Consider the following 57,671-nt stretch of genomic DNA (forward strand, 5'->3'; position numbering starts at 1 on the left):
TGCCTTCATACTCGACCGCGCAGTTCTTCGAAAGGATCGTAATGCCACGTTCCTTTTCGATGTCGTTCGAGTCCATCACGCGCTCGACGACAGCCTGGTTCTCTCGGAACGTGGCCGTCTGGCGGAGCAATTGGTCGACGAGCGTAGTCTTGCCGTGGTCGACGTGGGCGATGATGGCGATATTGCGGAGGGCGCGAGTCATAGGAGGCTGAGGAGCTTGTACATACAGTTGAGCGCCGTGGGTGGGTGCAAGCAGCAGGCCGCGGGGTCAGCTCAAAGGCCAACTTAAAAAGTCGACTCAGTAAGAAACCTCCACGCCCCCCGCACTCGGCGCGATGGGAACCCGAGAGTGTAACACGCCGGCGTGTCCTCTTCCTCCCCATCGTGCAATAGGACATAACCCGGAACCGCCTGCCTATTTCAAGACAGCCGAAAACCGGCGTCAACGCCTGCTGTCAGGCCTTAGCGGGCTTCCTGCGAATCTCAAAATAACAACAACCGCATCAACGACATCAAATTAAGAAGATTCTTAACATGCACGTCGAAGTACTTGTCGCGTCAACTATGTGATTCTATAATCTTGCTTAGTCAATTATTGCAAGCGCACGAGAATCCATGAGCGACGCCCCCCAGCCGGTTCCCGAAATTGCGAATTACGAACTCAGCGAAAGCGTTGGTTACCTGCTTAGCCGCGTCCGCTCGACTTTGTGGAACAGCGTCACGCAACACACAATGGCCGATCTCGGCATTACCAGCACGCAAGCCAGCATCATGTTCATGCTGGCAAGCGGAAGGAGCCTCGCCGCCGCCGATCTGGCGCGCGAATACGGGATTGACGCGAGCGCCGTGACCCGCCTGATCGACCGCCTGGAAAAGCGTGGACTCATTACGCGCTTGCGCAGCGAGGAAGACCGGCGGGTCGTCCGACTGGCGCTAACTGAAGAAGGCCGTGCACTGGCCGGACAGATTCCGGCAATCTTTACGAAGGTGCTCGACAAGCTGTTAAGCGGCTTTACGCCAGAGGAAGTAGGCTTCCTCAAAAGCATGCTGCGCCGGATCCTGTTGAACTCGGGCGACCCCATGTCTGCAGCGCTGCTCGGCATGCAGGAAAAATGCGCTACTAAACCCTCCTATTGATGACACGTCGCGCACCGCTAAATGATGCCCATGGAATGACAGCGCTTTCCCGTTGTGCGGCTGGCATCGTAATAAAAATGAAAGAAATTAGTTGCAGCGTCCATCTTTACACTCCCTATCAAAGAGCCGAGCGATGAAACTCTTTTGTTCGTCCGCGCCCGTCGCTGCGCGCAGCGCCCTGGCTGCCGCCGTGGCAGCGTTTGTCCTTGGCGGTTGCGCGAACTACGCCGGCATTAAAAGCGACAAGCAAATCGCCCAGCCGCAAAGCGATGCGCTGCAAGCCGCGCAAAGCCTGCCTTCGCAAGGCGGCCAGTGGCCGTCGCTCGACTGGGCGAAGCAGTTCGGCGATCCGCAATTGCCGCAATTGATCGACGAAGCGCTGGCCGGCAGTCCTTCGATTGCGCAGGCACAAGCGCGCATTGCGAAGGCATCGTCCTATATTGAGTCTTCACGCTCTAGCCTTTATCCGAAGGTGAACGGCTCGTATTCGTGGTCGCGCGAGCTGTACTCCGGCAACGCGCTCTACCCGCCTCCGTACGGCGGCTCGTGGTATAGCGAAAACAATGCGCTCGTAAGCGCGTCGTGGGATCTCGACCTGTGGGGCAAGAATCGCGCGCGGCTGGATCAGGCGGTCTCGCAGCAGAAGGCCGCAGAGGCCGACATGCAGCAGGCCCGCGTGACGCTGGCCGCGTCCGTTGCGCAGACCTATAACCAGCTCGCCCTGCTCTACGAACTGCGCGACGTGGCCCAGCGCGAGATCGCGAACCGGACGGACATCGGACGGATCACGAACGGCCGCGTGCTGGCAGGGCTCGACACAAACGTGGAAAGCCGCACCGCCGAAGGCAATATCGCGACGAGCCAGACGAACCTGTCCGAACTCGACGGCCAGATCACGACCACGCGTTATCAGTTGGGCGCATTGCTCGGCCAGGGTCCGGATCGGGGCTTGAAGATCGCCACGCCGGTGCTCAATACGAAGATCGCGGTCACGCTGCCTGACAACGTGCCCGCGGATCTGATTTCGCGCCGTCCGGATATCGTCGCGGCCCGCTGGCAAGTCGAAGCAGCGACATCGAACGTCAAGGAAGCGAAGGCCGAGTTTTTCCCCGACATCAATTTGTCGGCGGCGGCAGGTTTCGATGCGTTCGGGTGGAGCCGCTTTATCAACTTTGGCAGCCGTCAGTTCAACGCGGGGCCAGCCATACACTTGCCGATCTTCGACGCCGGCGCATTGCGCTCGCAGTTGAAGGGCCGTTACGCAGACTTTGACCTGGACGTAGCCAACTACAACCAGACGCTGATCAACGCGCTCAACGACGTCGCCACGCAGATCGCGTCGATTCGTTCGGTGGATCAGCAAACGAGCGATGCCGCGCGCGCCCTCGACGCCTCGACGCACGCGTATCAGCTCGCCGTGATTCGCTACAAAGCCGGTTTATCGCAGCAACTGCAAGTGCTTACCGCCGATCAGAACCGGTTGGCGAACGAGCAGACCGTAACGAATCTGCGCATGAAGCGCCGTGACCTGCAATTCGGTCTTATCAAGGCGCTGGGCGGTGGTTTTGACGCGGCGGATACGAACCTGGCCATCGACGGGCAAACGTCGAAGAGCGCACCGTCGCAGACCGCGTCGGCCGCGTCCAAGACAGCAAACTGAATCGACTAGCAGCAACCCAAGACAGAGAAATCGGAGCCATTCATGAGCGACCCTCAACAAAACGCCGCAGCAGCGCCGGCGCCTAAAACCAATAACACCAAGCGCCGGGTGCTGATGAGCCTGATCGTGCTGGTCGTGATCATCGCGGCTATCGCTTACGGGCTGTACTACTTCCTGATCGCGCGTTTTCACGAAAGCACCGATGACGCCTACGTGAACGGCAACATCGTGCAGATCACGCCGCAGGTGGTCGGCACGGTGATCTCGGTGAACGCCGACGACACGCAAACCGTGAAGATGGGCGATCCGCTCGTCGTGCTCGATCCCGCCGACTCCAAGGTCGCGCTTGATTCGGCCGAAGCGAATCTCGCGCAGACGGTGCGCCAGGTCCGCACGCTGTTCGTCAACGACAACCAGTACGCGGCGCAAGTCGCGCTGCGTCAGTCGGATCTCTCGCGTGCGCAGGACGACTTGCGTCGCCGCATGACGATTGCCCAGACGGGCGCGGTCTCGGGCGAAGAAATTTCGCACGCCAAGGACGCTGTGCGCGGCGCGCAAGCATCGCTTAATGCGGCCCAGCAGGAATTGCAGTCGAACCGTTCGCTGACCTCGAACACGACCATCGCCAGCCATCCGAACGTACTCGCCGCTGCCGCGAAGGTCCGCGATTCGTACATCAACTACGCACGCAACACCATGCCGGCGCCGGTGACGGGTTATGTCGCGAAGCGTTCGGTGCAGGTCGGCCAACGCGTATCGCCGGGTAATCCGCTGATGGCAATCGTGCCGCTGAACGGCGTATGGGTCGACGCCAACTTCAAGGAAGTGCAGCTCACGCATATGCGCATTGGTCAACCGGTTGAACTCACCGCTGACGTGTATGGCTCCGGCGTTGTGTTCCACGGCAAGGTGATCGGCTTCTCGGCGGGCACGGGCTCGGCGTTCTCGTTGCTGCCGGCGCAAAACGCCACCGGTAACTGGATCAAGGTCGTGCAGCGTCTGCCGGTGCGGATCGGACTCGACCCGCAGGAACTTGAGAAGCATCCGCTGCGCATCGGTTTGTCGATGAACGTGGACATCACGATCAAGAACGAGAACGGCGGCCAGCTCGGCACCGCGCCGAACACCGTGTACCAGACCGATGTGTTCGCCAAGTACGGCGATCAGGCCGACGCCGAGATCGCCCGGATTATTGAAGCGAACGAAGGCAGTTCGGGCCCGGGTACAGGTACGGGCGGCGCGCAGAAGACGTCGAAGGACAACGTGCAGCCGGCGACGAAGCAAGATCTCGCCAAGCTGATGTAAGTCCTCGCACAAGTTTTCCCGGAACCGTCATATGTCTCAACCAAACGCCGTTCATCCGCCGCTAGAGGGCGCGAAACTCGTGATCGGTACGATCGCGGTTTCGCTCGCGGTATTCATGAACGTGCTCGATACGTCGATTGCCAACGTGTCCATTCCGTCGATCTCCGGTGACCTCGGGGTATCGTCGGATCAGGGCACGTGGGTGATCACGTCATTCGCGGTCGCCAACGCAATCTCGGTGCCGCTGACCGGTTGGCTCACGCAGCGCTTCGGACAGGTCCGCCTGTTCATGACGTCGATCATCTTGTTCGTGCTCGCTTCGTGGCTGTGCGGCCTCGCGCCGACCCTGCCCTTCCTGCTCGCCGCGCGTGTGTTGCAAGGCGCGGTCGCCGGCCCAATGATCCCGCTCTCGCAGACCTTGCTACTCGCGAGTTATCCAAGAGCGAAAGCGCCCATGGCGCTCTCCATGTGGTCGATGACCACGCTGATCGCGCCGGTCGCCGGGCCAATCCTGGGCGGCTGGATCTCGGACAACATCTCCTGGCCGTGGATTTTCTACGTCAACATTCCGGTGGGTATTGTCGCGGCCGTTGCTACGTTCGTGATTTTCCGCGACCGGGATTCGGTCATCCGCAGGGCGCCTATTGATACGGTAGGTCTCGGGCTGCTCGTGATATGGGTCGGCTCGCTGCAGATCATGCTCGACAAGGGCAAGGATCTCGACTGGTTCAACTCGACCACCATTGTGGTGTTGACGCTGATCGCCGTGATCGCGCTGGCGTTTTTTATCGTGTGGGAGCTGACGGCGGAACATCCGGTCGTCGACCTGTCACTCTTCAAGCTAAGAAATTTCACGGGTGGGACGATCGCGCTAGCGATTGGTTATGGACTGTACTTCGGCAATCTCGTGCTGTTGCCGCTGTGGTTGCAGACCGACATTGGCTATACCGCGACCGATGCCGGGCTTGTGCTCGCGCCAGTCGGCCTGTTCGCGGTCGTGCTCTCGCCGGTGGTGGGCAAATTCCTGCCACGCATCGATCCACGCAAGATTGCGACCGCGGCGTTCCTCGTGTTCGCGCTCGTGTTCTGGATGCGCTCGCGCTACACCACAGGCGTTGACACCTTCTCGCTGATGATGCCCACCTTGATCCAGGGTATTGGCATGGCTGGATTTTTTATCCCGCTCGTGTCCATCACGCTGTCGGGGCTGCCGGGAAGCCGGATTCCAGCGGCATCGGGGTTGTCGAACTTCGTGCGGATCATGTGCGGCGGGATTGGCACATCGATTTTTTCGACTGCGTGGGATCATCGGTCGAATATTCATCACGCGCAACTCGTGGAGCAGGCTAATTTGTACAACCCGAACTTCACTGCTTCCATGCAGCAGTTTGGCGCGGCCGGCTTCAGCCAGTCGCAGGGTTATGGACTCTTCAACAGCATGGCCACGCAGCAGGCTGCGCAGTTGGGCGTGAATGATTTGTTCTATATCTCGGCGGGGATATTCGTCGCGCTGATCGCGTTGATCTGGATCACGAAACCGGAGAGATCCGGCGGTGGAGATTCAGCGGCCGCGGCTTCGGCGGCGCATTGAAGCTCTGTTGCTACCAATAAAAAACGCCACGAAATTTCGTGGCGTTTTTTTGCTTCGGCCGATCTTCAAGCCGCCGATACCACCAGCCGCTCCGGCGCCAACACACCCTCACCCGCTCGCGCGACGCCTAGCAAGCGCTGGTCATCGAGTGCATAGACGCGAACGCGGTCCGCAGTCGCGGGCACATCCGCAATATCCGATAACTTCAGCCGCTGCCCTTGGCAGAAACGACGCGTGGCATCGGCGTCGAGATGAACGGCCGGGAAGGTGGACAACAACGCATCCACCGGCTGCAGCCAACTGTCTCGCTCGTCTGGCGCGGCTTCTGCAAGCGTGTCGAGCGTGACCGCGTGTTCGAGCGTCAACGCGCCGACGCCGGTGCGGCGCAATGCAACCAGATGCGCGCCACATCCCAGCATCTCACCCATATCCTCAGCAAGCGTCCGCACGTAAGTGCCTTTGCTACACGTCACGCGAAACGTCACATCGGGCAACGCACACGCGATCAGATCAAGCGCGTGGATGGTCACGTTGCGCGCTTCGCGCTCAACTGTCTGCCCGGCACGCGCGTACTCGTATAACGGCTTGCCGTCGCGTTTGAGCGCGGAATACATCGGCGGAACTTGCGCGATGTCTCCACGGAAGTGAACCATGGCAGCGTGAATCGCGGCTTCGTCACAGGTCACATCACGCGTTTGCAACGCTTCGCCTTCGGCATCCCCGGTGGTCGTGCGCACACCGAGACGCATGGTCGCTTCGTAGGTTTTATCGGCTTCGAGCAAATCCTGCGAAAACTTGGTCGCTTCACCGAAACACAGCGGCAGCAGACCCGTCGCTAGCGGATCAAGCGTGCCGGTATGCCCGGCCTTCTTCGCCAGATAGATTTTCTTGGCACGAATCAGCGCGTCGTTGCTCGACAGTCCGAGCGGCTTGTCGAGCAGCAACACACCATCGAGCACGCGACGCGGAATCTTCGGACGGGTAGAACCGTTCATCGATCAGGCGCCCTTCTCGTCGTCGGTCTTGTCTTCTTGTTCGTCGGCGGCCTTATTCTCTTCTTCGTCGTCCTTCGCGCGCGTGGAATTCGCTTCATCGATCAGCTTCGACATTTCCACCGCCCGCACCACGGTCTGGTCGTAGTGGAAATGCAGGGTAGGCACGGTATGAATATGCAGGCGCTTGAATAGCAAGTTATGCAAATGCCCGGCTGCGTGGTTCAACCCGGCTTCCGTTTCCTTCGGATCGCCGGTCAGCGTCGTGAAATACACCTTTGCGTGCGCGTAATCGGGCGTCAGTTCGACGCTCTGAAACGTCACCATGCCAATGCGCGGATCTTTGACATCGCGCACCAGTTCGGAAAGATCGCGTTGGATCTGATCCGCGATCTGCACATTGCGGTTGGGTGAAGTACGTTTCTTGGCCATGATGTTTCCATAAATATGTATGCGCCGGACTCAATGGAGGGCGCTCAGGGACTTTCGCCCAGGCAAATAAAAAGGGCGGAGCGGGCGTGAAGCCCCCTCCGCCCTCGAGTCCAGCGGTGAATCTTTTATAGCGTACGCGCGACTTCGGTCACTTCGAAGATCTCGAACTGGTCACCTTCGACCATGTCGTTGTAGTTCTTCAGCGAGATACCGCACTCGAAGCCTTGACGCACTTCCTTCGCGTCGTCCTTGAAGCGCTTGAGCGAATCGATTTCGCCAGTGTGAACGACCACGTTGTTGCGCAGCACGCGAACCATGGAGTTCCGCTTGACGACGCCGTCGGTGACCATACAACCTGCGATCGCGCCGATCTTCGGTACACGAATGATTTGACGAACTTCCATCATACCGGTGACCACTTCGCGCTTCTCCGGCGCCAGCATGCCCGACATGGCCGCCTTAACTTCATCTACAGCGTCATAGATGATGTTGTAGTAGCGAATGTCGATACCGTTCGACTCCGCCACCTTACGCGCCTGAGCATCGGCCCGCGTGTTGAAGCCGATGATGACCGCCTTCGATGCCGTCGCCAAATTGACGTCCGACTCGCTGATCGCGCCGACCGCGCTGTGCACGATCTGCACGCGCACTTCGTTGGTCGACAGCTTGACCAGCGACTGCACCAGCGCTTCCTGCGAACCTTGCACGTCGGCCTTGACGATCAACGGCAGGTTCTGCACGTTGCCTTCCGTCATGGACTCGAGCATGTTTTCGAGCTTCGCTGCCTGCTGCTTCGCGAGCTTGACGTCGCGGAACTTGCCTTGACGGAACAGGGCGATTTCACGCGCCTTGCGTTCGTCCGGCAGGACCATGACTTCTTCGCCTGCGCCCGGCACTTCCGACAAACCTTGAATCTCGACCGGAATCGACGGACCTGCCGACTTGATCGGCTTGCCGGTTTCGTCGAGCATGGCCCGGACGCGGCCAAAAGCCGAACCCGCCAGCACGATGTCACCGCGATTCAATGTACCCGACGTCACCAGGATGGTCGCAACCGGACCCTTACCCTTGTCGAGCTTCGCTTCAATCACGAGACCCTTGGCAGGTGCATCGACCGGCGCCTTCAGTTCCATGACTTCGGCTTGCAGCAAAAGATTTTCCAGCAAGCTTTCGATGCCAACACCGGTTTTCGCCGACACTTCGATGAACGGCGAATCACCACCGTATTCTTCCGGCACGACGCCTTCAGCAACCAGTTCCTGCTTCACGCGCTCAGGAGCCGCACCCGGCTTGTCGATCTTGTTGATCGCCACGACGATAGGCACGCCACCCGCCTTCGCGTGAGCGATGGCTTCCTTCGTTTGCGGCATCACGCCGTCGTCCGCTGCAACCACCAAAATCACGATGTCCGTTGCCTTTGCACCGCGAGCACGCATGGCCGTGAAGGCCTCGTGACCCGGCGTGTCCAGGAACGTAATCACGCCGCGAGGCGTTTCCACGTGATAAGCGCCAATGTGTTGCGTAATCCCGCCCGCTTCACCAGAAGCCACCTTCGCGCGGCGAATGTAATCAAGCAGCGAAGTCTTGCCGTGGTCGACGTGACCCATGACCGTGACCACCGGCGGACGCGGCAGGCGTTCGCCCACTTCTTCCGTCGTTTCGCCTTCGACCAGCATGGCTTCCGGATCGTCCAGCTTGGCCGCAACCGCGCTGTGACCCAGTTCTTCGACGACAATCATCGCCGTTTCCTGGTCCAGCACCTGGTTGATCGTGACCATCTGGCCCAGCTTCATCATCACCTTGATGACTTCCGAAGCCTTCACCGACATCTTGTGCGCCAGGTCCGCCACCGACACGGTTTCCGGCACATGCACTTCCCGCACCACCGGTTCCGTCGGCGCCTGGAAGTTCGTCTGATCCTGATGCTTGCCACGACCCTTCGGGCCGCCGCGCCAGCCGCGATCCACACCACCGCTGGTGTCGCCACGCGTCTTGATACCGCGGCGCTTGGCTGCATCGTCCTGCCAGCTGCTCTTGCCACCGGCCTTCTTCTTGTCCGGTCCCAACGACGGCGTGGTCGCCGCCGGTGCGCCTGCAGCCGGCTTCTTCGCGACTGCCGGACGTGCCGGAGCCGAACCTTCCGGCCGTGCTGGCTTGTGCAGCGTGCCCTTGGCTTCCGCAGCCTTCGCGCCTTCCGCCACCTTGGCGGCGGCAGCCGCAGCCGCGGCAGCAGCCACGACGGCAGGCGCCGGCTCAGGCGGTTTCGCCTGTTGAGCCTTACGCGGTGTGTTCATCATTTCGCGAATAGCACGCGCTTCGGCTTCAGCCGCTGCCCGGCGTTTCGCGATCTGGTCGTGCTCGGCACGCGCCTTTTCGGTCGCGGCACGCGCGGCGTCTTCCGCCTTCTTCGCAGCTTCGCGTTGAGCGGCACGCTCTGCAGCCGCCTTCTCGTCGACTTGCGGTGCGGCAACTTCGGCCTTCACCGGTTCGCTAGCGACTTGTTCCGCCTTCGATTCCGTACGGGATTCCTGACGCGCTGTAGACGCAGCACGCGAGATTTCCGCGGCTTCCGCCTGAGCGGCAGCACGTCTCGCCTCTTCTTCCTCGGCACGGCGACGTTCGGCTTCAGCAGCCGCTTCACGCGCGACCCGCTCAGCCTCTTCGCGCTCGAAGCGTTCCTGGCGTTCCTTCAACTCCAGCGCTTCTTTCTCGAGCAATTCGGCAGCGTGACGCGCCTCTTCGTCGCGACGCTGCAATTCGGCTTCGTCGACTTCGTCTTCTTCGACGTGGTTCGCACCTTCAACGACCTGTTCAACACCGCTCTGATCGCGCTGCACGAACACGCGCTTCTTGCGGACCTCGACCTGAATGGTGCGAGCTTTACCCGTAGAGTCGGACTGTTTGATTTCCGACGTATGCCGGCGGGTCAAAGTGATCTTGCGTTTGTCAGCATCGGCGGAACCGTGCGACTTGCGCAAGTGTTCGAGCAGGCGCGACTTGTCCGTCTCGGACAAATCGTCATCCTCGCTCGCTTTCGTGACGCCAGCCGCCTGCAACTGCTCGAGCAGGACGCCCGCAGGCATTTTGAGTTCCGCGGCAAATTGGGCTACGTTGTTACTCGCCATTCATTCCTCTTGATGCAAGGACAAATTCCCTGCTGTTTGATCGGGGTCATGCGGCCTAACGGCCGCGATATGTCAGTGCGCCATGGTCATTTCTCACTGGAACCAGTGTTCACGTGCTTTCATGATCAACGCCTTAGCGGCATCCTCTTCAATACTGGTCATCTCGACCAGTTCATCCACAGCCAGCTCGGCGAGCTCGTCGCGCGTCCGGATCTGGTGTTCTTCAAGCTTCGCGTACAACTCATCGGTCATACCTTCGAGACTCTTCAAGTCGAGCGCCACGCCCTCGACCTTTTCTTCATTCGCGATCGCCTGCGTCAGAAGCGCGTCACGGGAGCGGTTACGCAACTCGTGAACGGTGTCTTCGTCGAAGGCTTCGATTTCGAGCATTTCGTTGAGCGGCACATACGCGATCTCTTCGAGGCTGGTAAAGCCTTCGTCGATAAGAATGTCGGCCACTTCTTCGTCAACGTCGAGTCGCGCCATGAACAGGCTGCGTAACGTGCCACGCTCTTCGTTCTGCTTCAGCGCGGACTCGTCCGGCGTCATGATGTTGATTTGCCAGCCGGTCAATTCGCTGGCAAGACGCACGTTCTGGCCGCTGCGGCCAATGGCAACCGCGAGTTCGTTCTCGTCAACAACGACGTCCATCGAATGTTTCTCTTCATCGACGACGATCGACTGTACGGCAGCCGGCGCGAGCGCGCCGATCACGAACTGTGCGGGGTCCTCTGACCATAGCACGATGTCGACGTTCTCGCCACCGAGCTCATTTCTCACCGCCTGGACCCGCGAGCCGCGAATCCCGACGCAGGTACCAATAGGGTCGATGCGCTTGTCGTAAGCAATCACCCCGATTTTCGCACGCACGCCAGGATCGCGCGCGGCCGCCTTGATTTCGAGCAAGCCCTGCTCGATTTCCGGCACTTCCATTTCAAACAGCTTCATCAGGAACTCGGGCGCCGTGCGCGAGAGTTCGATCTGCGGACCACGTGCCGTACGGTCAACCTTCGCAATGTAGGCGCGAACACGGTCGCCGACCCGCAGGTTTTCCTTCGGAATCAGCTGGTCGCGGCGCAGCAGCGCTTCCACACGACCCGATTCGACGATGAAATTACCCTTGTCCAGACGCTTCACCGCGCCGGTCATGATCTTTTCGCCGCGCTCCAGGAAATCGTTCAGGATCTGCTCGCGCTCAGCGTCGCGAACCTTCTGAAGAATCACCTGTTTGGCGGCTTGCGCACCAATCCGGCCGAACTCGATGGACGGAATGGGTTGCTCGATGTATTCATCGATTTGCGCGTCGGGCTTTTCTTCCTTCGCTTCGAACAGCAGGATTTCCTGGTCGGGTTCCTGCAGGCCGGCTTCGTCCGGCACCACTTTCCAGCGACGGAAGGTTTCGTGCTCGCCGCTTTCGCGGTCGATTGCCACGCGGATATCCACGTCTTCCTCGAACAGCTTCTTCGTTGCCGAAGCAAGCGCTGCTTCGAGCGCTGCGTACACCACGTCCTTGTTGACGTTCTTCTCGCGCGCCAGCGCATCCGCCAGCATCAAAACTTCGCGACTCATTGTTTGCGGCTCCTAAAGTCAACTTTGGGGACGAGACGTGCTTTATCGAGGTCTGCGAGCGTGAAATCGAGCATCGCAGCGCCGCCGTCCTTCCCTTCGAATTCCAAACCGATCGACTCGCCGTCCGGGGCATGCAGAATGCCACGGTACGACTTGCGCCCGTCCAGCGGCTTCTTCAATGTGATAGTGACTTCGCTGCCTGCGAAGCGTTCGAAATCCGCCAATTTCTTGAGCGGACGATCGAGACCCGGCGACCCGACTTCGAGCCGTGAGTAATCGATATTCTCCACTTCGAACAGATACTGAAGCTGACGTGTGACTTTCTCACAGTCTTCAATCGCGATGCCGGCGGGCTGGTCGATGGAAATACGCAGCAAACCGCCCCCCGCGCGCTCGATATCGACAAGTTCGTAGCCCAGGCCCGAGACCGTGGTTTCGATGATTTCCGTCAGTTGCACAGTGAAAGACTCCAAGATGTTCGCGCGCTCCACGCCGAACACCTGCGGACCGCGCCTTGAGCTGGCGCACTTTCGTAGCCCCAAGATGCTGAACCGAACGGCCAAAAAAAAATGGGCGCAACGCCCATCCTTCTGTACCGAGATCACATCCGGGCGGCGAAACAAAACACCATGCCCAGCGACTTCGTGATTTTAGCCATTTTTCGGGATAAACGCAACCAATGCGCCCTGTATATAGCCATTTGGCGGCCATTTACAAGGCAAATCGAAGGCATTCATCACGCTTTTGTCGGACTTTCCCGAGGCTAAAGTCATCGTGCTGAATTTGATGGACGACTGAGCGAGCGCGCGATCCGATTGTCCGCATGCCTACCCGCCTGTCCGAACCGTGTGCCGCCCCCCCCGAACACACGAGTGTCCGGTCGGGCGCGACACCCGGCTCTTAGCGTCCGCGCGTCCGGTTGCGCGGTGCCGGGCGAGCGCCGCCGCGGCCTGCGCCGCCCGCGTTACCGCCATTACCTTGCGCGCCAGCGCCAGCCGGACCTTGACGACCACCTTGGCCGGGGCGCTTGCCCCCGCTTGCCGAGCGTCCGCCTGCGCCATTGCCACTACCCATGGCAGGCGAACCGGGCGGACGACTGCCACGCGGACCGCCAGCGGAGCCGCCTGGACGCGGGATCGCGCGGTTGCCATTCGCTTCGCCGCCCGCACGATTGCCGTTTGCTTCCCGGCCGCCGCCATTGCCGCCACGCGCGCCGTAACCGCTGCTGCCGCCGTTGCCTGCATAACCGCCACCGGAACTGGAACCCCCACCGAAACCGCCGGGGGCGCCGCGCCGGCCACCCTGCCCGCCGGGGCCGCCGCGTGCAGGCGTCGTCTGGGCGAATCGGCCATGCGAACTGAGCACTGGCTCACGCGTGATGATGCCCATCGACGTTTGCAGCGGATCGGGCTGAATGCGCGGTGCAGCACTGCGCGCGCCCCGCTCTTCGGCCGGCGCCTTCAGTCCAACCGATGCCAGGAGACCACGCACTTCGTTGTCTTCGAGTTCTTCCCAACGGCCACGCTTGAGGCCCTTGGGCAACGCGATCGGGCCGTGCCGGGTACGGATCAGCCGGCTCACCATCAGGCCGGCCGCTTCGAACATGCGGCGCACTTCGCGGTTCCGGCCTTCAGCCAGGGCCACGTGATACCAATGATTCGTGCCTTCACCGCCGCCATCGCGGATACGAAGGAAATTCGCCGGGCCGTCTTCCAGCTCCACGCCGTGCAACAACTTCTGACGCATGCCTTCCGACAATTCACCCACCACCCGCACCGCGTATTCACGCTCGACGCTGTAACGCGGATGCATGAACCGGTTGGCCAAGTCGCCCGATGTAGTCAGCAGCAGCAACCCTTCAGTGTTGAAGTCGAGCCGTCCGACCGCAAGCCATTTGGCCGTTTTCATTGGCGGGAGGTTGTCGAAGACCGAAGGACGGCCTTCCGGATCGGCGTGACTGACGATCTCGCCCGTCGGCTTGTGATACAGCAGGATGCGCGGCGGTTTGCTCGCGAGCTTGCGCTTCACCGGCTTGCCGTTGATACGGACCTGGTCGGTCGGCATGATGCGCTGGCCGATATGCGCCGGCTCACCATTCACCGATACACGGCCGGCCACGATCAACTCTTCCATGTCGCGACGCGAACCCATGCCTGCCTCGGCGAGCACCTTGTGCAGCTTCGGCGTGTCGTCGTCCGCTTCGAGCACCCGTTTTTGCGGGGCGCTGCGGCCACGACGCAACATGGGAGCGCGCACGCCGCCCGAGGTGTTGTCGGCGTCAAATGCCGGCGATGTCACATACGCAAAAACGTCGTCCTCGGACCCTGCTGCTGCAGTTGCTGTCGCCGGCATTGCCGGTGTTGCCGCGTCATCGCGGCGGCCGCGCTTTTGAGCTTGTCCGGGTTGCTGAGCCTGCCGCGCCGGGCGACGGCCGCCTTCACGCGGCGCCTGGCCTTCGCGAGCACCTTCAGCCGAACCTTCACGCGGAACGCGGGGCTTGCGTGCGCCGTCTGCGCTGTTGCGCGGCCCACGTGAGCCCGCATCCTTGCGCGGCATGCGCACCTGCGCCGCGGCCACGCCATCCGGGGGTGTCTCAGCAATCTCGCCAGCCGGCGCCGCTGACGGCGCACCGTCGCCCTTCGTCTTGGCGACGGCGCGACGGCGGGCGATCAGGCTGCGAGGCCCGCGCCGCAAGCCGCGACGCGGACGGTCTTCGCCCTCGGCGGGTTCGTCGTTGCGTGTGCGTTCGCCTGCATCGGCCTGGCCATGTGCTTCATCGGCACGAACGGGGCGCTCGGATTCGGGCGAATCGCTGTCGTGGGAATGTGTCAAAACAACCTCAATTGTGTCGGGTCGCGCGCCCGTCGCAGGCGCGTCAAAAAATCCGGCCGATGGTGAATAGCAGCCGAATGAAGGTTCGGGCAAACAGGCCTCAGGCGCGGCGCGCAGTCTGGTCGTCCGGTGCGTTGAATTCGTCGGTTTCGTTTGATTCGTCCGGCGCATTCGATGCGTCGAATAGCTTCGATGCATCCGGTGTATTCGCGTTGTCAGCGCCATCGGATTCATCTGCGGCGTGCGGTGATGCGTGTCGCGCAGCGTCGCTTGTCAATGCGCCGGCATCCGGCGCCACCTCGCGACGGTTGACCGCGTCGCCGGGCATTGCTTGTACTTGGTCCCGCTTGATACCCGCAACCATTTCGAGCGGTTTCGAGCCGGTCAGGGACACCGCTTGCTGCGGCTCGAATTGCGCCGGTGCGTTTGTTTGCGCATCGGCGTTCTCCTCTTTCACAGGCTCGTCAGCGTCGGCCTGTGAAGGCAAAAACTGCCCACCTTCCGGGTGGACTGCTTCGGCCGCCACGGGTTCCTGCGAATGCAGCGAGTGGGTTGCCTCATGAGTTGCCGCGCTCGACAGCGCATCCGGCATATCTGACGTATGTGGCCCGGAAACGTGAATAACCGCTCCCTGCTCTAGATCCGGCTCTTTTTCAGCGATAACGGTCGTGGTGTCGGCCACGTCAGCGTCGGACGAAAGCGCAGATGACAGCGATGCATCCGCGCTCAATGCGTCCGGCGACAACGCCGGCTCACCCTTCGATTCCAGCCCTTGCACCAGCGCGGCGCCGATTGTGGCGGCGTCGTCGCCGGGGAAATCGATCGCATGCTGCGCGAGCAACGACGCTTCCAGTTGCGCCGACGGGTTGTCGAGTGCGGGCAGTTCATCCAGCGCGCTCAAGCCCAGGTCATCCAGGAACTGCTTGGTAGTGGCGTAGAGCGCTGGCCGGCCCGGCACGTCGCGATGACCGATTACCTCGATCCAGCCGCGGTCTTCCAGTTGCTTCACGACCTGCGTGTTCACCGTGACACCGCGAATCTCTTCGATGTCGCCACGTGTCACAGGCTGCCGGTAGCCAATGATCGCGAGCGTTTCAAGTACGGCTCGCGAATACTTGGGCGGCTTTTCCGGGTGTAGCCGATCGAGATAGGCCCGCATTGCAGGTTTGCTCTGAAACCGCCATCCGGACGCCAGCGCCACGAGTTCCACGCCGCGTCCCGACCAATCCTGCTTCAGGACGTCGAGCAAGGTGCGAACCGTGTCTGCCGATATATCGTCGGCGAAAAGCTTGCGCAACTCGGCGAGTTTCAGCGGCTCCTGCGCGCAGATCAAGGCAGTCTCGAGGACGATCTTCGCCTCTTGGGTATTCATGCAGCTAGATAGGACCCTGTATGGTCTATGAACCGGTCAAGTCAGGCCGAATCGAATGACGCCGACTACTCGAACCATTCGCAACGCTCAGACTGGAAAACCGTGGACGAGGATACTGACGACGCGCTCGCCCGATTTCTGATCGGTCATATTGATTGGGAGCACGCACCGGGGGGAGGCAAAACACGGGATCAGATCCTGATCGCCGAACTTCTCCCAGCCGGACGAAGTAGCGCTTTCCAAGGCGGAAGCACGTGACTGGACGCATATTACGCAAAAACAAACGGTGCGTAAAGGTGAAACATTCGGTCGCCGCCAGACTCACGTCTGGCGGGCCTCCAGCGGCTCTCTAAAGCCGAAACCCTGGAACCCTGACCCTGTTTAGCTCGCCCCTTGCTCCCGGCAGCCTGCAGCCCCAAGCCGCGCTTACCCGCTCACCCCGCCGGGTGTGCTTCCATGAATGCTCGCAGACGTGCGACCCCAGCGTCCAGGCGGGCGGTATCGCACGCGTAGCACCAGCGCACAAACCCCTCTCCTTCGGGACCGAACGCGCTGCCAGGCGCAAGTCCGAGCGCGCTCTCGCGCACGAGCGCCTTGCACAGCTCTAGGCTGCGGTCCGCGCCCGGCAACCTGAAGAACAAGTACATGGAACCGGCTGGCGCCCGCACATCGATACCCGGAATCCGCTGCAATGCCGTCACGAGGTAGTCGCGGCTGGCGCGCAGTCCGGCGACCAGCGCTTGCGTAAATTGCTCGCCGTCTTTCACCGCAGCGATCCCGGCCATCTGGACAAACGAGGGTGCGCAAGACGTGTTGTACTCGACCAGCTTGCCGAGATCCTCCATCACGCGCTCGGGCGCCACGATCCAGCCGAGCCGCCAACCCGTCATCAACCAGGCCTTCGAGAACGAATTCACTGCTATTACCCGTTCGTCACGACTCGCCAGATCGAGGAACGAAGGAGCGACCGTGGCGTCATCGCCGTAATAGAGGCGCTCGTAGACTTCGTCGGCGACCAGCCAGATGCCGAGCTGCCGGCACCGCTCAAGCACCGCCTGCTGCTGCTCACGTGTCATGACCCAGCCGGTGGGATTGTTCGGCGAGTTGATCATCAACATGCGCGTGCCGGGGGTGAGAGCGGCGAGCAGTCGGTCGAGATCGAGCGTCCAGCCATTCGCGCCATAGGTCAACGCTACCGTTTCCACGGTAGCGCCGAGAATCTTGGGAATTTCGACGAGATTCGGCCACAGCGGCGTGACCGCCACCACGCGGTCGCCCGCGCCTGCGACCAGCTGCGTCGCCAGCATCAGCGCGTTGACGCCAGCACTTGTCACGGCAATTTCAGTTGGCCGGGTGGCGCCATGCAGCTTGCCGACATAGCCAGCAAGCGCTTCGCGCAGCGGCGCGATGCCCAGGTTGTGCGTGTAGAAGGTTGCGCCGTCGGCAAGCGCGCGGCTGGCGGCGTCGCGGATAAACTGCGGCGTGACCTGATCTGACTCACCGAACCAGAACGGCAGCACGTCCGGCACACCGAAACCCGCATTGGCGACCTCACGGATCTGCGATGGGCGCAGCGCACGGACGGCGTCACGTGCATTCGGCGCACGTTCGCGTTCTGCCTGCACGCTCTGCGCACCTGCCGGTGCACGTGCCAACGAACCAAGTTCCGAGGTAACCGCCCCTTCTGACTCACTCATTGCCGCCTCCGCCGATGGAAAGCGAAAGTCTAACGCGACGCCCTCCAAAAAGCGCTGTACGGCGCGCGCGTTAGCCATCAGGCCAGTTCTCGCGTCCTTTCGCGGGCGTGGCGAGGCGTGCAATCACGCAAAACTGCTGCGATGGAGCGAGAACAGCACGCGCACTTGGCGGCCAGCGCGATCAAGCAATCGGCTAAGCCAGTTCTTCAACGCGTTTCGGCAATCCGGCGACCAGCCCCCACACCGACTCGGCGGCTGGCGACAGCGACCGGTCGCGCCGCCGCACCAGTTCGACGGTTCGCTCGACCCGCGGCACCAACGGCAACGCGATCAGCGACGAGTTCGCCGGCAACGGCAACGCCAGCCAAGGCAGCACGCTTATGCCGACACCCGCCTCCACCAGTCCGAATACCGTAGCGGAATGACCCAGCTCCTGCACCACGTCGGCATTAACGTGATGTTCACGCAGCACGGCATCAATAATCGGACGGCTTCCGGAAGCGTGGTCCAGCATGACCAGACGTTCGCCAGATAACGCTGCCCACTTTACTTCCTGCGCCGCCGCAAGCGGATGATCCCGCCTCGCGACCGCGCAAAACGAGTCGGTCATCACGACTTCCCCGTGCAGGTCGTCATTGGCGTACGGACCGATCGCCACACCAAAATCGACTTCGCCAGATTTGACCTTGCGAATCACGTCGCTCTGGAGGTCGTCACGCAAACCCAGTGAAATCAATGGAAATTCCCGGACACAGGCCGAAATGACGAGCGGCATCAGACGGCACGCCACGGTCGGACTGGCCGCGACGATTACTCGTCCACGCCGCTGCTGGCCAAGATCCCGGATCTCGCGGAGCGCTTCATCGAGGTCCGACAGCAGCCGTGACACGCTCCCCACGAGATTCGCGCCGACATCAGTGAGTTGCACCTCGCGAGTGGTCCGGTCGACCAGCTTCAGCCCGATTTCCCCCTCGAGTTCACGCACGCACCGGCTCACCGCCGACTGCGTCAGGCCGATTTCGTCACCCGCCCGGCTAAAGCTTTGCAGCTTGGCGACTTCAATAAACACGCGCAGCTGACGCAGCGTCACATTGAGCGCTCGACTCATACCTTCCTCGCATCAATTCATCTCATAGATGCAAATTGTAGATCAAGGGTCGGCCAAGAAAACGGTTTCATCCGGCGCGCTGCGGTGCAGCAAAAATGCATTCACGCACGCCAGATGGGCTTATTGCACTTGATTGGTGATTGTCCCGATTTCATTAACTGCACTTATAGCGTCTCATACTGCCCATGCTGGCATCGCGCCAGCCTACTGCCGCGAGGCTTTCCGACCGATCGATACAGGCATGGCACGGTTCTCGCATTTAATTGCGCAGAGGTCGGCGCCATTGCAGTTTTAAACGCAAATCGTCCGTCGCAATGTCTGCTCCGACCTTACCTGGGTTCGATCTTCGAATTCCGACCAGAGTGCGCGGCGCGGGGCAGCGCACCGGGGTTAGCTTCGCTGAGGTGAAAGATGATGTTCGACGATTTAAGAGATAACGAGTGGGCGCTGGTAGAGGCCTTGTTTTGCGCTGAACCGGCACGCAGCGAACGGCGCGGTCGTCCGCGCGTGGAAGCACGCGCTGTCGTCAATGCCGTGTTGTGGGTCCTGTCCACGGGCGAAGGCTGGTCGAAGTTGCCGGGTCGCTACCCGTCGCCGCCGACATGCCGTCGACGGTTCGACGAATGGCAAGCGGACGGTACGCTCGCCGAAATCGTGAAACGGCTGGGCAATAATGGTCGTGAGGTGTCGTTGCGGGGCCGGATTGGTTCCACCGCTGCGAAACCGCCCGCACCGCCGAGCCGCGACCGTCTGCGTGGCGCATTCTGGACAAATCCGGAATCGTGGCGCGCGCCGGTCAAGATGGCGTGACATCCTGGCACAACGCGGTAAGCGGCACGTTCGGGCTGGTTGGCCGATCGCTGCCGACCCACGCTGTGCAACCACCGCTGTACAGCTGATGCCTGTATGGCTGATGCTTTACTGCTGAATTAACGCGAAGCACCCGCGCGCAGGTTTCCTGCGTTTTACTCCGGCTCCCACCCGATGTATCTCGAGTGATGAGTCGTCGGTTTGCGCTCGCAGACCGTTTAGTTAGTCAAAAATCTGCCGGCACGCGCTCGCCTTTCGTTGATCGGAAGGGAGCGCATGGCGTTCATTGCCTCCACGCACTTTGACGTTGCGGTCGCTCGAACATGCGCCTCGCGACGGCTTGTTGCGCCCAGTCAGGAAACCCGCGAAACAACTCTTTACCAATATTTACAACATCCTTTCGTGCGCTGGCATAGCTTATAAGGCTGGCTAGCGGACCAATACCGGTCCGAAGGGGAGTTTTCATCATGAAACCAATGTCACTGCTAGTCTGCGGCATTGTGCTTTCATCGCTGGGTGCGGCGATTACGGTGCACGCGGAATCGTCATCGGGCAGCTTCGCGCTGCGCGCGAATACGCAAGCCGATCCGCAGGACTGGAGGAAGGAACCGGTGCGTGACAACAACATGACCGAAACGGCCCCGCGCGGGGATTTGAGAGGCGATATCGCGAGCAACGCACGAGCACGGACGGAACCCGATCGCGGAGGTCGCCCGCGTAAGCACTGAGAGGAGCGCCGAGGTGCGTAACCATGGTACGTAAGCGAGGTGCGTAAGTCGCCGGACGAACGCATAGACGCGCCGGAATACAGCGCATTCAACCCATATTCAGTCATCGAGGCTCCTTTCGGGAACCCTTTCTGATCGTGCCAGTCGGACGTTATGCCATGAGCACAGCGTGGCAGTAGTAAATCCGGTAAGCCCGTATCCTCGTGATACGGGCTTTTTTTGTCGGAGTTTTGCTGCTGTCCTGAGTGTGCTACTTTCGCAGCCTCACTCATTTGACGCAGAAACTGGGCTACAGCGGCCGCAACCGTTTGCCCGACGCTGGGGCACTCGAAGCGCAACGCCGCTTCAGTGCGAAGTATGAAAGGCTTTAAGCGCGCGCTTCGGCCAGCGGTTCCTGAATGACGGCCGGAGAATAAGGTGCGGCGCGGTGCAGATCCCAGTCCATCGAGCGTTCGTCGCGTGCGAGACGGGAGAATTCAAGTTTGCCCCGCTCGGTCACTACCGCAATGTCCACAGGAGCGTGAAAACCAGGAGCGGGTGCTACGGTGCGTTGCCGGACCAGTTCCAGCAGGCCCAAGTCGCGTAGATGGCTGAAAACGTTTGGGCGTCTTGCCCACGGAACTTGACGATACTGAGCTCGCCGGAGCGCTTCGAGTACGGCTTCGTTTGAATACGTGGTCATCTCGTTATGTCTTCCAGTGCAGCCGTGACGGCGCCACATGGCAGTAACTGACTGCCAGCGGCACCGACTAAACGCGGCACGCCCCGAAACCAGTCAGAATGCCGACTTCGCGGCCCCTGACCGGAACTCGCAGCCGCCGCTTGCGCTAGGTGCTGCTTATTTCTGCTTACCGCTACTTATAATTCCGAGCGCCCGTTAAACGCGCACTACACAACGCGTTCCGCAGTTCCGGCGATGCATTTTTACGAATGCGATGACCACGAAGCGGATTATCTCGAAAACCTATACGTTACCTCAAACCAAATTGGTTCTTATAACTTTATTGCTGCTTTTCTTTGCACTGTTTGCAGTTTGGCGACAACGCCGGCGTGCGGTCGCGCTTGTTTGCGTCGTGCTGTTCTGGGCGCTGGGCGCGGGTTGGCTTTCGGCTCCCCTGCTTCACCTTGCGCAGCGCGGGTTCGAGGAAAAATCGACGCCGCAGGACGTGCATTTCGCATCGCGAACGACTTTTATTCTGCTGGGTGGCGGCACGCGTTATGACCGTGACAAAAACCTGATTCCGAAACGTGATGCGTTCACGCGTATTGTTGTCACAGCCGAGCTGTATCGTGAGTGCCGGCGCGCGGGCGGCGCTTGCCGTGTCATCGTAAGCGGGGGCAATCCGCAGCATCATGAACAAGCTGAAGCCGACAACTACGCACCCTTCCTGCTCGCTCGCGGCGTCAGCGCCAGCGACCTTGTGCTCGAAAACGAAAGCGTCAATACTTACCAGAACGCTCGCAATGTCGCGAGCATCGTGCAGCCGGAACGCGACGAAACCCTGGTGCTGATTACGTCTGCTTATCACATGCAACGGTCATTGCTTGCGTTCAGTGCTTTTGGCCTCGACACGCAAGCGTTCGTCAGCAATGTGCGGCAATCCAAGGCTACATTTTTCCCCCGCTCGTGCGGTTTTATCGATGCTGAAACTGCCCTGCATGAACTGGTCGGCATCGCACGTTTTCGTGTGTACCGAAGCGTGGGACTGTATTGAATTGGCTTGGTGATACTAATCGTGTGTCAAGATCGTTATCCATCTCGAAATTTCAGTACTAGAAACCAATCCGCTTCGCCGGTATTATCGCCGGCTCAGTCAATCGACTGGCCGGGCTGATGCTCTGTTAGAGTCGAACCGCAGTGTCATTGCTCAAATGTGACGGCACTGTAACTACATGTAACGATTCGCGAGCAGGATCGGTATTTGCTACGCAACGTGTAATGTCTCGCAATCGGGACAGGCCAACCCGGGTTCAACAAGTCTATGGAGGTAACAATGAAGAAAATGTCCCTGGCAGTCTTGTTTTCCCTGAGCGCAATGACCAGCGCAGCGTTCGCGCAATCCGATCAGGGCGTCACGATGAGTACGGATCCGGCCAAAATCTCGGATATCGAACAGCGCGCGCAGGACCTGCAGGCACGCCAGTCGAACATGCAGACCGAAATGCCGATGCACAAGAGCATGGAGCATCATCACAAGAAGTCGGGCATGAAGCATTCGAAAAGCACGGCCGAATAAGCGATAGGGCTTATGCCTCGCAACGGCCCGCAAACGTTAGCCGTTTGGCAATTATTCAGCAACCGTTCTGCTAACCCTTCAGCGAGCCGTTCGCCTAAAAAAGCCGGATACGACGCACGAGGCGTTGTATCCGGCTTTTGTTCGTTAGCGACGACTTCTGACAACGATGCCTTCACCGGCGCGGCGTATGCTACATTCCGCGTCGATAAATTGAATAGCACTTGTGTGCGGAGGATCGTATGAGCAACATCCAGCTGGACATTGAATGGACCGAAGCAGCATCACGCAAAATTGAAAAGCTGATGCCGCGTAACGCAAAGGACAAGGACGCGTATCTCGCACTGCCGCCCGTGGAATGCCTGCCCATGGAAGGCGACGTGCTGTTTCTCGGCCCGGATGGCAAACAACAGCCGTTTATCGTGGCTGAGCGTCAATACCATCACGATGGCGACGCCGACTGGACCATCATCCTGATCCTCGACGTACCGCACGAGACTCATTAAGGGCTGATGGAGTAAGGGCCGCTGATGGATGATGCACTGAGGCATTGCTGCGCGGACGCACTGACGGCCGCGTGGCTCCAGTTAGCTGATCAAAGCTTTGCCACCACGTTGATTTCACCGTGCTCGATCAAGTCCTGCAGTGTTTTGCCGAGCGCCTGGATATGCGGGGTCTGATTGTGTTGCGCCAGCGCAGCCTCGCTCAGCCAGCGTTCGAAGAATACAAACCGGCGTGGCTCCTTGATGTCGCGATGCAGGTCATATTGCAACGCGCCGGGTTCCTTGAGCGTCGGCGCCACGATGCCCTGCAGAACCTCCTTCAGCTTGTCTTCGTTGCCCGGTTTAGCGACAAAGGTTGCGACCACGGCGATTTCTGTCATGACTTGACTCCAGATTAAAGAATCAAGCATAACGTCGACGCCGCACGCTCGCTGAAACGGCTTTTGAACCGACCAGAAAAAAGCCCGCGTTCCCTTGGGGAGCGCGGGCAAAAGCCGTCGCCCTACGAGGATAGGCGACGGGGCCATCGAGATCCGCTTGGCCAGCGGACCGCAATTCGTGAAAAAATTGGCGGCATAGGGCGACTGGAAGCAGGACACCGCTTCACGCGGGCACCATGCAGATTACATGCCATAGATACAATGTAATCCCTATGCGGTTGATTCCTATAAGCTTTCCCGCACATAAAAAACTAGAAACAGCACTCGAACCGAGCAATGTAACTACTTGCTGTAACGTGACCCCGACATCATGAAAGGTCCACTTCCATCCCTCCGAGATCCTTCGCCCGAAGCGTAACGCGGCGACCGCGTTCACTCGCGCGCGTTACCGCGCATTCGAATGCAAAAGGCATTTTCAAATGCTTCATCTAAATCTCAGACGCATGAAAAAACCCGCCTGAACTTCGGGCGGGTTGGTCGCGGGTTGGTCGCGGGTTAGATCGCTGGTTAAATACTACGCGCAGTCTTTTGGTGACATTCAGCTTACTGATTCAATCTGCTGATTCAGCTTCCTGAACCAGTCCACGGAAGCTCGCCCGATGTGCTTCAATGCAACTGATCGTCGAGCAAGCCCATGATCTGGCGCGCTTGCGGCGACGAATCGACGTTGCCTTTGCTGTCGATAATCGACACGCGCGTCTGCGTTTCCGTCAGCGCCCGCACGTTGATCTCGTAGTTCTTGGCTAGCTTCTCTTTCTTACCGTGGAACACCTGGTTCCAGAAGCCCTGCTCCGCCGACGTCATGTCCTTCGGGTCGACGTACCGGACGAAATAAATGCCGCGGCCACGGTCACGGTCATCGACAGTGAAGTTCGTCCGGTCGAGCGCCAGACCCACACGCAGCCAGGCACGATCGTAGGGCTCCGGCAGGTTGATCTCAACCGAGCTGGCTTCCGGTATGACGTCTTCCTTGATCGGCGTCTGCGCGGCGAGTGCGACGTTCTGCGCCGCCCTCTGCGCTGAAGTAGTGGCCGTGGGCGAGCTCGCTGCCGCGGCTGCAGCCATGGCAGCGTCGGTCGCGCCGGTCTGGCCGCTAGCCTGACGCGCGTCGGCCAGTGCAAGGTTCGCCATCAAGCGCTTCAGGTATTCGCCTTCCAGGGCGGGATCGTTCGGCTTGGCCTGCCACTGGCTTTGATCGTTGTTGGTTCCCGTCAGCGCTTCGCGCATGCCCTTCTGACTGATGAACACATACGTGCCGCCGTTCGGCGCTGCCTCGAGCCGGGTGCGGTACTTGTTGCGTTCGGCTGCAACGTATGAATTGCCTGTCGCCATTGAAAGCGTGTTGCGAATCAGCCCGTCCGAGATCTGCGGATGGGTTTCGTTCCAGTCGGTTTCCATGACGCCCTTGTCACGCGCGTCCACGACAAGCAGAAAGCCCTGTTCCTGCCAGAAACGACGGATCTGCGGCCAGACTTGGTCTGGCGCTTTGGTGTCGATGACCAGCCAACGCTCCGTGCCGTCACGCTGAATATGCATGCCTGACACGGGCGGGATGACCGTAGGCGCGTTCGGCGCAACCTTCTGCACTTGCTGGAGCTCCGATAGCGACGCCTGGCCGCCCTGCGGCGGCAAAGAGCGCTGATCCCCCGTTTCGTCGAGCAGATTGGGCGGAACAGCGAGGGAAGCCTGTTTTGCCCGGGCATCGCTCTTGTAATTGATTGCATTGGGAGACGACGTACCGCATCCGGCAACAAGGCCTCCCACCATCAAGAGGGCTGCGACCTTCAAAGCCGGCTTGTTCACACGAAAATCTGTCATGTTTGGGAAATCCTTCCGCTACGCCACGGCGTTTTCCGTGGATCAACCAAGCATTTTACCGGTCCCACGCGCCGCCGTGCAAAAACAGTGTCCTTGACGGTCGTACCGCCGGGATGACACGGCACAGCGAGGTCGCCTGGGCGTGAATTCCACGCGGTGAAATTTGAACGGACTCCGCGCGCCCGGATGCACAGATACACCCGAATCCGCCCGCTCTTGGACGCTTTCGTGCATCCGTTCGCACGCCCTGCGCGGCTCCCTTTCCTCGTCCACCGAAGTCCACCTTCAATCTCATAAATCACTCACCAGACGATCAATAAGACAATTTATGACATTCACTCTTGCTTTGTCCTAGTCTATTTTTCGCAACCAACATATTGTTTAATAAGCACTTTTAACTAATTTTTGAGACGTTTTTAAAGACCCTACAAGACAATTCCTATCTCGATTTTTTTAAGCATCGCTATCCTAAAATTGGTTCTCGATAACAAGAACGGCCACGAGAACGGAGTAACACCATGCCTCACCTCAAGTCCCTCACCCCTCTTCGGGCAACCGCTGCCGCGCTGGTGATTGCGGCAAGCGGACCGGCGTACGCACAACTGGGCACCACCGTCGCGATCGCTGCGTCCGGCACATCGAGTTCGTCCAACCCCGCGGATGCCACCACTCCTGTATTGCATCAGGCCACGAACAACGCGGTGCGCTGGCAGGAATCGACCGATGCCAATCAGATTCGCGTGCGCCAGTACGTGTCTTCCTCGGGACAGGTCTATGCCGTCAGTTGGGACGGCCCGGCCATGCCCGATGTCGCGGTACTGCTCGGCACGTGGTTCGATCGGTATAGGCAAGAAGCGAGCGCAGCGCTGCCCAATGCGAGCGGGCTGCACTCATCGCGAGTGAGCAGCAGTGACCTGATGGTGGAAACGGCAGTGCGCCTGCGCGACTTCAGCGGCCGTGCCTGGCTCCCCAGCGCGTTGCCGGCCGGGGTCACGGCAGCAGACATTGAATAGGGGCGACCATGCGAAACCTGACTTGCATACTTATCACGGCGATTGTTGCCGTTAGCTCCACGATGTCCGGCTGTGGTGGTGGTGGCGGTGGCAGCAATGATTCAACCAGCGCCGCGGCACCCGCGGCAAGTTCCCCGGCTGCCGCAAGCGCGCCGTCGGCATCTAGCGGAGCACCTGCTGCCAGCGCGCCTGCTGCCGCGGCACCTGCCCAACCTGCTACACCTGCGAGCGCGCCAGCCAACACGGTCGCTCAATCGACCACCCCCAACGTTCTGCCCATCACCGTTGCACAAATTGCGACCGGCACTCGCAACATGCTGCAAACTAGCGTGACGATCTGCGTTCCGGGAACAAGCACGTGCCAGACGATCAACAATATCCAGGTGGATACGGGCTCGCAGGGATTGCGCATCCTTGCGTCCGCGCTCGCGCCAACTTTAACGCTGCCCTCCGTGACGGCCAGCACGGGTGCGACCGTGGCAAGCTGCACCGTATTCGGCTCGGGTTACACATGGGGTTCGGTGCGCAATGCCGACGTGCATCTGGCCGGCGAGGTGGCAGCGGCGACATCGATCCAGGTCATCGCGGACCCGGCTATTCCGGCCGTGCCCACGGACTGCAGTAACTCGGGCCTGCCGATGCTGACCGCTACCGCACTGCGAAGCAACGGTATTCTCGGCGTGGGCCCATTCAGCGCCGACTGCGGCAGCGGCTGCGCCACGACCGCGTTGCCACGCTGGTACTACGGCTGCTCTTCCGGCGCGTGCGTAGCAGCTACGCTGCCAGTTGCACAACAGGTGACCAATCCGGTGAGCCGATTCGCCACTGACAACAATGGCATTGTCATCGACCTTCCCGCGGTCGCCGCCACCGGAGCCGCGAGTGTCACCGGCACGATGACGTTCGGAATCGGCTCACAGTCGAACAATCTGCTGGGCAGCGCTCAGGTCCTCCCGAGTAACTCGATGACAGGGTTTGTTTCGACCGCCTTTCAGGGGCAAACCTACAGCACGAGTTTCATCGACAGTGGCTCGAACGGCCTGTTCTTCGCACTGAGTTCGGTACCGACATGCGGCGCCTGGTTCTGTCCAACCGCCGTGCAAACCCTGTCTGCAACTGTTGCCGGCAACAATGGCGCGACGAGCAACGTGACGTTCACAATGGGCAATGCGACGTCGCTGTTCGGAAGCGGCAACAACGCATTCAGCAATCTGGCGGGACCAGGAAGCAACTACTTCGACTGGGGCCTGCCCTTCTTCTTCGGGAGACGCGTCTTTACCGCGATCGAAGCGAGTGCGACACCCGCGGGTAATGGTCCTTACTACGCGTTCTAGGCCCTTTAGCATGTGCCGCGGCGGCTCCTGATAGTCGAGCTGCCGCAGCATACACCGAAGGCTTCGTCACGATCCGCGTGCGTTAGGGTTCTCCCAGTTCCGCGTGCTCGCGAGCAAGCATGTTGTGTTACCAGCAACAGCGCCGCTTGCCCGTCCCGCAAAGCGCATCCACATCCACATCCACATCCACATCGTCCAAAAATACCTCATGGAGCTAATCGTCTTGGAGACACGCACGCGCATGATTGAATCCGTGCGTCTTCACGCCCCCTGATCTTCCTTGTGTAAAAAGCGCAACTCAACACGCCGATCGTTTGCTAGACAAGTCACAAGCGCACGTCGGTCTCGCATCCGGCAATCCGTTCCTGGCGATGCCCGGCCATAACCTCGTGCCTGCACTGCCGTCGTCACGCCGCCTGATATCAGATACCGCCGGACAGTCTCGGCACGCTGATGCGAAAGCCGCCGGTTGTAGGCCTCGCTGCCTAAGCGGTCAGTCAAACCCGACACGATAATCGACGACACAGCGCCGTCGCCCTTCACGTCCTCGATCAAACCATCGAGCCTCTCACGGCCTTCCGACGTGATCGATTCAACACTGCTCCCGTTGAACGCGAATATTGCGTCGACAGGTAATGCAACCAGCCTGGGTAGTGAGTTGTTCGAACTCAAGCCTTCCTGCGGAATCACGCAACTGTCAAGACTCTGCCGTGCTTCACCGAGCGCTGACTCGACCATGTCGGCCTTGATTTTTGCCTTGCCGAACTGGCGGGTCCAAGCATCGTGGCCCGCATGCATCAGCTTGACTTCGGCGCATGCTGTCTGCTTTTGCGCCAGCGGACAATAAACAAACCGCGGATCGGCGATGATCGCCTGCAGGCTCGTCGTCAGGTCCGGACGCAACGCCGCGACCGTCCGCAGTGACGGGTTCTCGGGCGACAACGGCTGTGTACCTTCAAGTCCCGCCGTCAGGTGTGCAGCTTCGCCGATCGACTCTTCTACAAAGCCCCAGCGATCTCCTGCATCGGTCTCGCCTTTTGCCACATCAATCCAGCATTGGTCCTTGTAACCAAAATAGTTGTCCTTGCGATGATCCAGTTGGTCGAGTCGTGCTTGCAGAAGTACCAGCACCTCACGAGGTTTTTCAATTTGCCCATAGACACTGCCCCAAGGCTCCACAGCGGCACCCGCCTGCGTGCTTTGCTGCGTGCCGAACCCTGTTTGCAGAACGGTGGGATCCTGGATGCCCAGGCTGTCACGCAGTTCCGTGTTGGCGCAGCCCGCCAACGCATAGATGCAGGCTGCGGCGAGGATAATGTTTTTCATGGTTCAACTCGGTGACATCCACGGCGCCTCGGGCACCGTGGACTTTGCTGTGCGTATCGCCTGTGACGGCGGCAATGTTCAATTCACTACGCTGGTCAACCGCCGAACACGTACCCCACGCCCGCTCGCACGATGGTGCTGTTGCCACCGGACGACGACACTCCGCCGTTGAAGTTGATATTGCCCTTGTCGTTCCAGCGCGAAACGCCGATGCCCATTGCCGCCTGCCCGCGATAAGCTGCGATACCCGCATTCAGCGTCGTTCGTCCTGGCAGGTACGGTGTCACGACGTTGAGCGCCGACGCAGACGCAATCCCCTTGCGGGTGTTGCGGTCGAGGTCGCGAATTTGCTGATCGGTATTGTTGAAGCGCTGATCGGTATAGCTGTTGGCCTGACTAAGCGTGGAACTGGCTGACTGGTTTAACTGGCTCAGGTTGACGGCATCCGTTGCCAACGTACCAGCCGCGACGTTGGTGATCTGCCGCTCACTGCCCACCGCGCCCACCGATACCGACGACGCGCGATCTGCCACCGAGCCCGCCCCCAGCGCCACTGAATTGGCCGCGCTGGCCGTGGCATTCGCACCCATCGCAACAGCATGCGTACCGCTCGCAGTCGCTGCTTCAGTTGATGTATCTCCAGCAGCGCTGTAAAGCGCGCTGCTTGATGTCACGAAGTTGCTGACGTGGGTAACGATATCGTTCAGCTGACCGACGTTCACGGCGTCGGTAGCCAATGTCCCGGCCGCCACGTTATGGATTGCCGTGCCGCCGGCAATCCCCTGTCCGAGCGTGACGTTGCCGAAATCCGTCGCGCCGCTTGCGTCCTTGTCATAAGCGAGTGCGGTGACTGCCTTGCCAGTCTGGTCGACCAGACCTGCACTCTTCATTTGCCCAACGTTGACTGCATCAGTGTCGGCCGTTCCTGCCTGGACATTGGTGATCTGACGCTCATTGCCCGCTGCGCCCACCGACACGCTATTCAAGCGGTCCGCCACCGAGTTCGCGCCGACGGCAACTGTGTTGCCAGCAATGGCCTGCGCATTACCGCCGATCGCAGTGGCGTTGAGGCCACTTGCGCTTGCTGCGGCAAGCGTTGTGTTCGATACCAAGTATTTGAGCGCTGCACCGTTCTGCAGGCCGTCGACAAGTTGCGCCGTCTGGAACAACTGGTCACCGTTGACCGCGTCCGTGCTGCCTGCTTTTACGACTCCAGCCGCGACGTTGTGCAACGCAACTGGCGACGCGGCGCCCGAACCACCCAGCGTCACGCTGCTTCGATTAACCGAGCCATCCGCCTTTGAATCGTAGGTAATGGCGGCGATCGTATTGCCCGTCGAATCGATCAGGCCCGCGTCCTTGAACTGCGCCACGCTGACTGCGTCGTGATCAGCGGTGCCGGCCTTGACGTTAGTAATCTGCCGTTCGTTGCCCGCCGCACCCACCGATACACTATCCGCGCGATCAGCTACCGAGTTGGCACCAAGGGCGACCGTATTGTCCGCCGTGGCTTGCGCGTTGCCGCCGATCGCGGTGGCGTCCAGGCCGTTTGCTTTGGCTGCTGCAAGCGTTGTGTTCGAGTTGAAGTACTTCAGTGCGGCCCCGTTCTGCAGACTGTCGACAAGTTGCGCAGTCTGGAACAACTGGTCGCCGTTGACTGCGTCCGTGCTGCCCGCTTTCACGTCCCCGGCCGCAACATTGTGCAAGGCCACCGGCGCAGTCGCGCCCACGCCGCCAAGCGTCACGCTGCTTCGATTAGTCGTGCCATCCGCTTTGGTGTCGTAGGTAATGGCCGCAAGCGTATTGCCCGTCGAATCGATCAGGCCGGCGTTCTTCAGTTGAGCAACATTCACCGCGTCCTGATCCGCCACGCCGGCCTTAAGGTTCGAGAGGATCGTGCCACCGGTTCCACCCAGCACGACGTTCGATTTGCTGTCGTCCGTGTACGCAAGTTTCAGCGGCTCCGCACGGGTCAGCGTGGCGAGCGAGGTAGCAACGTCTTGTACGTTTGTATTGGTCGCGTTAAGTTGGGCGCCGTTGACCGCGTCACTGCTTTGCGCGCTCAACGCGGCCGCCTTCAGGTTGGTGAGCGTCACTGCAGGCGCAGGTGTCGATCCTGGCGTTCCAGGCGATGCCGCGCCCAACGTAATCACGCTCTTGTCGACACCGTCATACGCCACAAAGGCATTCGTCATCGTTCCTAGCGCATTCGTGGTCGCGCCAAGTGCCTTTATTTGGCTCATGTTGACTGCGTCTGTTGCGCTAACCGCAGCCGCCACGTGCACGATACGCCGCTCCGACCCAACGTCGCCCACGGACACCACGTTGTTCAACGAGCCATCGCTGTTCGCGCCGAGCACGACGCTGTTTTTCCCTCTCGCCGTTACGTTGCTGCCCAGCACGAACGAATCTGCGCCAAACGCCACGTTACCGTTTCCGACCGCGTAGGTACCCGCTCCGCCCACGACGTTATCCTTGCCGATCCCGCCCGCGCCGGCGGCGTAGACCTGCGTAGCCGAGCCAATTGCGAGCGAATCCGTGGCGTCCGTGTCTACGCTCGTGCGCCAACCCATGGCAAGGCCATGGTCCGAATAAGCACTTGTGCGAACGCCGAGCGCAGTGGATTCATTGCCCGTTGAGGACACCCCCATTCCAACGGCCGCCGAGCTCGCCGTCGCGCTCGTGTAAGAGCCCACCGCAACGGAATAATCCCCGGCCGCGTGGGCATTCACGCCGATTGCAACCGCATTCGTGCCGACGGCTGTGGTGGGAGTTGTGCCGTCGATTGCTCCTGACACGATCAACTGATCCGGTGTCAGACCGGACCCGGATAAGGCAACTGCTCCAAGCCGGCCCGCACCTTCACTGCCCACCCCTGACACGCGTGGCGCGACAGCGCTCAATGCCTCGCGTACTTGCGATGAATAGACCCGAGCGCGTTCGTTCGAAACCTTCGCGAGGTTGTCAACAAGCACAGCACTCGATACTTGCGGCACCACCATCAAGGAGACGGGTGCAAGCGCCAGGAACACTGCTGTGCCCATTCTTGTCCGGCGACTGGAGCACGCGATCTTTGAAAGACCATGCGAGTCAGCCTCACACAGGCCCGCGGACGTTTCATTTTGCTTCTTCAATACCACGCGCTGCGTCTTGTTCATTTCTTTTGCTCACTCAGGTCTCAGACACGCGGACGCGCCCTCGGAATCATTGGCATCGGGTCACGGATGGTCGATCGATCCGGACCGACGACTTGAGCGTGCGCAGGAATGCACAGAGCCGCCGAATTGCTTCGGGAGCCAGCAGACAGTGATCAATGTGGTTCCTGTCAGGCAGAAAGCCGGTAGCACGCTCGTGTGCCACTGTGACAGGTCAAGATAAATTTCCCCTATCAGTAAACTCTTAAAACGACGGGAGATAGGCCATTTGGTAGAGGTTTTGAGCGTGTTATACTGACCTTATGTATTTATTTGACAGCAATCATCACGAGGCGATATCCCTTAACAGGCCTCGCGTGTATCCTGATCGAGCTAAAACATTGAGCATGCATTCAGACAAGCAAGCACCGCCCGAGGGACAAAAACCCACTACCCCAAATGCAAAGACGGCGGCGTGGTTCGCCACGCCGCCGTCTTGATCAAGCAACATCCAACTAACTTCCAACCCACCTTCACACTTCGAGCGTGATATCCAGAAAAACCACGCTTGCCTCCACCTTGCTCTTTATTGCATTTGACCGTCATGACAATTGCTACGCCGCGCGATCGTCCTCGTCGAAGATTTTTTGTGCCAAATGAAACGCCGAGTTTGCTGCTGGCACCCCACAATAAATAGCCGTCTGCAGGAGCACTTCCTTGATTTCCTCACGCGTCACGCCGTTGTTTTTCGCAGCCCGCAAATGCAGCGCGAGTTCTTCGCTGCGGTTGAGCGCGACCATCATCGAAATGGTCAGGAGGCTGCGGGTATGGCGCGGCAAACCCGGGCGCGTCCAGATATCGCCCCATGCGTAGCGGGTGATCAGGTTCTGGAACTCGGTCGTGAGATCCGTGCGGTTCTCAAGCGAGCGCGTGACGTGCGCATCGCCAAGCACAGCGCGGCGTACGCTCAAACCCGCTTCGTAACGTTCGTCTTCGGTCATGTCAGGCTCCCAGGAACTCAAGCAGCGTTTTCGTGTAGACGTCCGCTTGCTCGATATTCGACAAGTGCGCAGCATCGAGTTCGACATAACGCGCGCCCGCAATGTATCCGGCCAGTTCTTGCCCTTGCGCAGCGGTCGTGGACTGGTCATGCGTGCCCGAAATAACCAGCACCGGCGCCTTGATCGTCTTCGCTTCTTCGCGCGCATCGGCGTCGCGGATCGCTTCGCAATTCGATGCATAACCTTCGCCCGACGTGTGACGGAACACGTCGCGAATACCCGACAGCATTAGCGGCTGTGCGGCCATGAAACCAGCCGTGAACCAGCGCGGCAGAACGGCGTCGGCCAATGCAGGCATACCGCCCTCCTCGCGGGCTTTCGCCGCCCGGGGCGTCCATATTGCGTCCGAGCCGATCAGCGCCGCCGTGTTCGAAAGCACCACGCGCTCGAAGCGCTCCGGGTGGCGTGCAGCGAGCGCGATACCGGTCAGCCCGCCCATCGACAAGCCGCAATAGTGCGCGCGCTTGATGCCGAGTGAGTCGAGCAAACCGATCACCTCGCCTACGAGCTGGTCCAGCGTGTACGGACCCTTGGGCGCGTCCGAACGGCCATGACCGCGCGTGTCGTAACGCAGCACGCGATATTTAGCCGCGAGCGTTTCGACTTGCGGTGTCCACATGGAGACGTCGGCACCGAGCGAATTCGACAACACGAGCCAGGGTGCGTCGCTCCCGGCGGTGGCATCGATACGATAGAAGAGTTGAATACCGTTGACGGCGGCAAAAGGCATTACGGAAGACTCCTGGATAATTGTGATCGATGCCCAACCAACGCGGCATCGACAAAAGCGTGCGCCTGGCCCACGTAGTTCGCGGGATCGAGCAGGGCTTGCAGTTGGACAAGAGAGAGATGTTGCATGACATGCTCGTCGCTCGCGAGCACGTGGTAAAGGGTCGCGCCGGTTGCCACGGCCTGCTTCGATGCATGCTCCACGAGCGTGTGCGCGTCGAGCCTGCCAATCCGGTCGCCGAGCGCGAGCATCACGGCTTCGCCGAGAATCAGTCCATGCGTGAGATCCAGATTGGCTGCGAGCCGGTCGGCGTTCACTTCAATATTCGACACGATCGCCGTGATCTGCGCGAGTGCGCCGCCCGTCAGGCGGGCAAGATCGGGTAGCGCTTCCCATTCGGCCTGCCAGCCGCCGAGCGCGCGCTCATGCTCCTGAACCATGCCGCTGAACACGGTCGCGACCAGATTCGGCGCGCGCATGGCGGCCGTTAAGACAGCTGCGCAGCCCACGGGGTTGCGCTTGTGCGGCATCGTTGACGAACCGCCCTTACCCGCCGCAGCCGGCTCGGCCAGCTCGCCGACTTCCGTCTGCATCTGCAGCGAGATATCGCGGGCGATTTTACCCAGCGTACCCGTTAGCATGCCGAAACATGCCGCCGCTTCCGCGATCCGATCGCGTTGGGTATGCCACGGCAACGAAGGAAGTTGCAGGCCGAGGTCATCAGCAAGCGATTGGGCGACCAACGGCGCCTTGTCCCTCAAGCTTGCTAACGTGCCCGCCGCGCCGCCGAATTGCAGTGCAAGCACGCGCGAGCGGCACTGTGCAAGACGCTCGCGATGCCGAGTCAACGCATCGAGCCATTGAGCGAATTTAAGGCCGAGCGTGATCGGCAAGGCCTGCTGAAGCCAGGTCCGGCCGATTGCCGGCGTTGTCCGGTATTTCTCCGCCTGAAGTGCGAGCGCGTCGCACGCGTCATTCAAACCGGCATCCAACAAATCGAACGTGGAACGCAGTTGCAAGACAGTACCGGTATCGATAATGTCCTGGCTCGTCGCGCCCCAATGCACGAATTTCGCGGCATCGGCGTCCTGGCTTTTGACCGCGGCGGTCAGTTGCTTCACCAGCGGAATCGCAAGATTGCCGCCGGATGCGGCGCCGGCCATCAACGCGTCAGGATCAATCAGGTCGGCATTGCAAGCAGCCGCGATCGAATCGACCGCGCTCGCCGGAATCACGCCATGCAAAGCCGATGCCCGCGCGAGCGCGGCCTCCACATCCAGCATCGACTGAACGGTCTGACGCGCGGACCACACGGCATTCATCTCGCGCGTGCCGCAGATCAGGTCCGTCAGCCGTCCAGCCGCCGAAAATGTCGGCTCAGACATCACACACGCTCGATAGCGATCGCAATGCCCTGACCCACACCAATACACATCGTGCAGAGCGCAAAGCGTCCGCCGGTCCGATGCAGCTGATACGTCGCGGTGGTAACCAGACGTGCGCCGCTCATGCCGAGCGGATGACCGAGCGCGATTGCACCGCCGTTCGGATTCACGCGGGGATCGTCGTCGGCAATACCGAGCATGCGCAGCACAGCCAAACCTTGCGATGCAAACGCCTCGTTCAGTTCGATCACATCGAATTGATCGATGGTCATGCCCAAACGCTTCATCAGCTTTTGCGACGCCGGCGCCGGTCCGATGCCCATCACGCGCGGCGGAACACCTGCTGTTGCAATGCCCAACACGCGCGCACGCGGCACGAGGCCAAAACGCTTGGCGCTGTCTTCATCGGCGAGGAGCAGAGCCGCCGCGCCGTCGTTCACGCCCGACGCATTGCCCGCCGTCACCGTGCCATCCGGACGCACGACGCCCTTCAATCTCGCGAGCGCTTCCATGCTCGTTTCACGCGGATGTTCGTCCTGCGAAACCAGCACCGGCTCGCCCTTTTTCTGCGGGATAGACACTGGCACGATCTCTTGCGCGAGCGTGCCATCCTTCTGCGCGCGCAATGCTTTCTGCTGACTGCGTAGGGCGAACGCATCCTGATCTTCGCGGCTCACCTTATAGTCAGTCGCGACGTTTTCGGCCGTTTCCGGCATGGAATCCACACCATGCAGTTTCTTCATCAGCGGATTGATGAAACGCCAGCCGATGGTCGTATCGAAGATCTCTGCCTGACGCGAAAACGCCGTGGTCGCCTTGCCCTGCACAAACGGCGCACGGCTCATGCTTTCCACGCCGCCCGCAACCATCAGCGCCGCTTCGCCCGACTTGATCGCCCGCGCGGCCACGCCGATTGCGTCCATGCCCGATCCGCACAAGCGGTTGATCGTCGAGCCAGGCACGCCATCGGGCAAACCGGCCAGCAGCGCGGACATGCGCGCGACGTTACGATTGTCTTCGCCGGCCTGGTTCGCGCAACCGAAGATCAGGTCGTCGATGGCGTTCCAGTCCACGTCTTTGTTGCGCTCCATCAATGCGCGCAGCGGCACGGCGCCCAGGTCATCGGCACGAACTGAGGACAACGCGCCGCCGTAACGGCCGACCGGGGTGCGAATCGCGTCGCAAATAAAAGCTTCTTTCATTCACTTCTCCCTGATTACGCTTCGAGCGTGGTAGCCGCTTCGAGCGGTTCAAACGTCAGCGGCACTTGCGCCAGTTTCTGCAGTTCGTCGAACGACAGGCCTTCGATAATTTCCCGCACCACGAACCCGTTCGGCGTCACGTCGAACATGCCGTGATCCGTGTACACGCGATTCACGCAATTCACGCCTGTCACCGGATAGGAACATTCGGCCACCAGCTTGCTTTCGCCTTGCTTCGTGAGCAGTTCCATCATCACGTAGACCTGCTTCGCGCCGATCGCCAGATCCATCGCGCCGCCGACAGCAGGAATAGCGTCGGGCGCGCCGGTATGCCAGTTCGCGAGATCGCCCTTCGCCGACACCTGGAACGCGCCGAGCACGCAGATGTCGAGGTGGCCGCCGCGCATCATCGCGAACGAATCGGCGTGGTGGAAATACGCGCCGCCAGTGAGCAGCGTCACGTGTTGTTTGCCGGCGTTGATCAGTTCGTCATCTTCCGCGCCCTTCTCCGGCGCCGGGCCCATGCCGAGCAGACCGTTTTCGCTGTGCAGGAAGATTTCGCGATCAGCCGCGAGATGGTTGGCGACGAGCGTCGGCACTCCGATACCCAGGTTCACGTACGCGCCTTCCTGAATGTCACGGGCGACGCGTTTCGCCATTTCGTCACGAGTCAGTTTTTTCATGTCGATGTCCTTGCTTGATGCATCCTTCGATTTTCGTCGCCGCGGCGTGGCTGGTTACATGCTTTACGTTGCCACCGCCGCGCGAGAAACGTGATTTGCCGCGTATGCCGTTTGAGCGCTTTGCCCTCATGGCCGCTCTACGCGCTGACGCTCTTCGCGCTAATCAAGCCGCTTTCTCCGCAGCGAGCTCTGCCGCGTGCACCGCTTGCGGCACCTCGATCACGCGTTGCACGAAGATGCCCGGCGTCACGATGTCTTCCGGATCCAGCGCGCCAAGCGGCACGACTTGCGAAACCTGCACGATCGCTGTCTTCGCTGCCATCGCCATGATCGGGCCGAAATTGCGTGCCGTTTTGCGATACACCAGATTGCCCCACCGGTCGCCCTTGAACGCTTTGATCAGCGCGAAATCGGCGTGCAGCGGCGCTTCGAGCACGTAATGCCGGCCATCGATAAAACGCGTCTCCTTGCCTTCGGCCAGCTTCGTGCCATACGCCGTGGGTGTAAAAAATCCGCCGATACCCGCGCCCGCCGCGCGAATGCGCTCAGCGAGGTTGCCTTGCGGCACGAGTTCGAGTTCAAGTTCGCCCGCGCGATACAAACCGTCGAACACTTGCGAATCGCTCTGACGCGGAAACGAGCAGATGATCTTGCGCACGCGTTTCGCTTTTAACAGCGCCGCGAGGCCAGTTTCGCCATTACCCGCGTTGTTGTTCACGATGGTCAGTTCGCGCGCGCCCTGCTCGATCAGCGCATCGATCAGTTCCGACGGCATGCCCGCCGTGCCGAACCCACCGATCATCACGGTCGCGCCGTCCTGAACGTCCTTCACCGCTGAACTCAGCGAGTCGAAAATCTTGTTGATCATGCCGTCTCTTCCTTTGACGAGTGCCGAATGCATCGAAGCCGCATTGCAACTGAATCAAAGCGCGCCGGATGACTTGATTTCGCCCGGCACCGCTTGCATTTTTAAGTTCGCTGTGCGAACATCGATTCGTTTAGCGAACAAGCGTCATGGTATTCCCGCGTTCGTTGCGCTGTCAATGAACCTCGGGTTTGTACCGATGCGCTCGCGATTTGCCCGGAATTTGCCTGACTTATAGGACCAAACAAGGACCATCCAGCGATGACCACGTCCCCTGTCGAACCTGATCTACCTGATCCGGAGTCCCCCTCGCGGCCTGGCGATGCTTATGTGCAATCGTTCGCGCGCGGTTTATCGGTAATTCGCTCCTTCGATGCTACGCGTCCGGCGCAAACCTTGTCGGAAGTCGCCGCCGCGTCCGGACTGACCCGCGCCGGCGCGCGCCGCATCCTGCTTACCCTTCAGGCGCTCGGTTACGTCGACGCCGACGGGCGCCATTTCACGCTGACCGCGAAAATCCTCGACCTTGGTTTCGCCTACCTGACCTCGATGCCGTTCTGGAATCTCGCCGAACCGGTGATGGAAGAACTCGTGGGCCAGGTGCATGAAAGCTGCTCGGCTGCCGTGCTGAACGGCACGGAAATCGTGTACGTGCTGCGCGTGCCCACGCATAAGATCATTACAATCAACCTGTCTATTGGCAGCCGTTTGCCCGCGTTTTGCACGTCGCTGGGGCGCGTACTGCTTGCCTCGCTCGACGAAACCAAACTTGACGCTGTGCTCGATGCCAGTCCGCTGGAAGCCCGCACGCCACGCACGATCACCGATAAAACCGCGCTGAAAGCCGCGCTCGCCGTGGTGCGCAAGCAAGGCTGGGCAATCGTTGACCAGGAACTGGAAGAAGGCTTGATTTCGATGTCCGCGCCCATCCACGACCGCCAGGGACGTGTGATCGCGGCGCTGAATATCAGCGGCAACGCGCAGCGTAAGAACGCGAAGCAGATGGTGAAGGCGTTTCTCGACCCGCTGCTGGACGCGGCCCAGCGTGTTTCCGAGATGGTCGCGAGACGAGGCTAGGCGGAGGCCGACCGAATATGCCGATCAAACCATGCCGATGAAACCCGGTGACCTCGCGCTGCACGAGCTCGACCTCAACCTGATCCCGTATCTGGTTGCAATCGAGGAGACGCGCAACGTAAGCCGTGCAGCCGAACAGCTCGGTGTCAGCCAGCCGCGTGTCAGCACGGCGCTCGGTCGCTTGCGCGAGTATTTCAGCGACCCGTTGTTCGTGCGGACATCTCGCGGCATGGAGCCCACGCCGCGCGCCCTCGCACTCGTGCCCGTCGCTCGCGAGGCGTTGAACCGGATCGAGCGCGGATTGCTCGATACCCAGCACTTCAATCCTGCCGTCACCACCGACACCTTCGCCATCGCACTCTCGGATGTCGGTGAAATCGTATTCCTGCCACGCCTGTTGCAGACTCTCGCCAGCGTCGCGCCCCGGGCGAATCTGCGCTCCGTATCGCTGAAACACGATCAGGTCGAGCGTGCCCTGGAAAGCGGTGAGATCGATCTGGCCGTCGGTTATTTCCCCGATCTCGCCGGCAACAACTTCTTCCAGCAGCGGCTCTTTTCACATCGGTTCATTTGCCTGATGCGGCGTGATCACCCGTGCTCGCACGGTCCGCTCACGCTCGCGCAGTATGTGGAATGTGGTCATGCAGTCGTGCGAGCGGAGGGCCGAAGCCAGGAAGTCCTCGAGAACTTCCTCGATAAGAAACGGATCCGCCGCCGCGCCGTGCTCGAGACGCCGCACTTCATGTCGTTGCCGTTCATTCTTTCGCGCACCGACCTGATCGCGACCGTGCCGCATGCCATCGGCTATGCGTACGTCGCTGAACATGCGTCCATTACGCTCGCCGAACCGCCGCTGCCCTTGCCCCACTTCGATCTGAAGCAGCATTGGCATCGCAAGTTTCACAACGATCCGCGCACCATGTGGCTGCGCGGCTTGGTCGCGTCGCTTTTCAACGATGAACTCGACGAGTGGCCAAAGCGTCCCGAGCCAGCGCGGCGTGAAGACAAACACCGCTAAACTAAGCACTTTGTTTCCCGCCAGGAAAGTGTCATGGACGCATTAACCAGTCTGCGAGTATTCCGCGATGTTGTCGAAGCCGGGAGCTTTGTCAAAGCCGCCGAGCGGCTGGATATTTCCACGGCGATGACCAGCAAGCACGTCGCCAATCTCGAGCGGCAACTGGGTGTGCGCTTGCTGAACAGGACCACGCGTCATCTGAGCCTGACGGAAGCTGGAAGCGTTTATTACGAGCAGTGCCGGGAAGCGCTGGATATCCTGCAGGCCGCTGATGCCGCGGTCGGGTCGCAAACCGATCAACCGCGCGGGGTGCTGAAGATCACGGCGCCGGGCTGGTTCGCGACTGCGAAGTTCGCCGATATCCTGGTCGCATATCGGGCGCGTTATCCAGACGTGCTGATCGATCTGCGACTGGAAAATCGCTTCGTCGATCTGGTGGAAGAAGGTTATGACATGGCGTTGCGGGCGACGTTCGAACCGTCCCCTACGATGATCGTGCGACCGCTTTGCAAAGTGCCGTTCGTGCTCGTGGGCTCGCCGGACTATCTGAAGCGGCGGGGTTATCCGCGTCATCCCAGTGAACTGAGCGAACGTCATGAGATCGTGCTGCCGACTTACACCAGTGTGGACACGGTCGAGTTCTCCGGACCCGATGGAGTGTTCGCGGTGAAGAACAGCCCCGTGCTCAAGACCAACGACAGTTCCATGGCGCTGCAACTTGTGCGCGCGGGAATTGGCCTCGCCTACTTTCCCGAATGGATCGTGGCACAGGAACTGGCGTCGGGCGCATTGACGCGCCTTTTTCCCGATTACACGACGTTCGCGCCGCGCGTGTACGCCGTCTACACGAGCCGTAAATACATGACGACGAAGGTGCGGACGTTCATCGATTTTGTCTCGGAAGCGCTCGCCGCCGATGATTCCGTCGACGGCTCCATGCCGCGTCCGGTTGCCCGCGCTCGCTCACGGGGAGCGTCACCCGCGCCGGGCAAACTAGGATAAATCGTATTCAAATCACATTGCCGCTCGTGTGAAGATCGCGCCACTTCGCTCGTTTGATTCTCCGGAACCGACGACCGATGGCTCTTTTCCTTCCACTACTACCAAGACTACCAAGCGGCCGTGTGATGAATTTCCCCTGGTTTCCGTTGATCCTCAATTTCGTGCTGTTGGGGGCGTTTGTGTTTGTCTGCAACACGCTGAACGCCGGGCGTCGCACGCAGGCGTTTAACGGCGCGCTGATTTTCATTGGCTTCTGTTGCCTGGCGATGCTGCTGGATTTCACGCTGACTTTCGTTTTCGCTTCAGCTACCACGACCGATCGTGAGCGATACATCGATCTATCGTCGTTGTCCGCTTGTGGTGAACGCGCAGTGGCTTACGCGATTCCTTGCGTTGTTGCCGCTGTGATGGCTTTGAGGTTTCGCGCGAGAAGCCGAAGCTCGGTTGAGCCATCGGTGACCATCCAGACATCCGAGTACACGCAGTCGGAGTTGCGGTATTGACTGCGGATGCCGTCAGGCCGAGCCGAAGCGCGGTGCCGCGTTCCGGCATCCGGCACGGTGGCGGAATGAACGCCATTTGCTCGATGGAAGAGTGAAACTGACGGGCTTTTGCTTCGAAGATAGGTCTGCAGGTTCTAAAACTGAAGAGTCTCTGATATACTTTTCCTCTTTCGGGGCGTAGCGCAGCCTGGTAGCGTACCTGCATGGGGTGCAGGTGGTCGGAGGTTCAAATCCTCTCGCCCCGACCAGACAAAGAAGCAAGAAAATCAAGGACTTACGGTAAATCGCCGTAAGTCCTTTTTTCTATTGCGCACGCGAACTTCACTCCCGTGGAGTTCGCGTGCGCCAATTGCGTCAGAAGCGACCGGGTCAGTTCGCAAACAGCTCACGCCCCAGTCAAGGCCTCTACTCGCAAATCCTGGGACAGGTCAGCGGTTGGCGCTACGGTGCTGATTAAGTCGCGCAGAGCGGCTAGGCGCGCTTTATCCTGAACCCGGAGTCCCGGACGCGCTAGAAAACTCTCTATGTGCGTGGACCAGTAGGTGCTACGAATCAAACGTGGACGCCTAACGAGCTCATGCAGCGTCTTTTCCACCATGTCGATTTCTGCGCTTACCGACTTCATTGCGGTCTCCGGTCTAATAGGTAGCGCTCTGTATGACGACAGGAATCGGGAAAACTTTAGACAAAATGCGGCGCCCGCCGCAGAAAAACCAGTCGAAAGTTCGCCGCGAAGGTGTGAGGACATCATGATCTGGCTGGCCGATACGGTGCTCGTAGTGCACGCGCTGATCGCACTTTTTATTGTTGGCGGACTTGCTGCGATCTGGGTTGGCTCGGGCCTCGGTTGGGAATGGGTACACCATCGGCTGTTCCGGCTCGCCCATCTGTTCGCGATCGGATTGGTGTCGGCCTTGTCACTGTTGGGTATCGCTTGCCCCCTGACTGTGCTGGAAGACTGGCTTCGCCATGGCTCGGTTGGAACGCAAGGTTTCATCCAGCGTTGGGTGAGCCGGCTGCTCTATTACGACGTGTCGGCCTGGGTATTCACTCTCGCATACGTGGCGTTTGCGCTGCTGGTGCTGCTGACCTGGCGCCTGATTCCTCCCCGGCAACGCATGTAACTCAAAGCTAACTCGAAGGCGCTTTGCCGCGCTTTCTACGGCACTTCAGTTGTGTCAAGAAGGCGGTCGGCATCACGCCTCGCCTGCTCGGCCTCACCCGGTCGTTGGGTCTGGCTGAGGAGCGTACTCAGGTTGCCGAGTGTCCGCGCTTCATCCTGACGGTAGGCCACGGGGTCGTCTCGCGACAGAGTCCGGTAAAGGTCCAGCGCGTGCCGATAGGCGTCTTCTGCCTCGCGTGCGTGCCCGCTGTGACTGAAAAGGACACCTAGATTATTCAGCGTCCGCGCTTCGTCCGGCTCGTAAGAAGTGGGGGTTTCCAGCTCGAGCGCGCGATATATTTGCAACGCATCCTGATAAGCCCGCTGTGCCTCCTTCGGCCGTTGCGTGGCACGATAGAGCGCACCAAGATTGGTGAGCGTGCGAGCCACGTCGGGTCGATAAAGCGCCGGACTTTCCCGGGCAAGCTGCTGCCGGATCGTTAGCGCTTCCGTGTAGGCATGCTCCGCTTCCGGGAGTTGCTGCATGGCGCTATAGAGGTTCCCGAGATTGTTGAGCGTACGCGCGAGTGCCGGACGATAGGCCGCGGGGTTGCCGCGCACGAGAGCCTGCTGGATGTCCAGCGCCTCGCGATACGCCTGCTCCGCATCGCTCGTGCGTTGCGTGGCGCTGTACAGGATGCCGAGGTCGTTGAGCGTCGTCGCCATATCGGGCTTGTAGGTCGCTGGGTCGCGATACGCCAATGCACGATCGATATCCAGCGCTTCGCCGTAAGCATCCGCTGCATCTTTCAAGCGCTGTGTATCGCGATATAGGACGCCGAGGTTGTCGAGGTTTTCGGCCACAGCCGGCCCGTAGACCGCAGGGTTCTGTCGCGCCAGCACCCAATAGATCTCCAGCGCCCGCAGGTAGGCGATCTCCGCCTCCTTTGGCCTCTGCAGTCCAACGTACACGCTACCAAGCTTGTCGAGCGTGCGCGCAATTTGCGGTTGGTAGGCTGCGGCCTTTTCCTGAGCAAGCGCCTGATAGCGCGACAGCAGCGAGCGGTAAATCAGCTCAGCACGTTCAAACTCGCGTTGCTCTTGCAAAGTGTCGGAAACCGCAGTCGCAATGTCGGTGTCTTCCGGTTGCAACGCGTAGGCCTTTTCCAGATACGGCAGTGCATTCTGCGGCGTAAAGCGCAGCAACTCGATTTCACCAGCCTCATAACAACGCGCTGCGAACACCTGCACAGTCCCCTGGTTTTGGGCAAGCAGCTTGGTCAGTAGTTGTGACGCGTCATCCAGATCGAAGCGCTCAAGCGCTTCGACTATGCGCGGTTCAAGAGGATCGGAACTCCGCGCGATCGAGGATCTGTGCAGCAGATCCTCGTAACGAACGACCCATTTCCTGGCTTCGGCTACCAGGTCTGTATCGGGCCGCACCCTGATTTGCTCGGCAAGTCGCTCGATCAACGGTTCGATATTGGCGAACGCGGTATCGGTCCGGCGCTCATTGCGGCCCGATTGCGCCTGTACGGCGCCCAGTATCGCGTTGGCGGCTCTCGCGAGCGACACTATCTGGGCACGGGAGAGCCTGGCGCCCTTCACCGCGCGGTTCAACTCGGTGGTCATGCGGTTCAGGGTTCGGACGGGAACGCCGCAATCGGCTTGTACCGCTTGGACCGCTTGTACCTTGAGCCCATCTTTGACATCGACCTCGGACAAAGCCGGAGAACACGAACTCGCCGCGTCCGCAGCCATGCATCCTCCGGACAACATGGCTATCGCCACGACTGACAGAATCTTGCGCACACTCATTTCCCGTCACGCTCGCCGTTCTATGGAAAGCGGCCGGCAATGCATCTTGCGTCCCCCCCCGCCGACGGTCGCAACAGCCACGCTGGCGCATAGCCGTGCTTGCCAGGGACGCAACGCGTCTACCTGCCCGATCGCAGAGCAGACGTCTACCTGCGGAAGAAGCGCTACGCAAGCCTACAGTCAGATCAGGCCCGCACCTGGATGTGATTGACGACGCCCTCAATAGCATCCAGACACCAGGCGTCCTGTTCCGCCTGCCGTCTTTCGGCTTCGGTTGCCACCCAACCCGCTAGCGTGATCTTATGGTTTTCCACATTGATGGTGATCTGCTCGGCGCGCACACGCTGATCGGTTTCCAGCACCAGGTGCAAGGCCTCGGAAATTTCATCGTCGCCGTCCGCTTCGGCGGGCACCAACTCCAGCAAGTTCACTACGTCGCGACAACCGCCGACCCACCACGCAGTCACGCTCGCCAGGCGCCTGTGAGACAAGCTGATCACTTGCCCCGTCAAGGTCACCACACCGTCCTCGACCGTCACTTCCATGACGCCGCTGCCGTCGTTGCCAGCCAGGTCCATGGTGCCCCGCAAAACTTCAAGCTCGCCCTTGACGCGCGCACAGATTACGCAGTTGCGGAAATCCACCGTTTGCGCCAGCCGTTCGCAAATACGTGTGCGCAGCTCTCCATCGCCGATCGGCGGGTTGGCGGTGACACGCAGTTGGTCGACCAGACGCTTCCCCTCGCTGTGTAGCTGGGTCAATTGAAGAAGGCGTTTCTTGGATCCGACATCCGGCACCTCGCCTGCCACGGTCAAGGTATCGCCGTCGACACTCATATGAATGGGATGATTGTGGAGCTTCAGGTGTGATTCGCGCTCGAAGGCTGCCATCACCTGCTTCAAGACCGTATCGCTGGGTTGCATGATCTGCCTCGCGCAAAGGTTGGGTGGCGCAGTGCGCTTTATGCCGCACTGCGCAAGCCTTGCCGCATCAGACGAGCGCCGGTCAGCTCGGCATACCCTGCATGCGACGGGCGAAGCGTGCCCGCTCGGCCCGGTCCATCAGATCCAGGAACTGATCCGTACCCATGTGAATCAGTTCTTCATGATCGCCGGCCTCGAAATAGACGTCCGGTTGACTGGCGAGGCTCTCGTCAAGATAGGTTTGCATGCCATAGGCCGTACATACCGGCGGAAGCGCCCCCACCTCGCAATCCTTGAACAACTCACGCAGATCGAACTCTTTGGCCAGTTGCAGACGGCGCCCGGTCTTGGCCCATAGCTCGGACAGCCGCACGGCGTAGGTCGATGGCAGCACGGCCGCCACGTAGCCGTGCTCGTCTTCAAAAAGCACTGTCTTGGCGAGGCGGTCGCCGGGAATATGCGCTGCCGCCGCGGTTTCGATGCTGGAATGGCTGTACGGATGATGCACAATTTCGTATCGGGAGCCCTTGCTGCGCAAGCAGTCCTCGAGAATGGCAGACATTGACATGACGCACCTCCTCTGGAAAAGAAGGAAACGGGAGATTATTTCGCGCGATCCTTTAAGGATAGTTCGCTTTCGCACGCGTGTGAAAAATAGGCTGACGGCGGCGCTGTGACTGCGCGGGCTTGGCCATAAACGGACGAACGGGCGATTACCCCGTATGGCACACGGGTCCGTTTTCGCCAATAATGGCCCCACATCCACGACTGGACGAGGGCGGCCATGCGTTACAGCCCCGATGCTATCCGTACCATCGCCCTGGTCGGGCAGGCCGGGTGCGGCAAGACCTCGCTTATCGAAGCGCTGCTGTATCAGGGCGGCGCGCTTCACGCGCCCGGCAGCGTGGAGCGCGGTACCACGGTCTGCGATTTCGACCCGCTCGAGCGCAAATATCACCACTCGCTGAATTCCTCCATCGCCCATCTGCACTACCGCGATACACGCATCTATCTGCTGGATACGCCGGGCTATCCGGACTTTTCCGGGCCGTCGATCAGCGCCCTGCCCGCGGTGGAGACTGCCGCCATCGTGATCAATGCGCAGACCGGCATCGAAATGAACACCCGCCGCATGATGGCCTGGGCGGAACAACGCAAGCTCTGCAGAATGATCATCGTCAACGGCATCGATGGCGAAAAAGTCGATCTTCCGGGGCTTTTGACGCACATTCAGGAAACCTTCGGCACGGGATGCCTGCCAATCAACCTGCCGGCGCAGCGCAGCCGCCAAGTGGTGGATTGCTTTTTCAACCCCGCTGGTGACGCCGATTTCCTCTCGGTTGCGGCAGCGCACAATGCGCTGGTCGATCAAGTGGTCGAGATCGACCCGGCCTTGATGGAGCTTTACCTTGAGCAAGGCGAGGCCATCAGCCCGGAGCAGTTGCACGAGCCCTTCGAGCGGGCGCTGCGTGAAGGTCATCTGGTGCCGATCTGCTTCACGTCGGCGGTCAACGGCGCGGGCGTCGCGGAATTGCTCGACGTGTTCGTCCGGCTCCTGCCCAACCCCATGGAAGGCAACCCGCCGCTCTTTTTCCGCGATGCCGGCGGCCGCCGGGAAGTCGTGCGCGCCGAGCCGGACGCCGACAAGCATGTGTTGGCGCACGCCTTCAAGATCGTGATGGACCCGTACATCGGCAAGATGGCCGTGTTTCGCATCCATCAGGGCACGATCAGGCGCGATAGCCAGCTCTATATTGGTGACGCTCGCCAGCCGTTCAGGGTCGCCCATCTGATGATGCTGCAGGGCAAGGAGCACGTGGACGTCACCCAAGCGGGTCCAGGCGATATCTGCGCGACGGCCAAGGTCGACGAGATCAGTTTTGACGCCGTGCTTCACGACTCTCCCGAAGACGGCAACATCCACCTGACTCCGCTCGACTTTCCCACCTCCATTTACGGCCTGGCGATCGAGCCGGCGCGCCGGGGCAACGAGCAGCGCCTCTGGGAAATACTGCAAAAGTTGACGGCCGAGGACCCCTGCCTGCGCATCGAACACCCGGTCGGCACTAACGAGACGGTGGTGCGTGGCTTGGGCGAGTTGCACCTGCGTCACATGCTGGAGCGACTGTCCGAGCAGTACAAGCTCGAGGTGATCACGCGGCCGCCGAAGATCGCCTATCGGGAAACCATCGGCGCCAAGTCCGAAGGGCATTTTCGCCACAAGAAGCAGACCGGCGGCGCGGGGCAATTCGGCGAAGTGATGCTGCGCGTGGAGCCACTGCCGCGCGGCACGGGTTTCGAGTTCGTCGACGCCGTCAAGGGCGGCGCCATCCCCGGACAGTTCATTCCCGCTGTGGAAAAGGGCGTCCTCCAGGTCATCGCGAGCGGACCGCTCGCCGGCTTTCCGATGCAGGACGTGCGAGTCACCGTCTTCGACGGCAAGAGCCATTCAGTCGACTCCAAGGAAGTCGCATTCGTCACTGCGGGGCGCAAGGCCTTCATCGATGCAGTGCTGAAAGCCCAGCCGATCGTGCTCGAGCCCGTCGTGGACATCGAGGTGATGACGCCGGAGGCGGCGATGGGCGACATCATCGGCGACTTGTCCGCGAAGCGTGGACAAGTCCATGGCACGCGCACGGCCGCCGGCAACGCCGTGGTCGTCGCGGGGAAAGTGCCGCTGTCCGAACTAAACGACTATCAGTCGCGCCTGAACGCCCTCGCTGGCGGACATGGCAACTACAACATCCAGCTCAGCCACTACGATCCGGCGCCGCCCGCTCAGCAAGAGCGAATGGCGTCGCAGCATAAAAAGCATGGCGAGGGCACGGAACCGTGAGGGGCGTGCCGGTCGGGTTGTCAGGACAATGACGGGTCGCCGCCGGCCATGGCTGAGGGGCCAGGGCCAGCAAAGGAGCATGATCGATGCGGTCGCAAGTGAGGTCAGGCGCGCGCTGGAGACGCACTGCGATCACGGTTGCCGCCGTCATCGTCTGCCTGATTGTTGTCGGGCAAATCACCGGCGTCCTCGTCGACTGGCTGTGGTTTTCTTCGATCGGCTATGCCGACGTCTTCTGGACGGTTCTTTCCGCGCAGGCGCTTCTCTTTGTCGCCGTGTTCGCCGTATCGGCAGGCGCTATATGGGTGTCGGGATTCCTCGCGTTTCGTTACGGGAGGAACTTCAGACCCTCCCAGGCGTCAGCAGCTTTTTCGTTCGGTCCATCGGCGGCCATCAGCGAACTGGCCGACCGGGTCGCGCCGCGCATCCGTTGGCGCGCCGCGATCACCGCCGTTGCTATCGTCCTGGGGCTGCTCATCGCCGTTGGAGAAATTTCGAACTGGGACATGGCGCTTCGCTTCATTCACCAGGTGCCCTTTGGCGAGCGCGATCCGATCTTCGGCAAGGACATCGGCTTCTATCTCTTCTCGCTGCCCGCCTATATTGCGCTCAAGAATTGGCTGCTGAAGCTGCTCTTCTGCAGCGCGGCTATTGCAGGCATGGTCTACGGAATACGCGGCGACATCGCACTCGAGCAGTTGCCGCGTGGACTCTCGCGCGCCGCCGCCGTTCAAGGTTCGGCACTGCTCGGTTTGTTCTTTGTACTGAAGGCCTGGTCCTACGTGCTCGACCGCTTCCTGCTGCTGTACGACGACAACGGTGTCGTGGTTGGCGCCAGCTACACCGACGTCCACGTCGAGCTGCCGGTCCTGTGGCTGCTCGTCGGCGTTGCCGCTGCCGCAGCTGTCGCCTCGTGGGCCAATATGCGCTGGCGGAGCTATCGGATTCTTGCCGCCTCGGCGCTGCTGGTGTTCGGCAGCTCGTTTGCGTTTGCCCTGATCTACCCGGCCCTGTTCCAGCGCTTCTATGTCAAGCCGAGCGAGCTACAACTGGAGGCGCCGTATATCGAACACAACATCGCGCTGACGCGCAAAGCCTACGGCCTCGAGCAGATCGCGGTGAAACCGTTTCCGGCAGAGCAGGGGCTGAATCTCGCCTCGCTGCAAGCCAATAGCGCGACCATCGACAACATCCGCCTGTGGGATGTGCAGCCGTTGATGGATACCTACGCCCAGTTGCAGGAAATCAGGACCTACTACAAGTTTCTCTCCGTGGATATTGACCGTTACCCGCTTGACGCCGGCTACCGGCAGGTGATGCTGTCAGCGCGCGAACTAGAGTTGGGGATGCTGCCGGCGAATGCCCAGACCTGGGTGAACCTGCATCTCCTGTTCACCCACGGCAACGGCGTGGTGATGTCGCCGGTCACCGAGAAATCCACGGAAGGCTTACCTTCCCTCTACCTGCAGGATATTCCGCCCGTCGCCAGCGGTGGCCCGGCCATCCGCGAACCGCGCCTCTATTTCGGTGGGGGCGATCAGGACTATGTCATCGTGAAGGGCAGCGTGCCCGAGTTCGATTACCCCAAGGGAAAGGACAACGTCTACACCACTTACAGCGGACGCGACGGCGTCGCTGTCAGTGGCATCGCGAGACGCAGCCTCTTCGCCTGGCAGTTCGACGATCCCAACATCCTGCTGACTGGCTACATCACGGACCAAAGCCGGATCCTGTTCCACCGCAACATTCAGGACCGGGTGCGTACGATCGCCCCGTTCCTCACTCTCGACCATGATCCGTATATTGTCGTGAGCAACGGGCGCCTTTTCTGGATGCAGGACGCCTATACCACCAGCAGCTGGTTCCCCTACGCTCAGCCGGGTATCAGCGACGGCAGCAATTACATCCGCAACGCGGTCAAGGTGGTGATCGATGCGTATAACGGCACGGTCGACTTCTATGTCAGCGATCCCGCCGATCCTATCCTGCGAACCTACCAGCGCATTTTCCCGGGTCTGTTCAAGCCATTGGAGGCAATGCCAAACGACCTGCAGCAGCATATCCGCTACCCCGAAGATCTATTCCTGATCCAGGCGCGGCTCTACCGCGCTTACCACATGGATGCACCGGAGGTCTTCTACAACCGCGAGGATCTCTGGCAGTTTCCGCGGGAGTTGGCCGGCATCGACGGCGGGAATGCCTCCATGCCGATGACGCCTTACTACACAATCATGCGGCTCCCCGGGGCGCCGCGCGCCGAGTTCGTCCTCATGCTGCCAATGGTGCCCAGCCAGCGCGAAAACATGATCGCCTGGTTGGCGGCGCGTTGCGATCCGCCCGAGTACGGCAAGCTCATCGTCTACACGTTCCCTAAGGAGAAGCTGGTCTATGGGCCGTTCCAGATCGAGGCGCGCATCCAGCAGAATACGGAGATCTCGCAGCAGATCTCGCTGTGGAACCAGATGGGTTCGCGGGTCATTCGCGGCCATCTGGTGGTCGTGCCGATCGAGAACTCGATCCTCTATATTTCCCCGCTCTACTTACGCGCGGCGTCCGGTCAGTTACCCGAGTTGAAGCGGGTGATCGCGGCCTATGGTGACCGTGTGGTGATGGAGGAGACCCTGGGCGAAGCCCTGGCGGCGCTCTTCAAGGAAACCGCCCCGGCGTCATTGCCCCGGGGAACGGCGGACGCGCGCGCCCGCGAGGCACTGGCGCACTATGACCGCGCTATCGAGCGCCTGAAGGCTGGAGACTGGAGCGGGTTCGGCTCGGAACTCGATGCCCTCCGGCCGCTGCTCGAAGCGCTCGGCGCCGGGCGGCCCGAGGGTCAGAAGTGACTTTCTGAGTGGGACTAAAAGAACGTCTGCTCAACGCAATACGTTGAGAGTACGCGCAGGGAGTGCGCTCCGCTTTCCGAAAGCAAACGTTGCCAGTAACTCAACGTGTCACAGCGCGAACAACCTCCCAAGATGAGGCTCGGGGTCTTCCACGCCTGCGAGCCGCAACGCGTGCCAGGCCATCGCGAAGTTGCTGGATATCACCGGCTTGCCGATCTTCGCCTCAAGTTCCGGAATCAGCTCGGCGATCCGCAAGCTCGTGCATGACACAAAAACAGCGTCCACGTCAGGGTTCTGTGCAAGGCGCTCGACGGCAGCTCGCAAGGAGGCCGCGTCTATCCGCGCCACCTCGTTGTCGTTCATATGTTCGAACGACGCTATGCGCGTAATGCGGACGCCACGGCGCTCGATGTAGGCCTTCATATAGTCGTTGATATCGCGTACATAGGGCGTCAACAGCCCGGCGCGCTCAACACCCAGTGCACTTAGCGCGGCAAACGCGGCCGTAATCGGCGTGGTGCACGCGACGCCCGGACGCGCTTCGTGGATGCGGGCGAACACGTTGTCCTCGCCGATCACCATCGATGCCGACGTGCAGCCAAACGCCACCACATCGATCCGCTCTTCGGGACGAATCAGTGCCACCGCCGACGCGATACGCCCCTCCATTTCCGCCAGCCGTTCTGGCGTGATGTCGGGTGAGTTGAGCACACGGCTTTCGTAGAACGCCACGCCGTCCTGCGTCAGCAGGTGGCGCCACTCGTGTTCGATCGTATGGTCGGTAGCGAGCACCACGAGGCCAATGGCGGCACGCCGGCAAATACCGTCGTCCAGAGCGAAATCAAGCTTTGTGTAGAGGGTGTCCTGCAGGGGTATCGTGCTCATTTCAGTGTCATCCCTGTCATGTCGAGTTCGGGCTGGCGGCCGGTCATGATGTCGACCAGCAGTTTTGCGGTGCCACACGACATCGTCCATCCCATGTGTCCGTGGCCCGTGTTCAGATACAGGTTCCTGTGATGGGTGCGGCCGATCAACGGCGTCCCCTCGGGTGTCATGGGGCGCAGACCCGCCCAGTACGACGGGCTCTCATAGTCGGCGCCATTCGGGAACAATTCACGTGCGGCCTGCAGCATCTGCCTGAAGTCAGCGGGCGTGTGGCGAGTGTCGTAACCGGCGAACTCGGCAGTCGCGGTAAAGCGCAGCCGCTGGCCAAAACGCGCCCATGCCACAAGATTGTTCTCGTCGACACCGCCCAGCGTCGGAGGACTATGGTTCGGCCCAATAGGGAATGTGGCCGAATAACCCTTGACCGGGTAAACCGGTAGCCGATAGCCCAATGGCCGCGCCAGAATGGGCGACCAGGAGCCGAGCGCGAGAACGAACTCGTCGCCTTGCACGAGTCCCGCCGGAGTACGCACTGCCATGACCCGGTCGCCGGTCGCCTCGATAGCGCTAATGGCCGTATCGAATTCGAAACGAACGCCCAGGCGCTCGCACGCCGACTTCAGAGCGCATGTGAACAAACGCGCATCGCCGCTTTCATCGGTTGGGCAATAAATCGCGCCGGCGATCTTGTCACGCGCTGGCCCAAGCGCCGGCTCCCGCGCGACCACCTGTGTCGCATCGAGCGTTTCGAGCTGCAACCCGTTGTCCGCGAGGATCGACATATTTTGCGTGCCTCGCGCAAAAGCAGCTTCGTCTCGATAGAGATACAACAAGCCGCGGCTGATCCGATCGTATTCCAGGCGTTCGGCCACAGTGAGCTGCTGCAATTGACTCTGTGCATAGCGGCAAAGCCTGACCTTGCGTGTGGTGTTCTGACGCGAGCGCTCCGCCGTGCAGTTTTGCAGGAACTGGAAGCACCAGATCCACATGCGAGGGTCCGCGTTAAGCTTGAGTCGCAGCGCCTGCCCCTCGACGAAGAGCGACTTCAGCAGGATTTTCGGCGCACGCGGAGACGCCCACGTATACGAATGCCCCGGCGCGACCAGACCGGCGTTGGCGAAGCTGGTTTCAAACGCTACGCCGGGCTGGCGGTCGATCACCGTCACCTCGCGCCCCTCCTTCGCGAGGTAATAGGCAGCCGTGACGCCCGCGATCCCGCCCCCCAGCACAACGCTTTTCATGCGTGACTCCTCTGTCGGCCGGAGTTAGTGCTTTAGCACTTACTCCGGCCCCATGCAAAGCGGTCGGCCAGAGTTAGCGCTTTAGCGCTTACTCTGGTCCCATGCAAAACCGCTTGTCTTTCAAAAATACGATGTTGTCGACACTTTTGCATGGTGGTTTTATACGCAGATACCCTATACGGCCCAAACGTGCGGTGAGACCTATCATGAAAGGAGTGCTTTCATGATTGCGCGGCGATGAGCGCCGTATTCAGCCGATTGAGCCGGCGGGTCCTGACGTGCATACGAACGTAAGTTTTCAGTTGTTTTCTGACGCCACCGGCAAACCCGTGTGGCGGATCGATCCGATCCCTTTCACAATAAGGAGTCACTAACATGATTGCTCAGAACAATGACACGTCCGGCGCTGATCGCGTCTTTCGGAAAACGACATTGGCGGCAGTCGCCGCGCTGGCCATACTCGCTGGCATGGCCCCAGGTTTGGTGCAAGGCCAGGGCGAGACCATTAAGATCGGGGTGCCCGTACCGCTGTCGGGCAGCAGTGCCAACGCCGGAACGGACATCGTCAATGGCGCCAAGCTTGCGGCCGCCAAGATCAATGCGGCTGGCGGCGTTCTCGGCAAACAGATCGAAATAGTGCCGGAGGACGACGCCTGCGACGCGCAAACAGCGGTGCAAGCAGCACAAAAACTGGTCGATGCGGGGGTCGTCGCAGTGGCCGGCGGATATTGCTCCAGCGCGGCGCTACCGGAACTGACGACATTTCATCGCGCCGGGATTCCCTACGTACTGGATGCGTCGACCAATCCCAAGCTGACCGAGATGGGCTACGACAACGTGTTCCGCACAATCGGCCGCGACGACGAGCAGGGCCCGTTTGCAGCCAGCTTCATAAAGAACTCTCTGCATGCTAAGCGCGCAGCCGTGATCAACGACAACACGACCTATTCCAAGGGCCTGGCCGACAACACCGTCGAAGCCCTGAAAAAGGACGGCGTCGATGTCGTCTACGATGACGCGATCACGCCCGGTCAGATGGACTACTCCCCAACGCTGACCCATGTCGCCGCATTGAAACCGGACGTGATCTACTACACCGGCTATTTCTCCGAAGCGGGTCTGCTGGTGAAGGAGGCGCGGCAAGTGGGCCTGAAGATGACCTTCATGGGCGGCGACGCCACCAATGACCCCACGCTGATGAAAACAGCCGGCCCCGCCGCCAACGACATGATCATTACGACGGCACCGCTGGCGCAGTTCCTGAGCGCCGCGCATGGTTACGTCGACGACTATACGAAAGCTTACGGGCAAGGCCCGGGCCCGTATTCAGTCTACGAATACGATGCCGTCGGGGTCACGGCGAAAGCGATCGCGGACGCAAAATCGGCGACGCCCGCAGCGATCACGACTGCCCTGCACAAGATCTCGAACTACGCGGGCGCGACCGGGACGATCGGCTTCAATCCGAAGGGTGACCGCAGCGTGGCGGTGTACATCACCATCATTGTTCGCGACGGTAATTTCGCGCCCTACCAGAGACAGGATGCAAGCGGACACTGGATGGCGATGAAGTAGTCGCGCGCTGACCACCGCGCTTAAGCCATGAGCACCTTCCTCCAGTTCGTCATCGAAGGGCTGACGATCGGCTCGTTCTATGCCCTCGTCGCCCTCGGCTACACGATGGTCTACGGGATTATCCGGCTGATCAACTTCGCTCACGGCGACTTGTTCATGGTCGGTGCGTTCATTGGCTGGACCGGTTTGACAGCGCTTGCCGCAGCGCATGTGCCGCTCGCTTTGGCCCTGCTCATTACCCTTGTGGCTTCGATGGCGGTCACAGGGGCACTTGGCCTCGCGATCGAGCGGGTTGCGTACCAGCCGCTGCTGCGTGCCCCGCGGTTGTCAATTCTGATCACGGCACTCGGCGTCTCCCTGGCGCTGGAAAACGGTGTGCTGCTGCTCTACGGCGCCGGCTTCAACACTTACCCTCACGTGCTCAGCCACACAGGATTCGATGTTGACGGCGTGCAGATCACCTTCGCGCAGATCGGCATTATCGTGGCCAGCTTCACGCTGATGCTCGCGTTGTATTTCTTCGTACACCGAACGTTCATTGGCACCGCAATGCGCGCGCTGGCGATCGATCAGGACGCGGCACGTCTGATGGGCATCGATGTCGAGCGGCTGATCCAGCTGACCTTCTTCCTGGGCTCTGCGCTGGCTGCCGTGGCAGGCGTCATGGAAGGGCTCTACTACACACAGATCAATTTCTTCATGGGTTTCGTGCTTGGCCTGCGCGCCTTCACCGCAGCGGTTCTCGGGGGCATCGGCAATATTCCGGGCGCCATGGCCGGCGGCATCCTGATCGGCCTGCTCGAGGCCTTCGGCGCCGGCTATGTCTCGTCACGATGGACCGATGTATTCGTGTTCGGCGTGCTGATCGGCGTGCTCGTGATCAAACCGACCGGACTATTCGGCGAACGCGTTGTCGAGAGAATGTAACCCATGAGCACCCTGCAGGCGTCATCACGTTGGTCTCGCCCTGCCGGCGTCGCTCTTCTTGTCGCCGCCGTGGCGCTGCCGGCTGTCGCCAGCAACTATATCGTCGATGTGGGCCTGACCATCGCCACTTATTCAATCCTCGGTCTCGGGCTGAACATCGTGGTGGGTTATGCAGGGCTGCTGGATCTGGGCTATGCGGCCTTCTTCGCCATCGGCGCCTACACAACGGCGCTGCTGGAAACGCTTTTGCACTTCTCGTTCTGGGAAACGCTGCCGTTCAGCCTGGCGTTTGCCGGTGCTTCGGGTATCGTCATCGGCTACCCTACCCTGCGCCTGCGAAGCGACTATCTGGCGATCGTGACGCTTGGGTTCGGTGAGATCACGCGCATTGTTGCCACGAACCTCAGAATTACGGGCGGCCCGAACGGCATCTACGGCATCGAGAGCCCAAGCCTGTTCGGTTACGAGATCAGCTCGCCGCGCGCGGTCTACGAACTGGGCATCGCGTTCCTCGTGCTGGTGCTCGTGTTCGCGATCCGGCTTGGCCAGTCGCGCCTCGGTCGCGCGTGGACCAGCATCCGTGAGGACGAGGACGCGGCCGAGGCCGTAGGCGTGCCAACGCTACGCGTCAAACTGCTCGCCTACGTCATGGGCGCATTGATCGGCGGTTTAGGGGGTAGCCTGTTCGCCGCGCGCTTCGGGACCATCGACCCGACCGGCTTCACCTATCTGCAGTCCGTCACCATCCTGATCGTTGTCGTGCTCGGCGGACGGGGCAGCATTCCCGGCGTGATCCTGGGTGCCGTCATTGTTGCCGGGCTGCCCGAGATGCTGCGTTTCCTCAATCTCTGGCGCATCTTCGCTTTTGCGATCGGGCTCGTGATCCTGATGCTGCTCCGGCCGCAAGGGCTATGGCCGGCGCCGCTGCGCCGCGTGGCGCCCCCGCGCAAGGATGCCGGCGGCGCGGCAACGCCGTTGCCCCGGGAGACTGTCACCGATGAAATCCTGCTTGATGTGAGCAACATGCAACGCCGTTTCGGCGGTGTGCTGGCAGTCGGCGGTGTCAGTTTCACCGTGCGGAGTGGTGAAATTGTCAGCCTGATCGGCCCGAATGGTGCCGGCAAGACAACGGTGTTCAACTGTCTCACCGGTGTGATCCGCACAACCGGCGGTCAGGTTCTCTGGCGGGGCGCCTCACTGGTCGGTGGAGCACCGCATCGCATTGTCCATCGCGGCATTGCGCGCACCTTTCAGGGCATCCGCCTGTTTGCCAACATGACGGCCCTCGAGAACGTGCTGATCGGCATGGATCATCGGCTTCGGACGTGGCTCTGGGCCGAGCTGGTCGCGTGGCCCTCCGCGCGTGCCGAGGCAGCGGATCACGCGACGGAAGGCATGGGCTGGCTCGGCTTCGTCGGCCTCACCGCTCGGGCGGGCGAACGTGCGGCCGACCTGCCCTATGGCGATCAACGCCGGCTGGAGATTGCCCGAGCGCTGGCCAGCAACCCGCGCCTGCTTCTGCTCGACGAACCGGCGGCAGGAATGAACCCGACCGAGAAGCACGCGCTGATGGAGTTGATCCGGCGTATCCGGGATCTCGGCGTAACGGTGCTGCTGATCGAACACGACATGATGCTGGTGATGGGCGTGTCCGATCGAATTATCGTCATGGACCATGGCGTCATCATTGCCGAGGGTCTGCCGTCGGAGATCCAGGCTAACCCGCGTGTGATCGACGCCTATCTCGGTACGGCCGGGAAAGACGAGGCCGCCGACGATGCTGCCGGGGAGGCATCGCTGTGGGACTCCTAGAAATCCGCGATCTGCATGTGAGCTATGGG

47 protein-coding genes, 1 tRNA gene and 1 pseudogene (2 of these 49 cut by a window edge) are annotated in these 57,671 nt (G+C 60.6%); 23 read left to right on the forward strand and 26 right to left on the reverse strand.

Features of this window, described 5'->3' with window-relative positions:
- Positions 1-202: the 5' end (the start) of a translational GTPase TypA gene (typA, locus tag SBC1_RS10245; RefSeq protein WP_089160941.1), read on the reverse strand. It extends 1,625 nt beyond the left edge of the window; the window shows 202 of its 1,827 coding nt (coding positions 1-202); the start codon lies at positions 200-202; the stop codon falls past the left edge of the window.
- Between the two features lie 413 nt (positions 203-615).
- Here typA and SBC1_RS10250 point away from each other — a divergent pair, with 413 nt between their 5' ends.
- The 4 genes from SBC1_RS10250 (at position 616) to SBC1_RS10265 (ending at position 5,693) form a co-directional block, all read left to right on the forward strand.
- On the forward strand, positions 616-1,137 hold the full coding sequence (locus SBC1_RS10250; RefSeq protein WP_165091783.1) for a MarR family winged helix-turn-helix transcriptional regulator: 522 nt from the start codon (positions 616-618) through the stop codon (positions 1,135-1,137).
- A gap of 133 nt (positions 1,138-1,270) precedes the next feature.
- Positions 1,271-2,797 (forward strand): efflux transporter outer membrane subunit, encoded by a 1,527-nt coding sequence (locus tag SBC1_RS10255; RefSeq protein WP_165987590.1) that lies wholly within the window; start codon positions 1,271-1,273, stop codon positions 2,795-2,797.
- A 42-nt stretch (positions 2,798-2,839) separates the two neighbouring features.
- Complete coding sequence (locus SBC1_RS10260) at positions 2,840-4,102, forward strand: efflux RND transporter periplasmic adaptor subunit (protein WP_165091788.1); 1,263 nt, start codon at positions 2,840-2,842, stop codon at positions 4,100-4,102.
- A 31-nt stretch (positions 4,103-4,133) separates the two neighbouring features.
- Positions 4,134-5,693, forward strand: coding sequence for a DHA2 family efflux MFS transporter permease subunit (locus SBC1_RS10265; protein WP_165091790.1), 1,560 nt, complete (start codon positions 4,134-4,136; stop codon positions 5,691-5,693).
- Positions 5,694-5,758: 65 nt separating this feature from the next.
- Here the strand turns inward: SBC1_RS10265 and truB are convergent, their stop codons facing one another.
- The 9 genes from truB to SBC1_RS10310 form a co-directional block, all read right to left on the reverse strand.
- Positions 5,759-6,688 carry a tRNA pseudouridine(55) synthase TruB gene (gene truB, locus SBC1_RS10270; RefSeq protein ID WP_165091792.1) on the reverse strand — a complete coding sequence of 310 codons (930 nt, stop codon included), beginning with the start codon at positions 6,686-6,688 and terminating at the stop codon, positions 5,759-5,761.
- A 3-nt stretch (positions 6,689-6,691) separates the two neighbouring features.
- The gene (rbfA, locus tag SBC1_RS10275; protein WP_165091794.1) at positions 6,692-7,117 is read right to left on the reverse strand and encodes a 30S ribosome-binding factor RbfA; all 426 of its coding nucleotides are present in this window, start codon (positions 7,115-7,117) and stop codon (positions 6,692-6,694) included.
- Positions 7,118-7,242: 125 nt separating this feature from the next.
- Positions 7,243-10,242, reverse strand: a complete 3,000-nt coding sequence (gene infB / locus SBC1_RS10280) for a translation initiation factor IF-2 (protein ID WP_165987592.1) — start codon at positions 10,240-10,242, stop codon at positions 7,243-7,245.
- A gap of 93 nt (positions 10,243-10,335) precedes the next feature.
- On the reverse strand, positions 10,336-11,811 hold the full coding sequence (gene nusA, locus SBC1_RS10285; protein WP_165091798.1) for a transcription termination factor NusA: 1,476 nt from the start codon (positions 11,809-11,811) through the stop codon (positions 10,336-10,338).
- Positions 11,808-12,269, reverse strand: coding sequence for a ribosome maturation factor RimP (gene rimP / locus SBC1_RS10290; protein WP_047898052.1), 462 nt, complete (start codon positions 12,267-12,269; stop codon positions 11,808-11,810). Before rimP ends, nusA begins: the two co-directional genes overlap by 4 nt.
- A 442-nt stretch (positions 12,270-12,711) precedes the next feature.
- A complete protein-coding gene (rluB, locus tag SBC1_RS10295; RefSeq protein ID WP_165091801.1) occupies positions 12,712-14,643 on the reverse strand; it encodes a 23S rRNA pseudouridine(2605) synthase RluB in 1,932 nt (643 codons plus the stop codon).
- Positions 14,644-14,743: 100 nt separating this feature from the next.
- On the reverse strand, positions 14,744-16,015 hold the full coding sequence (gene scpB / locus SBC1_RS39785; protein ID WP_241201923.1) for an SMC-Scp complex subunit ScpB: 1,272 nt from the start codon (positions 16,013-16,015) through the stop codon (positions 14,744-14,746).
- A 434-nt stretch (positions 16,016-16,449) separates the two neighbouring features.
- Complete coding sequence (locus SBC1_RS10305; protein WP_165091804.1) at positions 16,450-17,712, reverse strand: pyridoxal phosphate-dependent aminotransferase; 1,263 nt, start codon at positions 17,710-17,712, stop codon at positions 16,450-16,452.
- Between the two features lie 193 nt (positions 17,713-17,905).
- Positions 17,906-18,820: a LysR family transcriptional regulator gene (locus SBC1_RS10310; protein ID WP_165091806.1), complete on the reverse strand. Its 915-nt coding sequence runs from the start codon at positions 18,818-18,820 to the stop codon at positions 17,906-17,908.
- A gap of 411 nt (positions 18,821-19,231) precedes the next feature.
- On the opposite strand from SBC1_RS10310, the pseudogene SBC1_RS10315 reads away from it, so the two are divergent.
- Positions 19,232-19,627 (forward strand): annotated as a pseudogene (locus SBC1_RS10315) (transposase); the annotation flags it as partial.
- Positions 19,628-20,097: 470 nt separating this feature from the next.
- The gene (locus SBC1_RS10320; RefSeq protein WP_165091808.1) at positions 20,098-20,358 is read left to right on the forward strand and encodes a hypothetical protein; all 261 of its coding nucleotides are present in this window, start codon (positions 20,098-20,100) and stop codon (positions 20,356-20,358) included.
- A 367-nt stretch (positions 20,359-20,725) separates the two neighbouring features.
- On the opposite strand, the gene SBC1_RS10325 is transcribed toward SBC1_RS10320, so the two are convergent.
- Positions 20,726-21,040, reverse strand: coding sequence for a hypothetical protein (locus SBC1_RS10325; RefSeq protein ID WP_062087073.1), 315 nt, complete (start codon positions 21,038-21,040; stop codon positions 20,726-20,728).
- A 304-nt stretch (positions 21,041-21,344) separates the two neighbouring features.
- Between SBC1_RS10325 and SBC1_RS10330 the strand changes: the two genes are divergently transcribed.
- From SBC1_RS10330 to SBC1_RS10340, 3 genes are all read left to right on the forward strand, one after another.
- Positions 21,345-22,073, forward strand: a complete 729-nt coding sequence (locus SBC1_RS10330) for a YdcF family protein (protein ID WP_241201924.1) — start codon at positions 21,345-21,347, stop codon at positions 22,071-22,073.
- Between the two features lie 279 nt (positions 22,074-22,352).
- The gene (locus SBC1_RS10335) at positions 22,353-22,595 is read left to right on the forward strand and encodes a hypothetical protein (RefSeq protein WP_165091813.1); all 243 of its coding nucleotides are present in this window, start codon (positions 22,353-22,355) and stop codon (positions 22,593-22,595) included.
- Between the two features lie 239 nt (positions 22,596-22,834).
- Positions 22,835-23,098 carry a hypothetical protein gene (locus tag SBC1_RS10340; RefSeq protein ID WP_031358965.1) on the forward strand — a complete coding sequence of 88 codons (264 nt, stop codon included), beginning with the start codon at positions 22,835-22,837 and terminating at the stop codon, positions 23,096-23,098.
- A gap of 89 nt (positions 23,099-23,187) precedes the next feature.
- Here SBC1_RS10340 and SBC1_RS10345 read toward each other — a convergent pair whose 3' ends face one another.
- A complete protein-coding gene (locus SBC1_RS10345; protein WP_165091815.1) occupies positions 23,188-23,475 on the reverse strand; it encodes a putative quinol monooxygenase in 288 nt (95 codons plus the stop codon).
- Between the two features lie 666 nt (positions 23,476-24,141).
- Positions 24,142-25,353: an outer membrane protein assembly factor BamC gene (gene bamC / locus SBC1_RS10350; RefSeq protein WP_165091819.1), complete on the reverse strand. Its 1,212-nt coding sequence runs from the start codon at positions 25,351-25,353 to the stop codon at positions 24,142-24,144.
- A gap of 518 nt (positions 25,354-25,871) precedes the next feature.
- Between bamC and SBC1_RS10355 the strand changes: the two genes are divergently transcribed.
- Positions 25,872-26,366: a DUF2844 domain-containing protein gene (locus SBC1_RS10355; protein ID WP_165091821.1), complete on the forward strand. Its 495-nt coding sequence runs from the start codon at positions 25,872-25,874 to the stop codon at positions 26,364-26,366.
- A gap of 314 nt (positions 26,367-26,680) precedes the next feature.
- A complete protein-coding gene (locus SBC1_RS10360; RefSeq protein WP_371826726.1) occupies positions 26,681-27,700 on the forward strand; it encodes a DUF3443 domain-containing protein in 1,020 nt (339 codons plus the stop codon).
- Positions 27,701-27,961: 261 nt separating this feature from the next.
- Here SBC1_RS10360 and SBC1_RS10365 read toward each other — a convergent pair whose 3' ends face one another.
- The 8 genes from SBC1_RS10365 to SBC1_RS10400 all read right to left on the reverse strand — a co-directional run bounded on the left by SBC1_RS10365 (position 27,962) and on the right by SBC1_RS10400 (position 38,089).
- A complete protein-coding gene (locus tag SBC1_RS10365; RefSeq protein WP_165091828.1) occupies positions 27,962-29,026 on the reverse strand; it encodes an OmpA family protein in 1,065 nt (354 codons plus the stop codon).
- 95 nt (positions 29,027-29,121) lie between these two features.
- A complete protein-coding gene (locus SBC1_RS10370) occupies positions 29,122-32,184 on the reverse strand; it encodes a YadA-like family protein (protein WP_165987596.1) in 3,063 nt (1,020 codons plus the stop codon).
- 590 nt (positions 32,185-32,774) lie between these two features.
- Positions 32,775-33,161: a 4-carboxymuconolactone decarboxylase gene (gene pcaC / locus SBC1_RS10375; protein WP_165091834.1), complete on the reverse strand. Its 387-nt coding sequence runs from the start codon at positions 33,159-33,161 to the stop codon at positions 32,775-32,777.
- A gap of 1 nt (position 33,162) precedes the next feature.
- Positions 33,163-33,951: a 3-oxoadipate enol-lactonase gene (gene pcaD / locus SBC1_RS10380; RefSeq protein ID WP_165987598.1), complete on the reverse strand. Its 789-nt coding sequence runs from the start codon at positions 33,949-33,951 to the stop codon at positions 33,163-33,165.
- Positions 33,951-35,336, reverse strand: a complete 1,386-nt coding sequence (locus SBC1_RS10385) for a 3-carboxy-cis,cis-muconate cycloisomerase (protein ID WP_165091839.1) — start codon at positions 35,334-35,336, stop codon at positions 33,951-33,953. The genes pcaD and SBC1_RS10385 overlap by 1 nt, the downstream gene beginning before the upstream one ends.
- The gene (gene pcaF / locus SBC1_RS10390) at positions 35,336-36,538 is read right to left on the reverse strand and encodes a 3-oxoadipyl-CoA thiolase (protein WP_165091842.1); all 1,203 of its coding nucleotides are present in this window, start codon (positions 36,536-36,538) and stop codon (positions 35,336-35,338) included. Before pcaF ends, SBC1_RS10385 begins: the two co-directional genes overlap by 1 nt.
- 14 nt (positions 36,539-36,552) lie before the next feature.
- The gene (locus tag SBC1_RS10395) at positions 36,553-37,221 is read right to left on the reverse strand and encodes a 3-oxoacid CoA-transferase subunit B (protein WP_165091845.1); all 669 of its coding nucleotides are present in this window, start codon (positions 37,219-37,221) and stop codon (positions 36,553-36,555) included.
- A 163-nt stretch (positions 37,222-37,384) separates the two neighbouring features.
- A complete protein-coding gene (locus SBC1_RS10400) occupies positions 37,385-38,089 on the reverse strand; it encodes a 3-oxoacid CoA-transferase subunit A (RefSeq protein ID WP_165091847.1) in 705 nt (234 codons plus the stop codon).
- A gap of 258 nt (positions 38,090-38,347) precedes the next feature.
- On the opposite strand from SBC1_RS10400, the gene SBC1_RS10405 reads away from it, so the two are divergent.
- From SBC1_RS10405 to SBC1_RS10430, 6 genes are all read left to right on the forward strand, one after another.
- Complete coding sequence (locus SBC1_RS10405) at positions 38,348-39,163, forward strand: IclR family transcriptional regulator (protein ID WP_165091849.1); 816 nt, start codon at positions 38,348-38,350, stop codon at positions 39,161-39,163.
- Positions 39,164-39,221: 58 nt separating this feature from the next.
- Entirely contained in the window at positions 39,222-40,181 is a 960-nt protein-coding gene (locus SBC1_RS10410; protein WP_165093245.1) for a LysR family transcriptional regulator, read from the forward strand.
- 33 nt (positions 40,182-40,214) lie between these two features.
- A complete protein-coding gene (locus SBC1_RS10415) occupies positions 40,215-41,183 on the forward strand; it encodes a LysR family transcriptional regulator (protein ID WP_165091851.1) in 969 nt (322 codons plus the stop codon).
- Between the two features lie 125 nt (positions 41,184-41,308).
- Positions 41,309-41,686 carry a hypothetical protein gene (locus tag SBC1_RS10420; protein ID WP_165091853.1) on the forward strand — a complete coding sequence of 126 codons (378 nt, stop codon included), beginning with the start codon at positions 41,309-41,311 and terminating at the stop codon, positions 41,684-41,686.
- Positions 41,687-41,857: 171 nt separating this feature from the next.
- Positions 41,858-41,934 (forward strand) — tRNA-Pro (locus SBC1_RS10425).
- 501 nt (positions 41,935-42,435) lie between these two features.
- Entirely contained in the window at positions 42,436-42,810 is a 375-nt protein-coding gene (locus SBC1_RS10430) for a DUF2784 domain-containing protein (RefSeq protein ID WP_165091855.1), read from the forward strand.
- 35 nt (positions 42,811-42,845) lie between these two features.
- Here the strand turns inward: SBC1_RS10430 and SBC1_RS10435 are convergent, their stop codons facing one another.
- The 3 genes from SBC1_RS10435 to SBC1_RS10445 form a co-directional block, all read right to left on the reverse strand.
- Positions 42,846-44,606, reverse strand: coding sequence for a tetratricopeptide repeat protein (locus SBC1_RS10435; RefSeq protein WP_165091858.1), 1,761 nt, complete (start codon positions 44,604-44,606; stop codon positions 42,846-42,848).
- 185 nt (positions 44,607-44,791) lie between these two features.
- A complete protein-coding gene (locus tag SBC1_RS10440) occupies positions 44,792-45,529 on the reverse strand; it encodes a BON domain-containing protein (RefSeq protein ID WP_165987600.1) in 738 nt (245 codons plus the stop codon).
- Positions 45,530-45,611: 82 nt separating this feature from the next.
- Positions 45,612-46,097, reverse strand: coding sequence for an aminoacyl-tRNA deacylase (locus tag SBC1_RS10445; RefSeq protein ID WP_165091863.1), 486 nt, complete (start codon positions 46,095-46,097; stop codon positions 45,612-45,614).
- 216 nt (positions 46,098-46,313) lie between these two features.
- Here SBC1_RS10445 and fusA point away from each other — a divergent pair, with 216 nt between their 5' ends.
- Together fusA and SBC1_RS10455 are read left to right on the forward strand one after the other, a co-directional pair.
- Positions 46,314-48,365: an elongation factor G gene (gene fusA, locus SBC1_RS10450; protein ID WP_165091865.1), complete on the forward strand. Its 2,052-nt coding sequence runs from the start codon at positions 46,314-46,316 to the stop codon at positions 48,363-48,365.
- A gap of 86 nt (positions 48,366-48,451) precedes the next feature.
- The gene (locus SBC1_RS10455) at positions 48,452-51,202 is read left to right on the forward strand and encodes a UPF0182 family protein (RefSeq protein ID WP_165091867.1); all 2,751 of its coding nucleotides are present in this window, start codon (positions 48,452-48,454) and stop codon (positions 51,200-51,202) included.
- Between the two features lie 108 nt (positions 51,203-51,310).
- Here SBC1_RS10455 and SBC1_RS10460 read toward each other — a convergent pair whose 3' ends face one another.
- Both SBC1_RS10460 and SBC1_RS10465 read right to left on the reverse strand, forming a co-directional pair.
- Positions 51,311-52,087 (reverse strand): aspartate/glutamate racemase family protein, encoded by a 777-nt coding sequence (locus SBC1_RS10460; protein ID WP_165091869.1) that lies wholly within the window; start codon positions 52,085-52,087, stop codon positions 51,311-51,313.
- Complete coding sequence (locus SBC1_RS10465; RefSeq protein ID WP_165987602.1) at positions 52,084-53,328, reverse strand: D-amino acid dehydrogenase; 1,245 nt, start codon at positions 53,326-53,328, stop codon at positions 52,084-52,086. The genes SBC1_RS10460 and SBC1_RS10465 overlap by 4 nt, the downstream gene beginning before the upstream one ends.
- A 375-nt stretch (positions 53,329-53,703) precedes the next feature.
- Between SBC1_RS10465 and SBC1_RS10470 the strand changes: the two genes are divergently transcribed.
- The 4 genes in view from SBC1_RS10470 to SBC1_RS10485 are tightly spaced (at most 27 nt apart) and all read left to right on the forward strand, a layout consistent with a single transcriptional unit that may run on beyond the window.
- Positions 53,704-54,903 (forward strand): branched-chain amino acid ABC transporter substrate-binding protein, encoded by a 1,200-nt coding sequence (locus SBC1_RS10470; protein ID WP_165091873.1) that lies wholly within the window; start codon positions 53,704-53,706, stop codon positions 54,901-54,903.
- Between the two features lie 27 nt (positions 54,904-54,930).
- The gene (locus SBC1_RS10475) at positions 54,931-55,830 is read left to right on the forward strand and encodes a branched-chain amino acid ABC transporter permease (RefSeq protein ID WP_165091874.1); all 900 of its coding nucleotides are present in this window, start codon (positions 54,931-54,933) and stop codon (positions 55,828-55,830) included.
- 3 nt (positions 55,831-55,833) lie between these two features.
- Positions 55,834-57,642 (forward strand): ATP-binding cassette domain-containing protein, encoded by a 1,809-nt coding sequence (locus SBC1_RS10480; protein ID WP_165091875.1) that lies wholly within the window; start codon positions 55,834-55,836, stop codon positions 57,640-57,642.
- Positions 57,630-57,671, forward strand: the 5' portion of a protein-coding gene (locus SBC1_RS10485) for an ABC transporter ATP-binding protein (protein ID WP_165091876.1). Its footprint extends 690 nt past the window's final position; only the first 42 of its 732 coding nucleotides appear in the window; it begins with the start codon at positions 57,630-57,632; the stop codon falls past the right edge of the window. Before SBC1_RS10480 ends, SBC1_RS10485 begins: the two co-directional genes overlap by 13 nt.

Origin of the sequence: Caballeronia sp. SBC1 (genome assembly GCF_011493005.1) — a bacterium.
Classification (GTDB): Bacteria; Pseudomonadota; Gammaproteobacteria; order Burkholderiales; family Burkholderiaceae; genus Caballeronia.

Bases quoted from the DNA above. Each gene is read 5' to 3' on its own strand.
- SBC1_RS10265 (WP_165091790.1), top strand. From the start codon at position 4,134: ATGTCTCAACCAAACGCCGTTCATCCGCCGCTAGAGGGCGCGAAACTC.
- SBC1_RS10345 (WP_165091815.1), bottom strand. From the start codon at position 23,475: ATGACAGAAATCGCCGTGGTCGCAACCTTTGTCGCTAAACCGGGCAAC.
- rbfA (WP_165091794.1), bottom strand. From the start codon at position 7,117: ATGGCCAAGAAACGTACTTCACCCAACCGCAATGTGCAGATCGCGGAT.
- SBC1_RS10470 (WP_165091873.1), top strand. From the start codon at position 53,704: ATGATTGCTCAGAACAATGACACGTCCGGCGCTGATCGCGTCTTTCGG.
- SBC1_RS10255 (WP_165987590.1), top strand. From the start codon at position 1,271: ATGAAACTCTTTTGTTCGTCCGCGCCCGTCGCTGCGCGCAGCGCCCTG.
- SBC1_RS10335 (WP_165091813.1), top strand. From the start codon at position 22,353: ATGAAGAAAATGTCCCTGGCAGTCTTGTTTTCCCTGAGCGCAATGACC.
- SBC1_RS10340 (WP_031358965.1), top strand. From the start codon at position 22,835: ATGAGCAACATCCAGCTGGACATTGAATGGACCGAAGCAGCATCACGC.
- SBC1_RS10385 (WP_165091839.1), bottom strand. From the start codon at position 35,336: ATGTCTGAGCCGACATTTTCGGCGGCTGGACGGCTGACGGACCTGATC.
- SBC1_RS10325 (WP_062087073.1), bottom strand. From the start codon at position 21,040: ATGACCACGTATTCAAACGAAGCCGTACTCGAAGCGCTCCGGCGAGCT.
- SBC1_RS10460 (WP_165091869.1), bottom strand. From the start codon at position 52,087: ATGAGCACGATACCCCTGCAGGACACCCTCTACACAAAGCTTGATTTC.
- SBC1_RS10420 (WP_165091853.1), top strand. From the start codon at position 41,309: ATGAATTTCCCCTGGTTTCCGTTGATCCTCAATTTCGTGCTGTTGGGG.
- SBC1_RS10370 (WP_165987596.1), bottom strand. From the start codon at position 32,184: ATGAACAAGACGCAGCGCGTGGTATTGAAGAAGCAAAATGAAACGTCC.
- SBC1_RS10400 (WP_165091847.1), bottom strand. From the start codon at position 38,089: ATGATCAACAAGATTTTCGACTCGCTGAGTTCAGCGGTGAAGGACGTT.
- SBC1_RS10320 (WP_165091808.1), top strand. From the start codon at position 20,098: ATGAAACCAATGTCACTGCTAGTCTGCGGCATTGTGCTTTCATCGCTG.
- fusA (WP_165091865.1), top strand. From the start codon at position 46,314: ATGCGTTACAGCCCCGATGCTATCCGTACCATCGCCCTGGTCGGGCAG.
- SBC1_RS10305 (WP_165091804.1), bottom strand. From the start codon at position 17,712: ATGAGTGAGTCAGAAGGGGCGGTTACCTCGGAACTTGGTTCGTTGGCA.
- scpB (WP_241201923.1), bottom strand. From the start codon at position 16,015: ATGAATACCCAAGAGGCGAAGATCGTCCTCGAGACTGCCTTGATCTGC.
- bamC (WP_165091819.1), bottom strand. From the start codon at position 25,353: ATGACAGATTTTCGTGTGAACAAGCCGGCTTTGAAGGTCGCAGCCCTC.
- SBC1_RS10465 (WP_165987602.1), bottom strand. From the start codon at position 53,328: ATGAAAAGCGTTGTGCTGGGGGGCGGGATCGCGGGCGTCACGGCTGCC.
- infB (WP_165987592.1), bottom strand. From the start codon at position 10,242: ATGGCGAGTAACAACGTAGCCCAATTTGCCGCGGAACTCAAAATGCCT.
- nusA (WP_165091798.1), bottom strand. From the start codon at position 11,811: ATGAGTCGCGAAGTTTTGATGCTGGCGGATGCGCTGGCGCGCGAGAAG.
- SBC1_RS10480 (WP_165091875.1), top strand. From the start codon at position 55,834: ATGAGCACCCTGCAGGCGTCATCACGTTGGTCTCGCCCTGCCGGCGTC.
- pcaC (WP_165091834.1), bottom strand. From the start codon at position 33,161: ATGACCGAAGACGAACGTTACGAAGCGGGTTTGAGCGTACGCCGCGCT.
- SBC1_RS10455 (WP_165091867.1), top strand. From the start codon at position 48,452: ATGCGGTCGCAAGTGAGGTCAGGCGCGCGCTGGAGACGCACTGCGATC.
- SBC1_RS10415 (WP_165091851.1), top strand. From the start codon at position 40,215: ATGGACGCATTAACCAGTCTGCGAGTATTCCGCGATGTTGTCGAAGCC.
- SBC1_RS10260 (WP_165091788.1), top strand. From the start codon at position 2,840: ATGAGCGACCCTCAACAAAACGCCGCAGCAGCGCCGGCGCCTAAAACC.
- SBC1_RS10405 (WP_165091849.1), top strand. From the start codon at position 38,348: ATGACCACGTCCCCTGTCGAACCTGATCTACCTGATCCGGAGTCCCCC.
- truB (WP_165091792.1), bottom strand. From the start codon at position 6,688: ATGAACGGTTCTACCCGTCCGAAGATTCCGCGTCGCGTGCTCGATGGT.
- SBC1_RS10395 (WP_165091845.1), bottom strand. From the start codon at position 37,221: ATGAAAAAACTGACTCGTGACGAAATGGCGAAACGCGTCGCCCGTGAC.
- SBC1_RS10365 (WP_165091828.1), bottom strand. From the start codon at position 29,026: ATGAAAAACATTATCCTCGCCGCAGCCTGCATCTATGCGTTGGCGGGC.
- SBC1_RS10445 (WP_165091863.1), bottom strand. From the start codon at position 46,097: ATGTCAATGTCTGCCATTCTCGAGGACTGCTTGCGCAGCAAGGGCTCC.
- SBC1_RS10310 (WP_165091806.1), bottom strand. From the start codon at position 18,820: ATGAGTCGAGCGCTCAATGTGACGCTGCGTCAGCTGCGCGTGTTTATT.
- SBC1_RS10360 (WP_371826726.1), top strand. From the start codon at position 26,681: ATGCTGCAAACTAGCGTGACGATCTGCGTTCCGGGAACAAGCACGTGC.
- SBC1_RS10440 (WP_165987600.1), bottom strand. From the start codon at position 45,529: ATGCAACCCAGCGATACGGTCTTGAAGCAGGTGATGGCAGCCTTCGAG.
- pcaD (WP_165987598.1), bottom strand. From the start codon at position 33,951: ATGCCTTTTGCCGCCGTCAACGGTATTCAACTCTTCTATCGTATCGAT.
- SBC1_RS10475 (WP_165091874.1), top strand. From the start codon at position 54,931: ATGAGCACCTTCCTCCAGTTCGTCATCGAAGGGCTGACGATCGGCTCG.
- SBC1_RS10430 (WP_165091855.1), top strand. From the start codon at position 42,436: ATGATCTGGCTGGCCGATACGGTGCTCGTAGTGCACGCGCTGATCGCA.
- SBC1_RS10355 (WP_165091821.1), top strand. From the start codon at position 25,872: ATGCCTCACCTCAAGTCCCTCACCCCTCTTCGGGCAACCGCTGCCGCG.
- SBC1_RS10435 (WP_165091858.1), bottom strand. From the start codon at position 44,606: ATGAGTGTGCGCAAGATTCTGTCAGTCGTGGCGATAGCCATGTTGTCC.
- pcaF (WP_165091842.1), bottom strand. From the start codon at position 36,538: ATGAAAGAAGCTTTTATTTGCGACGCGATTCGCACCCCGGTCGGCCGT.
- SBC1_RS10250 (WP_165091783.1), top strand. From the start codon at position 616: ATGAGCGACGCCCCCCAGCCGGTTCCCGAAATTGCGAATTACGAACTC.